Genomic DNA, 57,671 nt, shown 5'->3' on the forward strand with positions numbered 1-57,671 from the left:
ACAACTCTTTGCCGCAAATCCAAAGAATGAGTCGGCATTCCTTTCTCTCCTTCCTCTTGAATACCTGTACCCTATTTTAAATTAAAAGGCTGTAACTCTCTCTTCTGTCTGTAAAAAAGCCAATATCTTCTGCCATTTGTTTTCATCTAAAAAAACCAACTTCATCCTCTTTCCTCTATAAATTATTCTCTCTATCCTAACATAAGATCAACACGACCTAGGGTCTGTAACAGAGGGGAGCTTGCTCAAGATCGACAGGGATCCTCAGCCAGCCGAGCCAGAGCCTCCAAATCAGCACCCACCACGCGGTTGAGAATCCATTCGGGATGTTGCTGGGCACCCATGCGTCGATAGAACTCTATCGCCGGCTGATTCCAATCCAAAACCATCCACTCCAGCCGCCCATATCCTTTGGCCACCGCCTCCTGAGCCACCCGCGCCAAGAGCGCTTTGCCAATGCCTCTGCCGCGAAACTCCGGCAACACGAACAGATCCTCAAGGTAAATCCCTGGTCGGGTCAGGAACGTGGAAAAATTGCGGAAGTAGAGGGCAAATCCCACCGCTTGCCCCTCCACTTCTGCCAACAACGCCGAGGCCAAAGCCTCTGGGCCAAACAAATAGTGGCGCAACAGATCAGCGGATCCCGTTACCAGGTGGCTCAGCTTCTCGTACTCGGCCAAGGCGCAGATGAGGTCAAACAAAACGGGCACATCTAAGGCGGTGGCAGGACGGATTTCCATACTTTTGCCTGGCTTCACAACCAATTCCTTGAATTTCCTGAGATACCGGCACGAGAACAGACCACAGTTTATTCTTGTTGTGGACAGAACGCCCAGGCAGCATCTTTTGGACGCGCAGCGTGGTGGGGGCAGCGGCAGGGGCCCAGAGGACTCACCGCACAAGGCAGGTAGGGTGACCGAGAAAAGTAACGGCAGAAGGGATCCCAGGCCGAGTCAGAAAAGAGAGTTGGCATGGCCCGGCGCTCGTCCCCGATTGAGAGGCGACGGGATCCCCTCTTTTCCAGCAGAGGGATCAACTGAGCCCAGAACGTTAGCCCCAACCACAAGCCAACTCCCACTCAGCGCTTGCACAATTGCCCTCCCCCGTCGGCCAACAGCGTTGTCTTCCAACCAGAATCAGCCTCGGCCAGCCTGCTTGCCCAGGACTAGCGTGGCAGCCCGTTTTGGAGCTGTCCTTCCCTGCCGGCAAGAACCCGAGAAAAACCGATTAGAGTGAAATATGGACTGACCCGCTGAGCCTTCCGATTCCATGACCACCTCCACCCTTGATGCTGCTGCCATCCTTGAAGCGTTGCGCCCTGTTCAAGATCCGGAGCTGCGCCGCAGCCTGGTGGAACTGAACATGATCCGGGATATTCGCGTCGAGCCTGGGCGAGTGGCCTTTACCCTGGTGCTGACCACGCCGGCCTGCCCTTTGCGAGAATTCATTGTCGAGGAGTGCAAAGCTGCCATCCGCCAGCTGGCCCCCATCGAAGCCATTGATGTTACGGTAACGGCAGAAACCCCCCGTTCCCCTTCCCTGCCGAATCGCCAGTCCATCCCCGGTGTGCGCAACATCATCGCCATTTCCAGCGGCAAGGGGGGAGTGGGCAAAACTTCGGTGTCGGTAAATGTGGCCGTGGCGCTGGCCCAAAGTGGAGCGCGGGTGGGGCTGCTGGATGCCGATATTTACGGTCCCAATGTGCCGCTGATGCTGGGCCTGCAGGATCGGTCTCTGGTTGTGCAAAAACGGGAAGATGGCGGCGAAGACATCTTCCCCTTGGAAAATTACGGCGTCAAGATGGTGTCGATGGGCCTCTTGGTGGGACGGGATCAGCCGGTGATCTGGCGGGGGCCAATGTTAAACGGGGTGATCCGGCAATTTCTCTATCAGGTGCAGTGGGGAGAGTTGGACTACTTGATTGTAGATATGCCCCCCGGCACCGGCGATGCCCAATTGACCCTAGTGCAGGCAGTGCCGCTGGCAGGAGCTGTGATCGTCACCACGCCCCAATCGGTGGCCCTGCTGGACAGCCGCAAGGGCTTGAACATGTTTCGGCAGTTGGGGGTGCCCATCCTGGGCATTGTGGAAAACATGAGCTACTTCGTCCCGCCCGACCTGCCGGATCGCCAGTACGATATTTTCGGCTCAGAAGGGGGAGAGACCACGGCCCGCGAGCTTGGTGTCCCGCTGCTGGGGCGGATCCCGCTGGAAATCGCCCTGCGCCAAGGGGGGGATATGGGTACGCCTATTGTCATCGGCCAGCCTGAGTCAGCCTCGGCCCGGGCCTTGAAGCAGATTGCCAAAACCTTGGCAGGCCGCGTTTCCATGTTGGCTTTGGGGGCAGGCTAGAAGCGCTCGGCTTCCACCAACGAGACCCCGAAGCTGCGTCCCCCCACCACAATCCCCTCTTGGGCCTTGCCGCGCACGGTTACAGTGCTGTTCATGGCCGGCAGCCCCTTGTCGGTGATGACCCAAAGGGAACCGCTGTTGTCTTGGAGCTCATACACACCCTGGCCGAACACCCCTATCTGGTTCACCACGCGACCGCGGATATACACATCGGTGTAGCGAGAGGGATTTTGTTCGATCTGGGCGATGGGGGTTGTGCCGATGCCCAGCCGCGCCAGTTGCCCACACCCTGCCAGGGCTAAGCTGAGGCCCAGCAGGAGCGCCAGGGATCCGCCGCGGAACGATTGGCCGAGTCGCTGTTTCATGGGTTGCTTCCACTGACGAGCACCTGCTCCCACCATAGCAAGCCGGCAGCCGATCCACGGCCAAGTCAGAACTTCTCGCCAATGCCGAAGTGCAGTTGGCCTTGGCCAGCGCCACCTTGCCCGATGGCGTAGTCGATGCGCAACGGCCCCAAGGGAGATTGGATGCGAATGCCGACCCCCAGCCCCAAACCACTGCCCGGCTTGTTGCGCACCGCTGCGGGATTGCCGGCCACCGCAGCTCCACTGCCCAGATCAGTGCCGTAGTCGGCGAAAACCACGGCTCCCACCGGGTCAAAAAGGGGGAAACGCAATTCGGCGGTTGCGGTGGCAAAGCTGCGACCGGAACCGATACCCCCCTCAAAAAAGCCCCGCACCGAGCTGCCCCCACCGATGGGGAAAGCATCGTAGGGAGCCAAGTCGCCGATGGTCGTGCCTGCCCGCACATCAAAGGCCAATACCTGCGGTCGCTCGCTGCGGGTTTGAAACAGGTTGACGGGGATGAACTGGCTGTAGCTGGTCTCGAGGCGGTTGGCATTCAAGCCATTCTCAAACAGACGTACCGACTGTTCGGTGGAGATGCGAAAGACCGATCCCTGGCTGGGGCTGTTGGGGTTGTCGCGGGCGTCGTTGACGAGGCCAAACCGCAAGGTGGTGTAGCTGTCTTGGCCGCTCTCGCTGAAGGTAATCGGGTTGCCCAGCACATCGAAGCGCTGTTGCTCCCCGTTGCTGTTGCGAGCTTCTACAAATTGGATGCGGGTGCCCAAGCTGGCCCGCCAATTGCCCCCAATCGGGCGAGAGAAAGTCACCCCGCCACCAAGACGGTTGATGCGCACGGGATCCCCATTGGGCAGGGTGAGTCCCTCATTAAAGACAAAGCTGGAGCTCTGCTGGTTGGAGATGTTGACGTTGTAGGAGGTGGGGATCTCCAGCGTGGCAATCCGCGGGTCGGTGAAGTTTAAGTCGAAGAGGGTTTCGTTGGTGCCCACCTGCACGTTGAAGCTGGCACTCTGGTTGTTGCCGCCCAAGTTTTGTTCGGAGACGTTGAGGCCGGCGAAGACCCCTGTGGCGGAGCTGACGCCGATGGTGCCTCCCAAAGTGCCGGTGCGACGTTCTTCCACGTTCACCACCACCACCACCTTGTCGGGATCCTGGCCGGGGTTGAGCCCCACATTCACGTCCTGAAACAGGTTGAGATTAAAAACTGCCTGCAGGTCTTCCTGGATTTGGTTGCGGTTAAACACATCCCCCGGCTTGGACTTCAACTCGCGGGTGATGATGAAGTCACGGGTTTTGGTGTTGCCCTGAACGCGAATATCCTCGATCACCCCCTCGGCAATTTCCAGGACGATGGTGCCATCTTCGGAGGAGCGCACATCCGTCACTTTGGCCAGCACGTAGCCCTTGTCGGCGTACCACTGTTCAATCTCGGCCACCGCCGATTGCAGCTTGCCAAAGTTGAGCACCTGCCCTTCTTGATCGGCAAAGGCGGCCCGCAGCACTTCCGGATCCAGAACTTTCGCCCCTTCCGTGCGCACGGCTTTCAGGATTGGGTTGGGCTTGACCTCAAAGGTGACCCGCACCCCCAAAGGCGTATCGGAAGGCACTGCCCGCACATCGGCAAACAATCCGGTGGCAAACACGGCATTGATGTCTTCCCGCAACTGGGATCGGGTGGAAACCTCGCCGGCGCGGGTGCGGATGACGCTGTAAACCCGGTTGATCAGCTCCGGATCTTCAGTGCCCTCAACCACTACCTCCGCTACCAACACTTCTGGCTCGCCGGCAGTGGGGGGTGGGGTGGGGGAGGGCTGGGCGGGGGTGTCGCCACCGGTGCGCAGGTCGAGGGTGCCGGGCTGAGGAACCGATTGCGCCCAAGCCGGGGATCCCATCAGCAGAGCGCTACGGGACGCTTCAGCAAACGCAAAAGCGGTGCTGAGCACCATCCCGCGGGTGAGCGCTGAAGTTAGCCAAGGGCGAAGTTGCCTGGAACGATTCATGGGGATCCCTCGCACACCAAAAAGCAAGATTGCAGAGCCGGGCCAAGCTTGCGTTAAAACCCTCTGCCGCCCAGCAGCGGACAATTGCCCTGGATTATATCAATCCCCATCCACCCAGATCCGAGCGTGGCCGCGAACCGGATTGCGGACTTGGGCAGTCTGGAGTGCAAAAAGCAGCCTCCCCCGCTCAAGGCAGGCGCAGGGATCCCCTACAGCGCTGGCCGCAAGACCTCGGCTCGACTTCCTCGGCAGCTAGGTTGACTTGGGAGTTGAGGATGACGACGGTGATGGGAGCAGGAGTGGGAGGCAAAGAGCGGCTGCTCCTCCAGCCCCAACTGTCGGCGTACTGTTGTGGGGGAACGTTGGGCAGGATCAGGACGGTGTTTTGCAGGACGTTGCTTTGCAGGGTGGTGGCGTTGCCGTTCAGGATCGCCATCTGCTGGGTGTGGGAAGTCTGAGCCAGGACGGCTGGAGCAAACCCGAAGCCGAGCAGAGCTGCCACTCCGGGGAGGAGGAGTTGGGTGGACAACATCGAGGATTCTCCACAAGACGCCAGGATGCCGACACTTTAGCCTGCTTTGCCCTCCGCTGAGTTGCCGCAAAAAAGCAAAAAAAGCTACGTGATGGGGAGGGATCCCTGCTGGGGACGTACAGCCGCGCGGCCCAGGCCCACAAAAAAGCCTGCAGAGGGTACTCTGTGCAGGCCCGTCTTGCTCGTCTGGATTGTCTTGATGGAGCTGATACATTCACGCTGAACTCTCCTGAACATGGTTCAGGAAAGAAGCGATCGCATCCTGCCTATCTCTGAGCAGGAAGGCGGTATCCCGCAAAGCCCTGAGGAATACCCCCCGAGCGCTTTCCCCCTTCACTTCCCGGCAACCGTTGCGGTGGACTCAAGGATCAGGGGGAAACTTGGTCTACTATATCCCTCTCAATGACTTTTGCCAAACCGCCTAAAGCTCAGTAAATTCAGCAAAGTTCAGGGTTTTGGGGGTTAGAGGCATGCTCAGAAGGAGAAACCGGCCCCCGCTCAGGAGCCGCAGGGGAAAATCAGCTCTCCGGCTCAAACACCTTCAGATCCACCACCTTCCCCCCTTGGAAAGTCCAGTGGGCAAAGGTGCCGGCCACCTCCCCATTCTCATCGAAGTTGATGGATCCAGAGGCGCCGGTGTAGAAGATGTCTTCCCCTTTGCCGATCAGCTCCACCGCCTTGGCCCACTCTCCAGGCAGGATCTCGGTGCCAGGCGGATTGGCCACTTCCCGCAAGGCATCTCGAACAGCGGTGCCATCGGTGCTGCCGGCTTTCTGAATGGCCAGAGCCAGGACAAAAGCGGCATCGTAGGCGGTGTCGATGTAGGGGGTGGGGGGCAGCTCCCCGTAGGCGGCTTTGTAGGCTTCGGCAAAGATTTGGTAAGCCTTGCTATCGGTGAGGGCCTGAGGCGAAACGCCGATGGATCCCTCTAGCTTTTCGGCTCCCACCTGGGCTGCCACATCGGGAGAGCGCATGCCATCGGTGAAGACAAAGCGGTCAAACAGTCCTTCTTCCAAAGCTTGCCGCAAAATGACCACACCGTTTTCGGGGTAGCCGATCAGCACCAATGCCTGGGGATCCCCTTCCTTCAGTTGGGTCAGCTCACTGCGATAGGAAGCCTTGCCGGGCTCGTAGGGAACCGACTTGGTGATGGTGCCGCCCCGCTTTTCAAAAGCAGTCTTAAAGCTGTCGGCCAAGCCCTGGCCATAGTCGTTATTGATGTAGATGATGGCCAGGCGCTCCAGCTTCTCTTCACGGGTGATCTGGGCCAGGGCTACCCCTTGATAGGCATCGGAAGGAACTGTGCGAAACAGAAAATCGTTGTCCTCCAGGGTGGTGATGGTGGGGGCGGTGGAAGCGGGGGAAATTTGCGGGATCCGATTGGGAACAGAAACCGTCGTGGCCACCGGGATGGTGATGCCACTGCCCAAGGCGCCGATGATGCCGGCCACCTTCTCCACGGTGACCAACCGCTGAGCTGCGTCGATAGCCGGCTGAGCCGACGTCTGGTCATCCGCTTCGACCACTTGGGCAGGGGATCCCAAAATGCCGCCAGCCGCGTTGATTTGGTCAATCGCCAGCTTGATCCCCTTGAGGCAGTTTTCCCCGAAGGCCTGCAGATCCCCGGTGAGAGACATTAAAGCCCCAATTTTGACCGGCCCTTGAGTGGCCTGCTGAGCCGTGCTGGGCAGCAGAGTGGTGGCAAGAGCAGCAGCCGTCAGGGCAGCCGCCGCCGCAAAGGCCCGTCGGGTGAGTTTGTTCATGGGAGACATAACCAACAACCTCCTATGAGGGAAGAGAAAGTAGAACTCAGATCCCAAAGGTCAAGTAAAGTCAAGTGTTGAGTCGTAGCAGTCAGACGTTGACTCACCTCAAAGCGTTCCCCACTTCCTCAAGAAAAGATGGCTCCGGGAAAAACAGGCGGGCCAGACTCAGGATCTCGCCCGTTCCTTGGCTGCTGTAGGGCTGGCTGCGGCCTCCAAAGGCAGTTGCCCCTGTAGGAATCCAGGAAGGATAATGGGCAAACTCGGCCATTGGGCTCATTATATTTTGAGAAATACTGAACTCATCGGTCGGCGGGGTTTTCCCAAGGCAGCGGCGTGATTGTTATCGACGACATCTCCAAGCGGTTTGGCGGCATTAGCGCGGTGGATCACTGTTCCTTCCGCATCGAAACCGGTCGGATTACGGGCTTGATCGGCCCGAATGGGGCAGGGAAGACCACGCTCTTTAACATCATCGCCGGGTTTATTCGGCCCAGCAGCGGGCGCATCTGGCTAGATGGGGAAGACATCACCGGCCTGCCCCCTCACCATCTGTTCCGTCGAGGGCTGGTGCGCACCTTTCAGATCCCGCGGGAGTTTGGCCGCATGACCGTCTTGGAGAACTTGATGGTGGTTCCCCCCAACCAGATAGGGGAAAACCTGTTCGCCACTTGGTTCGGTTGGCGGCGGGTGCAACGACAAGAACGCAACCTGCAAGCTCGGGCGGAAGAGGTTCTGGAACGGCTGAACCTGATCCATCTGCGGGATCAACTGGCCGTCACCCTTTCCGGGGGGCAAAAAAAACTCTTGGAACTGGGACGTACCTTGATGACCGATGCACGGGTGATCCTGCTGGACGAGCCGGGGGCTGGCGTCAACCGCACCCTGCTGGCGGATTTGATGCGCTTTATCGAGTATCTCAACCGCGAGCGGGGCTGCACCTTTTGCATCATCGAGCATGACCTGGATCTGGTGACCCGTCTCTGCGACCATGTGGTGGTCATGGCTGCCGGCAAGGTTCTCACCCAGGGATCCATGGAGGAGATCAAACAAAACCCAGCCGTGCGGGAGGCCTATTTGGGATCTGTGGCACTGGCCGACTCCCTAAACCCACCCCAACCCTCCCCTCTGCCTTCGGAGGGATCCCTCTCATGACCCCTTTGCTGGACATCCAGGATCTCTACAGCGGCTACCGGGGGGTGGACATCCTCAAGGGGATCCACCTGAAGGTGAACCCTGGGCAAATGGTGGTGATCATCGGCCCCAATGGAGCCGGCAAATCGACAGTGCTGAAATCCTTATTTGGCTTGGCCACCATCCGCTCAGGCCGAGTGCTGTTTCAGGGATCCGACATCACCCACTTGCCTGCCGAGCAACTGGTGCAGCGGGGAATCGGCTTTGTGCCCCAGACCAACAATGTCTTTCCTTCCCTCACCGTGCAAGAGAACCTGGAGATGGGGGCCTTCATCCGACGCGACAACCCTGCCGCCCAACTGGAGCGGGTTTATGAGCTGTTTCCGCCCCTGAAAGAGAAACGACGCCAAGCGGCGGGATCCCTATCGGGTGGACAACGGCAGATGCTGGCCATAGGGCGAGCGTTGATGGTGGAGCCGCAGTTGTTGTTGCTGGATGAGCCGACCGCTGGCCTGTCGCCGCTGTACATAGAACAGACCTTCGCCCTCCTGCAAGAGATCAACCGTCTTGGCATCAGCATCCTCATGGTGGAGCAGAATGCCAAGCAGGCCCTGAAGATGGCGGACTGGGGCTATGTTTTGTCCACGGGAGAAAACCGCTTTGAGGATACTGGCCCCAACTTGTTGAACAATCCTGAGGTGCTGGAGCTGTTCTTGGGTGGTTGAGGCCCTCACCCCCCTCCCCTTTCCCAGAAGGAGAGTCAAGCGGGACTGGCCATTTGCTGCTTGCGCAGTTGAGCTGCTTGGTTGAGAAGAGCCTCCACAAACGTCATCGCTTCTTGGGCGGAGTGACCGGCAGTGAGTTGGGCCAGTTCTTCGCGGCGTTCCCGTTCTCCCAAAAGCTCCACCCGCACAGAAGTTCGTTTTTGGTGCACCACCTTGTGAACCCGCAGGTGGTGATCCGCCAGGGCAGCGATCAGGGGTTGGTGGGTGACGCAGAGGATCTGGTGATCTCGGGCAATGCTGTGCAGCTTGGTGGCGATGGCTTGCGCCACTTTGCCCGACACGCCGGTATCGATCTCGTCGAAAACCATGGTGGCCACCGGATCGATGCGGCTGAATACGGCTTTCAAGGCCAGCAGAAAACGGCTCATCTCGCCGCCCGAGGCAATGCTGGCCAAGGGCTGAAGAGGCTCACCCGGGTTGGGGCTAATCCAAAAACTCACCTGATCCACCCCCTCTGCTGTCGGGGGGCCGGGTTGGATCTGCACCCGGAATTGCACTGCGCTCATCCCCAGCGGGCTGAGCTCTTCTATGAGGGCCTTTTCCAGTTGACAGGCCGCTTGTTGCCGCAGTTGAGAGAGCACCTGGCAATGGCGCTCCAGGTCTTGGGCAGCTTTGTCCAGCCGCACCTGCAATTCCTCTAGGTCGGTGTTGTCTCCTCGCAGTTGGGCCAACTCCGTCTGCACCCGCTCCGCATGGGCCATCACCTCGGCCAAGGTCGGGCCGTATTTGCGGCAGGCTTGTCTGAGTTGCGCCAAGCGCCGTTCAATTTTGTTCAACCGACCGGGATCCGCCTCCAGCGTCTCGCCGTAGCGAATTAGCTCTCGCCCCACCTCCTCCACCTGAATGAGAGCGCTGCTGACCATTTCCGCCAGAGGGGCTAGGTCGGGATCCCGCTGGGTCATGGTCTGGAGCAACCGTTCTACCTGGCCCAACAGATCGGCGATGGCCGGTGAGCCGCTGTCGTTTTGGTAGAGCAATTGGTGAGCTTCGTAGCTTTGCTGTTGCAGTTCCACCCGGTGGGCCAGGCGCTCCCGTTCCCGCTCCAGCTTGGCCATTTCGTCGGGATCCTCCAGGCGCAGGGCGGCCAGCTCTTGCGCTTGAAACTCCAGCAGGTCTAGCCGTTGCAGGCGCAGTTGTTGGTTTTGCCGGCGGGATTCCACCTCTGTTTTCAGTTGGTTCCAGGTTTGGTAAAGGGCAGCCACCTCCGCCCGTGTTCGCAACAACTCTTCGCCGCCAAAGTCGTCCAGCCAACGGCGCTGGGTTTGGGGAGATTGGATTTGAACGGTTTGCCCCTGGGCGGTGATCTCCACCAATTTGGCCCGCAGGTTGAGCATCTGGGCTTTGTTCACCAGCACCCCATTCACCCGCAGGCGACTGGTGAGCTTGCCGTTGCGCAACACCAGCTCGCGACTACAAACCAGGCCCTCCTCTAGGGGGTCGATGTGCTCTTGTTCTAGCCAGGCTTGCAGTTCAGGATTAGGACTGAAGATCGCTTCCACCAGACCTCGTTCGCTGCCAGTTCGCAGAGCCCGAGCTGTACCTCCTAGAGCTGCATCCAGAGCATCGAGGATGATGGATTTGCCGGCCCCGGTTTCTCCGGTGAGCACGTTTAGCCCCGCTCGAAAGGGGATCTCCAATTGCTCGATCAGGGCAAAGTTCTCGATCCGCAGCAGGCGCAACATAGGGATCCCGTGGGCTCAGCGTGCCGTTGGCAGTTTTCAGGATAGGGCTTGCGGGGTCGCTCTGTCCCACGTTAGCGTACCCACCATCCCTCGGCGGACGGGTACAGCGGCCAGCGGGGAGTCTGTTATTGCAGGGGTGGGGAGCACCACCCGTTCTGGTTTGGGGATCCCCTCGGGGAAATTGGCAGCCCGGCTCAGCCCACCAGGGGGTAGCGCTCCATCAGGTAGCAGAGGCAGTCTTGGCGGATGATGCGGCTGTTGAGGGTGAGCATGCCCGGCATGATGGGCACGCTGGTGCGAATTTCTCCATTGCAGGCATAGAAAAAGCGATCCGCCACATTTTGGCCCTGCTCGTCTTGCACCTCCAGGTGGAAGCCGTTGTTCGTCCAGCCAATGGGGGTGTGGGGGGGAAGCTCCCGAAAATTGAGGAGATCCAAATCCGGCGGGAAGCGGATGTGGGAGGGGGATCCCTCTTGGTCGCCATTCTCTTCCCCAAAGCTGAAGCTCACCTGATCCGGGACTTTGACAATGGCGACGCTGTGGAAGAGGTCGATATCTTGGCTGAGGACAGGGCGCTGCGGGATCGCCGACAGGTGCAGGCAGGCTTCCAGAAATTCGTAGGCATGCTGGGTGCCGTGGGGCTGATCCGGCTTGCCGCATTCCAGGGTCACCGCCGGGCAGAAGCGCCCGAAGGCCATGCTCTGTACCCCTTCTGGCTTGGTGAAATAGAGAACGGTGCGCCCAAACAGGGTGGCCAGGTGCAGGGTAGGGGCATCCAGGTGATTGACACAAGCGTAGTGGGGGTTAGTGCCCGTGTTGTTGTGGATATCGACGCTGGCAAAAACGCCCCGCCGCTGCATTTGCTGCAGGACGGCCTGGGCCATGGCGTGCTCGGGGGTGGAGCCGGGGCCCCAAATGCGGTTGTAGTCCGGTTGGCCATCTAGCCGCCGTTGCCGGTGGCGGGCAGCCTGCACGTTGCCAATGAAAAGGGAAAGAGAACGGGGCAATTCCCGCTGGGCGTGGTGGCGGAGGAGCTGCCGCACCGCCTGCCAACCGGTGGTTTCGTTGCCGTGCAGCAGGACGGACACAAACAGGGCGGGATCCCGTCGTCCCGGCAGATGGATGAGGGTTGGCCCACCCAATCGGTCGTAAAGCTGATGGGCCTCTAGATCCAGCAGTTGATCCGGTAGATGATCGAGAACGGTGAGCATACTGTTTGGGCTAAGAGGCTCGACTCAAACTTCTGGCTTCTGGCCTCTCTCCCTGGGGTAGGAGGGAGCAGAAGTCCAACGAAGTCCTTGGTCGCGAATGAACCGTTTCGCTGCGGTAGCTCGGGTCGCAACAAGGCCATCTGAGAGAGAGTTTGCCCACTCGAGATGCGGGCCAGGGATCCGTCCTGCCGCCGCGGTGGCCCACCGCTGGTACAACCGGCTGTGGAGAGAGCCCTAGCTGAGATCCCAGGTGTGTACCGGTTGGCCTTGCCGCTGCCGTTCCCAGTAGGCACAGGTCAATTGTTGCATATCTTTACCATGCCGAGCCACGTAGCGGCGCTGCCAGGTGGCCCCATTCTGCCCCGACTCCACCCGGGCGCGGAGAATGCCCAGGTACTCCTGAATATCGGAGGGGGCCAGATCCAGTTGAACCAAACCCGCCTCTGCTTGGGGGATCAGCTCTTGCAAAAGCAATTGGCGCAGGGATCCCTGCCAACCCTTGAGCCAAGTGATGGGGGCCTCCAGACCCCAGCGGGCCGCCGTGTAGAAATTGGCGCGGCACTGGGCAAAGCTCAGCTCCTGCTCGGGGGGGACGGGCTGGGATCCCAAGGCTTGCACCAGACCAAAGTAGAAGGCCGCATTGGCGATCATATCGGGTAGGGTTGGGCCTGCCGCCGCCACCCGCTGTTCGATGCGCAGATGGGGAACCGGATCCAAGCCGATGAGGGGGCGGTTCCAGCGCCAGATGGTGCCGTTGTGGAGGCGCAGATGGGCCAGCTCTGATGGGGAAGTGGCTAACCTTTGTGGCAATACCACCGGGTAGCGATGCAGGTTTTCCCAGAACAGCTCCATTAGGGATCCCTGTACATAGCCTTGCCCGAAGGTGACGCGGGGGCAGTGGGTGGGGGAGGGCGGGGGTGGCCCATCCAAAGCTTGCTCAAACAAAGGGATGCGGGTTTCTGCCCACAGATCGTGCCCGAACAGGTAGGGGGAATTGGCCGCCAGCGCCACCAAAGGGGCCGAGGCGATGAGAGAAGCGTTGAAGTAACGGGCCGCCTGTTGGGGGGATACCTGCAGATGGATTTGAAAGGAGGTGGTCGCCGCCTCCAGCATGATGTCCGGGTGGGTAACCCGCAACCGCCCAGCCGGTCCTTCGATATCTAGCCCCAGGGAAGGGATCGCTTGGGATTGCTCACGCCGGTGCAAGTTCAGGATCTGCTCATTGAGGGCCAGGTAACGCTTGCGGGGGGAGATCATCTCCAAGGTCAGTTGCTTTTGCTGCACCGTAGGCAAAATGCCGATCATCATCAGCCCCACCTGCAAGTGTTCGGCCACCCGGCAACAGCGATCCCACGTTTGGCCCAGCTCTTGCTGAAACTGCCGCAGAGCCGAGCCGACCAAAACTTGGGGCCGGCTGTTGATCTCCACGTTAAACTGGGCCAGTTCCGGCACCACCAGCGGATCGTTCACCGCTTCCAGGTAGGCTGAGTTGATCGGGGCCGGATCCCCCTGAGGGGTGACCAGCCACGCCTCCAGCTCAAACCCGCCCACCGAGGATCCCTGGGCAAAGGGCTGACAAGCCGGATCCAGCCCCGGCGCACCGGCCAACCAGCGCTCCAGCAAATCCGTCTCTTGCCGGAGTTGAGCGGCGAACTTGGCAAAGTCTGCAGTACTAAAACGGAGGCAGGTGATCTCCTGGCCCATGGGAACAACTCCGCAGCTTTTGGGAATGAGGTTAATCGCTGTTGCCGGGATCTCGACACCCCTAGCTTTACTTAGCCCGCAGTGATGGATACATCTTCAATGCGCAGGGCGGGAAAGGCAGCCGTGCCGTTGAAAACCGTTACTTCCTGGGAAATGGCGGAGATATTGCGCAAACAATCGTAGAGATTGCCGGCAATGGTGGTCTCCAGGATGGGGCGTTTCTCGCCGCCTTTGACCAAGAAGCCCCCTTTCACCACCCCAGAAAAGTCACCGGTAATGGGGTTGCTGCTGCCGGAGAGGCGGGTGACGATAACTCCCCGATCCATCGCGTAGAGCTCGGACAGGGGGGTTGTCCCTGGGGCCACCCTCAGGCAAGCCGGCCCTACTCCCGGCAGGCTGCCTGCTCCCCCTGTGGCATGGCCGTTGGAGGAAACGCCAGCAGCGCGGGACTCGTAGCTGTTGTACATGAAGTTGCAGAGGATCCCTTCGTGAACCAAGGGGGTAATCTGGCGAGGGATCCCTTCGCGGTCGAAGGGCTCAATGGGGTAGCCGGGCAGGCCCAGGCCTTCAGAAACCACGGTGAGCAACGGGCTGGCGATCCGGGATCCCATTTTTTGCGCCAGAGGGCTTTTGCCTTTGCGCACCGCATCTGCCCCCAGCACAAAGAGGAGATCCCCTAGAAACTCCTCCACCACATCTGGCGGCAGGACAATGGGGCCGCGGAAGCTCTCCCCCTCGCCAGCCCCCAGCGCGCCCACGCATTTCTGGACAAAGCGATCAAAAGCCCGCTCCAGCGCCGGCACCAGATCGGCCCGCTTCTGCACACTGTCGCCGTCGTAGGCAAAGCTGCCCACCTCGTCCCCGTCGATGGCCATGCCAAACAGGGATCCCCCCGCTTCCACGCTGTGATGGTTGGCGCGGATGCCGGTGGAAGAGGCGATGGCCAGGGTCTCTTCCTCCACGCTGAGGGAGCCGCTGTCGATGGTGATGCGAGGGTCTTTGGAGCGCACCCACTCCAGCAATTGGGATCCCAACTGGGTCAGCTCGGCGGCATCCAGTTCCAGCAGGCCTGGGTCGAGGGCAAAGGGCACCTGGGGCAAAGGTTGGGGCTCCGGCAGCCCGTTGAGGGGATCCGCCGGCGAAGCCTTGGCCATGGCTACAGCCTCAGCCGCCGTCTCGGCCAGCTCTTCCGGGCGGTTGGAGGTGGCAAAGCCCAGCCTGCCGCCACAGAAAACCCGAATGCCGAACAGGGTCTCGCTGCTGCTGCGGGCCAGGTTCAGGTCGTTTTTTTCAAACGTGACTTCCGTTTCCCGGCCTGAGTTGGCAAACACTTCTGCCTGGTCGGCTCCAGCGGCCAACGCCTTGTACACACCCTGTTCACAGAGATCCAGCAGGTTTTCCGGGGAAATGATGGAGCTGGGCATAGAAAGCGGGATAGCAAGAGGACAGTCCTATTATCGGCTATGGCTCAGGGATGCCTTTCCCAGCCCCCTGCGGCCCATGGGATCCCAGCACCAACCCCTTCGTCCAACAACGTGACCCTGGTGCGCACCTTCCGGCCCGCTCCCCCTGGGCAACAATCAGCAGAGAGCTACCCACAGGGATTCCACCCTGCAGCAGCAAACAAAGGGGCTGAGATCAAAAGGGATCCCTCGTGGCGCTTTGACCCCACTTGCCGCTTGTCCTTAGCGGCCTGCCAGGTGCAGGAACCTTAGAATGGAGGTTGAGCCCACTTGCCGTGAGTGTCCATGAGCCTTTTGCCCACTTCCGCTGCTCCCCTAGCCATTGCTCCGACAGCAGCCAAGCCAAGGCGACTGGACTTCGAGGTGGTGATTGCCGGAGCTGGGATGGTGGGATCCACCTTAGCAGCCGCTTTGGGCCAGGCCGGGATCCGCGTCGGGCTGATCGAGGGGCGGGATCTCTCGCAGGGGGTGGGGGCGGATGGCCGAGCCAGCGCTTTGGCTCTGGGGACAGCCCGCATTCTGCAGCGAATTGGGGTGTGGCCCCTCATGGAAGCCTGGGGAGTTTCTCCCATTCACCGCATTCAGGTCTCTGATGGGGAAAGCCCCTGGATGGCTCAGTTGTGCCGCGAAACGCTCCAAGCGCCGGCGCTGGGCTACGTCGTGGAAAATCAAATTACCCAAAAAGCTCTGTTGCAGCGCATTCGCGAGTGCCCTTCGGTAACCCTTTTCAGCCCCGCCCAGGTGCAAAGTTTCTCCCCTGCAGCAGATCACCTGCGGGTAGAGCTGCTGGCTCAGGAGGGATCCCGGCAAACCCTGCGGGCTGCTCTGCTGGTGGTTGCAGATGGGGCCCGTTCGCGGCTGCGGGAACAGGCTGGGATCCCGTTATCCTGCTGGGGCTATGGGCAGGTGTGCATCGTTTCCACCCTCACCCATGAGCATCCTCACCAGCAGGTGGCCTACGAGCGCTTTCAGGCCAGCGGCCCCTTCGCCATTTTGCCCACCCCCGATCCCCATCGCAGTTGTGTCGTCTGGACAGTTCGCCAAGCGGATCGAGATTGGCTGATGGGCTTATCTGAGGCTGAGTTTCTGCAGGCCATCCGGCCTTGGTTTGGATCCCAGTTGGGAGCGTTGCTGGCCGCCTCTCCCAGAGCTTGTTATCAGCCGCAGCGGGCCCATGCCCAAACCTACATCGGATCCCGGCTGGCTTTGGTGGGGGATGCTGCCCATACCACCCATCCGCTGGGGGGGCAGGGAGCGAATCTGGGCATGCGGGATGTGGCGGCCTTGGCTGCCCTGTTGATCGAAGCCAAAATGGCGGGCCGGGATCCCGGCGATCCGGCTTTGTTAAAAGCCTACGAGCGCTGTCGCCGCCCAGAAAACGCGCTGGTTCTTTTTGCAACCGATGCTGCCAATCGCCTCTTTTCCAACCGAAGCTGGCCGTTGCTGGTCTTGCGTCGCCTGGGCCTGTGGGGACTGGAGGTTTTGCCGCTGCTCAAGCCTGCTTTGATGCGCCAAGCAATGGGGATCCGCCCCCACCAACCCCAACTGCAGCAGCTCCCTTTCCCTGCACCCCCGGAACCTCTGGCTACGCCTGTCTAGATCCGGCCAAACTGTTGAGAGCTGGGCCCAGATCCTCGCCCGCCGCCTTTGTCCCCAGCAGACCAAGCGCTCCACAGTGATCAAGGCTGCTCCAGGGGTAAGTCTGAAAACAGCAATGGGGCAATATTGGCCGCCTGGTTGATGGGGATCTCGTCGTTGACGGCATATTGATAAAACTGATCCAAGCGCCGACACAAACCTTCTGGGGTCAAAGCCTGCACATTGGAGCTGATGATATAGCTTTGGGAAGGAGAGGCGCGAAACGCTTGAAAGGCTTTGCGACAAAAGTCCTGCTTGGCCTCCGGGTCTGCTTGTCGCCACTCTGGCCCCGTAAGTTTGCCGGACAAAGTGGGGCCGGTTGCCGCTCCCAAGGGCAGGCCTGTTCCCAAGATTAGGCCAGCCAGGATCAGAAACAGAAGGCCTCCCTTCGAGACTGCCTGCCAGAAAGAGAACTGAAGCCGTTGCCGGTGCTGCTCCATGGTTGGATAGGCTGGAGTGGAAAGGGATCCCCTCGATCATACCGAGTCACAGGCGGATCTGAGGGAAACTCAGGATCTCGGCTGGCTTTGCCGCTCCCCTCGATCCCCGCTGCCGTCCTCAGGAATGGCCGGAAAGCTGGGTCCCTTTCATCCCTTACCCGCTCGCACCCTCCGTCCCGTGGCTCGCAACAAACCCCGTCGGAAACAGCCTTTCCCGCATCTCCTCGGCTCCAAATGGACTTCCGTTCAGCCTGTTCTGGGTTGGCGACATTTTCAGGTCACCGCTCGCCAACAAGGGGAAGGAGGGCTGGTGTTTGCCGAGCTCAGAGCCGTCTGCGATCCCCAGGTGCGCCTCTGGGTCAACGCGGCCACCCTGAAGAACCGGGATCTTTGGCAGCCGGGCTGGACGCCTCTCGAAGACGGGATCCCCTGTGGGCGGCAGGATCCCCTTCTGGACAGGGCTGGGGGATAGTTTCTCTCAAGCTGGGGCTCAGGGATCGATTAGGATCATCTCTCTAGTGTGGTGTTTTAATTCGGAAGCTTGAGGAGAAGAAAGCGGGATGGCCAGATGTGACGTTTGCGGAAAAGATCTTAGCTACAGCGATTATCAGTGGGCCAAGCGCTGCGCCAATCCCTACGGGAAGTCTCACCTCATCTGCTTCGACTGCTACAGTGGTTCGTCTTGTCCCATCTGCTATTCCCCTCTGGAGCCGGCAGAATAGAAAGAGGCGTTCTCAAAAGCTGCTTGTCGGTTACTCGACTCCCATCCCCCTAGCTCCTCGGAGGGGGCGATGGTCGACAAGGGTCTCGATGGTTTTCCCAAGGGAGCCGGAAAAGTGCGCATTGGCCAGGGCTACGACATCCACCGCCTCGTCGAGGGGCGCCCCCTGATCCTGGGCGGGATCCGGATCCCTTACGAAAAGGGGCTATTGGGCCATAGCGACGCCGATGTCCTCACCCACGCCATCATGGATGCTCTCCTGGGGGCTGCCGCTCTGCGGGATATTGGCTACTACTTCCCCCCTGAAGAAGAGCGTTGGAAAGGGGCAGATAGCATCCTTTTACTACAGCAAGTGGTGCAGCTGGTGGGCCAAGAGGGCTGGTGCGTTGCCAATGTAGACAGTGTGGTGGTGGCGGAGCAGCCCAAGCTCAAACCTCACATCCCCGCCATGCAGGCCCGCCTGGCAGAGGCGATGCAGATCTCCCCCAAGCAAGTGGGGGTCAAGGCTACTACTAACGAAAAACTGGGCCCCATAGGTCAGGGAGAGGCCATTGCTGCCTTCGCAGTAGCCCTGTTGCTGGAGTGCTAACCTTCCCAGCAGAGTCTGAAAAGAACCTGGTCATCGCCCTGCCCGAGCTGCCAAACTGGCAAGCAACCGCTCCCTCAAAAACGCAGAATCTGCCCAAGTCGCAGTCAAACCACCCATTACCTGGATCCCCAATTTTCCCTCTGGGAAAGGGGCCGGGAGGGGGGCTACTCCTCTAGGAGAAGGGCTGGGGGTGAGGGCCTCAGCAGCGCGGAGCGCTTGGGCCACAGGGCGCGGGATGCGGGCGAGCCGTCCCAAACTTGCTTGGAACAACGACTTGGCAAAAGAAATGGCGGGCCAAAACAACACCTCGGCAAACCGACTCAGGAGGAACCTTTTTGTCTCTCTACTAGGGATCCTCCTGCTCTGGCTTGGTGCCTGTGCTGCCCCTGCCCGCCCGCCCCATTTGATCGCCACAGTGACTTCAGATCCCAAAACCTTCAACACCTATTTGGCCGCCGAAAGCTCTAGCCGCGACGCTATCGCCTACCTAGAGGCGGGCTTGGTCACCTTGGATGAGGATACCCTCTTGCCCAAACCGGAGCTGGCGGAAGGCTGGGAAGTGTCTGAGGACGGCTTGCGGTATGTCTTTACCTTGCGGGAGGGGCTGCGCTGGTCGGATGGAGAGCCCCTGACGGCAGCAGATGTGGACTTTACCTTTAACCGCATCATCTTCAACGAGCGGATCCCGACTTCTGCGCGGGATGTGAAGCGAATTGGAGAAGCCGGAGCATTGCCTCAGGTGCGGGCGCTGGACGAGCGGCGGATTGAGTTCGTTTTGCCGGAGCCCTTCGCTCCCTTTCTGCTGCAGGCCGGATCCCCTATTTTGCCCAAGCACATCCTCGAGCCCACTGTCGAGCAGTTGGACAGCCGGGGCAACCCCCTTTTCTTGCAAACCTGGGGTATCGACACGCCGGTGCAGCAATTGGTGGGGGCTGGCCCCTATGTCATGCAGGAATACACCCCTGGCCAACGGCTGGTGTACCGGCCCAATCCCTACTACTGGAAGGGGGAAGGGATCCCGCGCATTGAACGGGTAATCCTGCGCATTGTGGACTCAGACGACACCGCGCTGCTGCAGTTTCGCTCCGGCGAGACCGACGTGTTTTCGGTGCGGGGGAGAGATTTTCAGCTCTTGAAGCGGGAAGAAGAACGGGATCAGTTCACCATCTACAATCTCGGCCAGACATTGAACAACAATTTCTTTGCCTTCAACCTCAGCCGCGCCCGCGATCCCCAGACCGGGCGGCCCTTTGTGGATCCCGTCAAAAGCCGCTGGTTCAACGATTTGAACTTCCGCAGGGCGGTGGCCCATGCCATGAACCGGCAGTTTTACGTAGATAGCGTTCTGCAAGGGTTGGGCGAGATCCAGCACTCGGTTTTCTCCCCCGCCAGCCCTTTCTACCTCAGCCCCGAAGAGGGCTTGCCCACCTACGACTACAACCCTGAAAAAGCGCGGCAACTGCTCCTCGATGCCGGATACACCTATGATGCTGAGGGCCACCTGCGGGATTCCGAGGGCAACCGTGTCCGTTTCACCTTGCTCACCAACGCCGGCAACAATCAGCGGGAGGCCACCGGCGCGTTGATCAAAGCTGATCTGGAGCGGATCGGCATCACCGTTGATTTTACCCCCATCGCCTTCAACACCCTGGTGCAGCGCACCGATAGCCGCGACTGGGAAACCCTGCTGCTGGGCTTTGGTGGCGGCGGCACCGAGCCCAACAACGGCTCCAACATCTGGCGCAGCGACGGCCGTTTGCACCTCTTTAATCTGGGAGATTTGCCCGGCAACCCGGCAAAAGGGGTTGAGGTCAGCGATTGGGAACGGGAGATCGACCGCATCTTTATCGAAGGGGTGCGGGAGCTAGACTTTGAAAAGCGCAAGGCCCTCTACGACCGGTTTCAAATCATCATTCAGGAACAGCTGCCCCAAATTGGCACTTTCAACCCCCTGGTTCTCTCAGCCCTGCGCAACCGCATTCAAGGGGTGGATCCCCGACCCATTCTGGGGCCATTGTGGAATTTGGATCAGCTCTACATTCAAGAGTAGAACTTCTGATGATGTGGGTGATGTGGGATAGGGAGAGGCTGTCTGAACTGTTGAGTTGTGTCCCTATCGCCACATTTGGCAGGTGAAACTTAGTTGTAGGTTGTGTTGCGGATGTCTTGAATTTTGCAACTATTTCACCGTCAATTCCACGTCCCCCACACTCCTGAGGACGGTGATCCCCACCCCTCCTGACTGCAGATAGAGACCGATGTCCAGGGATCCCTGGCCCACCTGCACATTCTCAAGAATGACATGGGGCAGCCACAGGGGCAGAGTGGGCTTGGTTAAATGTACCCGTTGAGCCAGCCCGTCGATCTCCAGCCCCAGACAAGCCTGCAGCAGCAAAAACACACTGGCCGCCGCCCAAGACTGGGGCAGACAGGCCACCGGATAAAGGGTGGGGCCCTCCCGCTGTCGCCGCCGAAAGCCACAAAACAGCTCAGGCAGCCGCTTCAGCTCCAGAAACTGGCTGGCATCGAACAGCGCTGTCAAGACCCGCACCGCTTCGCCCTTGAAGCCATAGCGAGATAAGCCTGCGGCAATCAAGGCATTGTCGTGGGGCCAGATGGAGCCATTGTGGTAGGACATGGGGTTGTAGCGCCCCTCTCCCTCCGGCACCGTGCGGATCCCCCAGCCGCTGAAGAAAGCTGGCTCCAGCAGTTGCCGGGCAATGCAGGCAGCATGCTCGGGATGGGCAATCCCCGAAAACAGACAGTGGCCCATGTTGGAGCTGCGCACCCGGCAGGGTTGCTTCTGGCCATCCAAAGCCAGGGCATAGCCCCCCAACTCTTCGCACCAGAAGTGATCCCAAAACTGCTGCTGCAGCTTTTCCGCTTGTTGTCGCAACTGGGCTGCTTGCTCTTGCCGCCCCAGCAGCTCGGCCATCTCTGCTGCCAACTGCTTAGCTTCGTAGGCATAGCCCTGCACCTCGCACAGGGCCAAGGGGGGTTCTGCCAGGGATCCGTCCGGGTAGAAGATGGCATCTTCAGAATCTTTCCAGCCCTGGTTGCGCAGGCCCCGCCGCGCCTTGCCGGCATACTCCAAAAAGCCGTCCCCGTCCGCATCCCCGTAAGTGTCCATCCAGTGCAGGGCTGCTTCGATGTTTGGCCAGAGCTGCCGCAACAGCTCTAGATCGCCGCTGCGCTGCACATAGCGTCCTGCCAACACCACAAACAGAGGGGTGGAGTCAATGCTGCCGAAATAATTGCCAAAGGGGATCTCGCGCGTCTTGGCCATCTCGCTGGAGCGCTGCTCATGCAGGATCTTGCCAGGCTCGGCATCGCGGCTGGGATCCACCTCCTGGGCCTGGTGGGCCGCCAGATACAGCAGCACCCCCCGCGCCAAGTCTGGAAACCACCAGAGAGTGGCCAGGGCGGTGATCAGGGCGTCGCGCCCGAAGACCGTGGTAAACCAAGGCACCCCCGCATAGGGATAAAGCCCGTAGGGAGTGCGGGTGAGCATCATCAGCAGATCATCCCGTGAGGCGTTGAGCCAATCGTTAAACTGAGCATTGCCGGTGTCGATCCGGTGGGCTTGCGCCCGCAAGGAAGCCCTTTGCTCCCGCTCCGCCTGCAGAGCCTCCTGGTAGGTCAAAGGGGCAATCTCCTCCCCGCCGTAGCTGCAGATCACCCTCAGCTCCAAATCCCGTTCCTCCTGCGGGGCCAAAGGCACCCACCACTGCGCCAGCTTCTCCGACACTAGCTCCGGCGCCGGCAAAAATTGCAACTGGGTTTGCCGCTCCACTCCATCCAAGCCGCGGTAGCGGAGAACCACTCCCTCAGGGTTCACCTGGGCCGGCAGCACTTGACCCCGCTGGGCCCGTCGGATGCCCCGGATCTCAAAAATATCGGCAAAGTCCGCCTCAAAGCGCAGGGTAATCGGCACGCGAAACGGCTCCGAGCCGTAGTTGTGAATGCGAATGCGCTCGTAGGCTACGTTGTTCCACAGAAAAGTAGTCCGTAGAACATGCAGGGTATCTTGACCGATAAACTGCCCCTCTGAGGTGGTGAACTCCGGGTTGGTCAGATCCACCGCCAAAATATCTTTGTCTTCCCGCACCTCTGAGCTGAGCAGCAGGAACTGCTTTCCCTGCAAGTCCAACACCCAGCGGGACAAAAAGCGGGTGTCGTCCCGGAAGAGGCCATGATCCCGGATGCCGAGGGGGCGCATGTTCCCTCGCCGGTCAAAGATGGCAAAGCAGTTGTCATGCTTGAGAACATGAGAGCGTGCCTCCACCCAAGAGGCGCTGGCCCGGATGTAGTACTGCTCTTGAATTTGGATGATGTCTTCTGCCATCTCGGTCTTCTCGATCCCTATCCAGCCGGTCTCCTACGCGAACAGCTTACTGCTATCGGTCCACTCAAAGAAGGCGAAGAAGCAGGGGCCCCCCGATGCAGCCCAGCAGCCCTAGCTGCTACTTGGCCCATCTAAGCCTTATTAAGCTGCCTTCTTCGCGACATCTCCTGCCGCTCGTTCACCAGTTGGCGGTAGAGAGCCTCGTAGTCCGACACCATTCTTTCCACGCTGAACCGCTCCTCAAACACCTGCCGCACCCCGGCTCGGCTCAGGGATCCCACCTTCTCCACAGCCTCCACTGCTTCCTCCACCGAGTCGACAATAAAACCGGAGCGGCTATCGGCCATGACCTCCGGCACGGAGCCAAAGCGTGTGGCGATCACCGGCGTGCCACAGGCCATCGCTTCAATCATCACCAGCCCAAAGGGCTCCGGCCAGCGGATGGGAAACAGCACCGCATAGGCCTTGCCCAAAAACTCGCTTTTCTCTTGGTCGGTGATTTCCCCTATGATCTCCACATTGGGGTGGCGACTGGCCAAAGGCTTAATTTCTAACTCGTAGTACTGGCGATCCACCGCATCGATCTTGATAGCAGCCTTCAGCGGCATCCCTGCCCGCGCCGCAATTTCAATAGCCGTGTCCAGCCCTTTTTCCGGGGAGACCCGGCCCAAAAAGGCCAGGTAGTCCCCCTTTTCTGGATAGAAACGGTGGAGATCCAGGGGCAAGCCGTGGTAGACCGTCCCCACCCAGCGGGCCTGGGGCAGCGGCAGCCGCTGGGCGTTGGAGATGGAGACCACCGGAATGTCCTGAAACTCGGTGTAGAGGGGCTGCAGCTCCGGAATGTCCAGTCGCCCGTGTAGGGTGGCCAAAAAAGAAACCTGCGGGTGGCGACGGGCCAGGGCATAGGGATAGTAGTCGATGTGGCCGTGGATAATGTCAAACTCGTCGGCCATCTGAAAGGCTTTCTCCACCATCAAAATATGAGGAGCCACCGTGTCGATGGCCGTGGGATCCAAACGCAAAGCCCGCTCCCGAAAGGGGATGAGGCGAGCCTGGGTTTGGGAGTCGCCGCTGGCAAACAACGTCACCTCATGCCCCCGCCGCACCAGCTCTTCGGTGAGCCAAGACACAACCCGCTCAGTGCCGCCGTAGAGCTTGGGGGGCACACTCTCATGCAAAGGGGCAATCTGAGCAATGCGCATAGCCATCCTGATACATTTACGCTGAACACTGCTGAACATCACTGTTCAACTATGCAGCGATAGCATTCTGTTTGTTTCCAACCAGAATGGCGGTATCCCGCAAAGCTTTGAGTAGAATACCCAAAGCGCAGTTTCCGTGTCGTCTTACTACCAATTTTCTGCTTTGCTTTGGCTACCATGTTGGCAGACTCGAAAGTAAACAGAAAGATCAACTGGTAGTAATCCGTACTGAACATATTATACATTATTTTCAGTATAGTTGAGCTTATTATTGACTAGAGTCATGCTCCACACCGAATCATCACTGCTTAACGAAAACTTCTGCTGGCGCTCCGCCGCCGACCCTTGGGATCCCCTGTTGAGGGCACGCCATTCCTGGCTAGACTGTTCCAGAGTGAGCAGGAAAGGAGTTCAGGCTGCCGCCACCTGCCGGAGAGTTGAAGAGGCTTGAATGAGAACCCCAGCCATCACTTGCTCTTGCCCGCCGCAGCTTAATTTTCCTCCTCAGCGCTGGCTGTGGAGTTGCTTGGGAGCCATGGCCATAACGGCTCTCACAGCTGTTGCCGCTTGGGCGCGGCCAGTGCTGGAAGTACGCATGACCCTGGGTTTGCCCATCAGCCCCAACTACTGGTACATGGTAGCTCTCAGCCGGGCCGGCAGCCCTGGCCCTACCGCCAACTTGGTGGATCCCAACGTCCGTGTGGGGCTCAACGAGTACACCTTTGTGCGGGACTGGGATTACCTCATTCGGGTTACCCCCCTCAACGAAGAGTCGGTCTTGCAGGCCACCATCCAGCGGTTTGGAGAGCCGGAACGAGAGTTTGCGGTCGGCTTTAACCAGGTACGGGTCAATCGCCTCACCCGCGACCGCGATACCCTCAACTTCCAGATCGATATCTCCGAGCTGCAGGGTCTCGATGGGCGGGATCAAGATATTCAGGTGGCTCTGCTCACCGCTCGCGCCCCCTTCCGTGTGGCCCCCGAAGAGACCAATCTGGCCATTGATGCCACCCGGGGAGATTTGCCCAACTTCTATCGCCTCAGCCTGTCCAATCAGCGGCAGGTGGTTGTGGACGACCCCCAGCGACAGGAGACGGTGCGCCGCAGCCGCGAATTGATCCAACAAAGTGGCTCCGGGGCTGCCCTCACTCGCGACCTCATTGAGGGCGGGGCTTTGGAGATTTTGGCCGCCAACATCCTCACCTTCGAGCTGCGCCTGGTGGATCGCTAGAGAGGGATCCCTCCCCATCTGACATCTGCCCAAGACCGTTCTTGCAGCCCGGCAGAGCCTCAATCCCTCAATAGTCGTTCCAAATTGCCGTGAACCGGCCCATTGGCTTCCCTCTACCCTTGGGAGAAAGGCTCGGGGATCTCAAGCGATTGGAAAAACTCCTTCTCCTGGAACGGGTGCAGGATCCAACATCACAAACAAAAACGACTCCAGCCCTGCCAGGTAGGTGAGCACTTCCTCCCGGGCCGCTTCCAGCTCTAACTTGTTGACCTGGGCCGCTTGCTCAATCAAGGCTTTCACTGCCGTTGGCCCCTGCAACAGGGATCCCAACCAAGCCATCTGAGGGGCTGAGATGGTCAGGCGCCCATAGCTGGATCCCGGCCAATTCATAGCAAACTCCAGCTTTTTCTCGTGAGCTTTGGCAAAGTTTTGGCGAAATTCGACGTTGTCGGCCAGGATGGGGTTGAGCTGCACTCTGCCCCCCAGCCAATCGGCGTCGCTCCAGGGCAAGACCAAGGAAGAGCCGGGGTGTTCCGCCCAAAAGTCAATGAGGCGATGGTTGGGGTAGATCAGCTCATAAAAGTGATTCTGGTCGGCAGGCGAGAGTTTGTCCAGCTCGGCTTGCAGCCAGGGGAGCATGGCCCTCTCCTTGAACAAAAGCGCCGGATCCCAGTCGGCATAGTCCACCAGACAAACCAGGCCCAGCTCAGCTTCCTCGAGCATGCGCATCAGGTCGGGGATCAGGAAGCCCTTGTCTCCTGGCAAGAGGTAGTTGGCCCGGATGTTGGTGTCGTCTTTGTAGATCTCAGGGTTCCAGCGCAGGGCTGCCCGCATTTCGTCCGAGGCCAAACTGGCCATGAATTCCCGCACCCGCTGACAGGCTTCGGGGGTGGGCAGATCAAATAGCCCCAGCAGCCGAAACGCCTCTTGCATGCGGAAGATGACCTCCCGCTGGTAGGCGTGGTGCAGGTTGGCCCGCAGGATCCCGTCAGGTTTGAGAACCCGCTTAAGCGCCTTTAGCCCCGCCACCGGATCGTCCAGCAGATAGAGCACATCGTTAAGGCTGATGAAGTCAAATTCCAACCCCAACTGTTCGATATCCAACAGGTCGAGAACATACAACTCCACCTCTCCGAAACCGTGGTAGCGCAAGCGTCGCTCCGTCACCCGTACCGACTCTGCCGACAGGTCGCACACCACCAGCCGCGCCCCTGGATTGGCCTCCGCCAGGATCAACGTTTCCCAGCCAGAGCCGCAGCCAGCATTCAAAATGAGAGCGCCTTCGCTGGGCACAATGGCGCGGGTGCGGGCGTATTGGGCGGTGGTCAAACTTAGGCGGTACAACCCGTCAATGGCGTTGCGGCCCGAGGCCTCAATCGCCACATTGGGGTAGGGCAATTCTTCGTACAGTTGCCGCAGAGATTCTGTCGAGCTGCTGGCCATGGGATCCGCTGCAGGAAGCTGCCCTTTATGCTACCCGGCATCCCTTCCCCGCAGGAATGCCTCTAAGGCAGCAGCCAGGGTTTCATTCCCCTGCAGATCCAATCCATCCGGCCTCTGGGGTGGGTGGGCGGGATCCCGCAAAAAGTCCCAGGATCCTTGAAAAAACTCCTCTGGCGAGAGAATGCGATGCCAGCCATAGCGCCGCAAACCCTCAACCAGCAACGGCGACTCGGCAAACCCAGAGCGGGTAACACAGGCCATAGGTGTGCGGCTGCGCAGGGCCTCCGCCAAAGTGCCATAGCCCGGCTTGGACACCACCCAGCGGCAGAGGGGCATCACATCCACCGGTCGCCACACCTGCCCATCCAAAACCCGCAAGTTGGGCAAGGGGGGAGCTTCCGGATCAAAGGTGAGAAACTGCCAGTCGGGAAAATCTTGGAGCCGCTCGTAAGGAAACCCCCGTACCCCTAGCCCGCCAAAGGTGAACAAAGCCCTGGGTTGATCCGGGTGTAACCCCAACTGGGCGGCGACCTCTTCTGGTGGGTAGCGGGGATCCGATCCCGTCAGCCCCACCTCCCGCTGACGCGGAAAAGCGCTAGTGCTCCGCACCGCTGACGCGACCATGCTCTCGCTAAAAGGCAGGCGAAATAGAAGGTCGCACTGCCCGTAGAGCTCCTGGATCCAGGCCACAAACGGTTGAAACTCCGGGCCGTATTCTTGGTAGATGAAATCCCAGCCAAAATTACTGGCCATCCAGCAAGGGATCCCAGCAGCCTGGGCAATCGCCGCAGCAATGGGCGGCACATCCGCCAACACCAAAGGCACCCCCTGGGCTCGAATGAAATCCGCTTCTTCTCGAACAAGCTCCGCAGCGCTGGCTTTAAACGCCTTGAGGGCAGCCAACGTAGCCGGCAGATCCGCTTGCAGCCCATCCGGCTGCACCACCCCCACATCCAACGCCCGCGGCCGATGGAGAAACTTCCCCTCCACGTAACGCTCCAGGAGCCAGCGGGGAGCCGGCGTAACAAAGATGGGCAGAACATGGGGATCCCGCCGCAGCAAAGCATTCACGACCGCCGCCAGACGGGTAACGTGCCCAAACCCGTGAGCTGTTGCCGCCACATACAGAGGAACGGGATTCATCGCGACCACCTCAAGACAGAACAGGATCTGCGGGGGACTTTTCCCTACGGGATCCCCACAGATTGCTGGCCAAAATCAGACCCAGGCCCAGCACGGATCCCAGCGCAATCCTCTCGCCCAACAGCACCGCAATCAACCCCAACGACAAAAAGGGCGTCACATACACCCAGTTGGCCAGGGATCCCCGATGGCCCGCCAACTCCAGAGCCCGCAGCCAAAATACAAAAGTCAGGCCCATCTCCGCCAGACCAATGTAAGCCGCCCAACCCAGCCCCGCAACTGTCCAAGAGACCTCCTGAAACGGCAGCAGTAGCAGGCCATAGAGGCTGCCGAAGAAAAACCCCATAAACAGCTTCAGCACCGCATCTCGCCCATCCCGCACATTGAGCAGCCAGTAGAGCGCCCAGATTCCAGAGCTGCCCACCGCCAGCAGGACCCCCCAGGGATCCCCCGCCTGCAAGGTGCCCCAGGATCCCCCCGTAGCCACCAGCACCACCCCCAGCAGGCTCACCCCCAAGGCCAACACCAGCCGCCAACGGAAGCGCTCTCCCAGCAGCGGCACCGCCAGAAGAGCCAGCACCAGCGGCCAAGTGTAATTCAGAGCCATCGCCGCCTGAGCCGACAGACGGTCATAAGCCTGGAACAACACCCCATAGTAGCCGAAGGGGTTGAGCAGCCCCTGAAGGGCCGATAGGCGGACTTGGGATCCCTTCTGCCTGCCGATCAACCTCGCCCGCCCTGTAACCACCAAAACGATCCCCAGGATCAGGCAAGAGCTCAATGCCGAAAAAATCAGCAAGACCGTCGGCGACAGGTACCGCAACCCAAACTTAAAAGCGCTGGCAGCCGTGGCCCAGCCCAAGATGGCCGCCGCCAAGTAAACATAGGCTCGCCAGGGATCCCTAGGCATCAAAAGCTGTCGAGATTGCTGTCCTCTTGCTTCGACTTAGCTCCGGTGGGAAGGCCCAGCCGCGGTGCCACCACCCAGGCATAGAGCAGATAGCCCAGCCCCGCCACCACTGCCCACCTGAGAACGGTGCCGAAAACCCGGAAGAACAGCCCGACCAGAAGAATACAGCCCAGAATGGCGAAGACCGTCACCAGTGGACGCCCCCAAGTCTCAATCCAAGCTCGGACGGCACTTTTCCCCTGAGACGCAACGGATGTTCCTGGATCCCCAGAGGCCGCCGCCGCTTGCTCCAGTTCACGCTCAAGCTGTTTCAGCCGTTCTTGTTCTGAGAAAGAGAGATCGGACATAGAGAGCAGTCTCCAGCGGTGTCACCTCCATCTTACGAGCTGCTCCCGAAGATGGGCAGACTAAGCCCGCGCCGAAGGGATCTCCTGAACCATAGCCCGGAACACATCCAAAGCCGGGCCAGGGCGACGGTTAGGACGCGGAGCCGAGATCTCATTGGGCACAAAAGGCTTCTCCACCACCACCTTGGGCTTGTTGGCAGGAACAGCTGTAGCCACCGGAGCAGAGCTGGGGGAAGCCGGTGCAGGACGAAAAGGCCCGGTAACAAAATCCACCAAGCCACCGAAGAGAATGCCGAAGAAGGAGAACAGGCCGCCGAAAAGCTTTTTGAGGATACCCATAGCCAATTGCAAAGAGATGAGGTGAGAACTTGTCGATGTTGAGAACTTGTCGATGTTATGTCGATGTTGTGAAGTTATACAACTCGACCTTCATTATTGTTAAAAGGTAGCCTCTTGGCCATGAGTAGATATACTCCTTTTCTTAGGCCTGGGGATCCCCCACCCGCCTGCCCTCGGCGTCAAATCGCTGTAGGGGTAGGGTCAACTCCAGCTCTTGCAGCTCCAAAGGTTGAGAGACCCCCCTGCCGCGCCCCAAAGCAAAGCCATCCGCCGCTGCCGGGTTCACGTCATAGCCGATATCTGCCATTGCTTCGACGGTGAGAATGCTTAAGGGGTTGGCTACCCCCCGGTCGATGCGGCTGGTCATCAGCTCGCGGCCCAAGACATTCTCCCGCCAATGGGAATCTCGGGATCCCTCCCCAAACTCGTTTTCTAAAGGAACAGAGGGCGCGTTTCCTCCCAGCGTGGCGAAGGCGCTGACCGCCCTGGGGCCGATGAAGCGGGGATCGTAGCCAGGGGGCGTAGGCTGATCCCGTCCCACCAAGCCCACCGTTAGCCCCTTGGGATCCCAGACGCTGGGCAAAAAGCCCAAGGCATGGCCCAACTCGTGCAGGGCGGTAATGGGCAGATCCCCTCGTTCTTCCAGGGCAGATAGATTTTGACTGTTGAACAGAACTACGGAGTAAAAAGGCAGACCATTAGAGGCCCGTACAAAACAGGGAGCAGCTCCCCCCAAAATTCGCTCGTCGCCGAGATTTCTGGCCCGCACCTCCACCAACAGATCGTCGATGGGGAAATTGAGTGGCGTGCTGGGAAACCCTCGATCACATTCGTCGGCCCGAATAGTGGTGGGGGGCAGATCCGGCTGGTCACCAACGATGATCTGTTGCCAGCGCAGAGCGGCATTGCGGACGATCGACTGCTGGGTGGGGGTGAGACTGTTGTCGGGAAAGCGAACGTCAATGGTGAACTGGGAAGCAGGCGCAGTCGTTGGCGAGGGCAAAGGGGCAGGAATGACAGTCGGAGTAGGGGTGAGAACGACAGTTGGAGTAGAAGTGGGAATGACGGTTGGAATGGGAGTGGGAATGACACTCACAGAAGAGGAGCCACCACTTCCCCCGCAGGCCTTGAGCGCCAGTACCAGAAGCACAGCCACCAGGGATCCAAGCAGACGCAGACCCCATACTTTCCCCAGAAGCTGTCGCTGCCCCGAAAAAACCTTCACACCACCCCCAAACGCAAAGAGCCTCACGGCCCAGTTGGATCATACCGGCTGCAACCATCCTCCCGAGCATGATTTGCGTCACACCGCACCGGTCAACTTCAAGGCCAGGAAGAGATGGGTTTGGAGGTCTATATTTTCAGGTCAGGATCTCTCAATCTGAGGAGTCGGAAGAGTTTTCCTCTTCTATGCCCCAGCCCGCAGCCAAAACATCCACCGCTGCCCGCAGCGCCTGGTTATCCCCCAAGAGCTCCTCGGGATCCGAACGCGGCTCCACCAGGGGAACCAAGCGCAGAATACGTCCGTCCTGAACCAAGTCGATAACCACGCCCGGCTGCTCCTTGCCCAGGTTGGCAATCTCTTCTTCGGAAGCGGGATCCCGCAGACAGGCATAGTCAAAGCTGTTCACATTTAAGTAGAGGCTACGGTTTACCACCAGTGTGGCAGCAGTGGGATCCTGAAAAACATCCACCACGCAGCCTTCCCCTTGCTTCCGCACTGAGCCATCGACAATATCGAAGTAGCGAACACGGGCCAAATCGGATAGGAGTCGGTAAATATCCCGCTTGTTCACCAAAGTTCCCGTATTCACAATACAGGGGGCACAGGGATGAGTGTCTGTCATAGAGCAGTCGGTCTCGAAAGGTCAATAGATTGAGAGCAAGCAAAGGAAAGCAAAATCAATAGTGTCTGCAAACCATCTCCAGAAACATCAATCCTCGGCAATTCTAGGCGCGGTTATAGCTGACAAGCAACAGAGACCCCAACTTAATCCCTAACTTCACAAAAACTTTAATCGGCTAAAGAGGGAAGAAGTAGCCTGCCCTGCCTTACCAAGTTAAGCCACTGCAACAACAGAACAACTCCCTCCATTTCGCCTACCCAGGGCTCAGACTGCTCTCAAGGCAAAATCAATCCATAGCTTTGCTTCTATCGACTTTATCACAGCCTTCCAAAAAGGGCACAGGTCACTACTAATCACTACTAAGGTGCAATCTCCAGGCAAAGGCAACAGAGGTTTGGCAGGGTTTTACCTACATCTTGTGGGAAGGTGAATAGCCGAGCGGCTTTAGACTCTAGATATTGTAGATGAACCCCGAACAGACCGTCTTCGATTCAGAACTCTCCCCTTGGCTTCTTAGGAAGGATAGCATAGGACACCAAGCCCGCTGCCTAGAAATAGCGTTGACTCTTCGCCGGAGACGACTTTTGCCGTGGTAACCACTCCCCAACGCCAGACCCTGCCAGTTGTCGATTTCGCCGCCTTTCAAAACGGAACGTCAGGTGAGCGGGAGCAGTTTGTCCGCCAGGTGGGGGAAGCGCTGCAACAGATTGGCTTTTTTGCCTTGGTTAACCATGGCCTATCGCCGGAATTGATCCGGGAAGCCTATGAAGCCGCAGAAGCCGTTTTTCTTTTGCCAGAGCCAACCAAGAGAGCCTATGAGGATCCGGCGCTGCTGGGGCAACGAGGGTACACCCCCTTTGGCAAAGAACACGCCAAAGATCATCCCTATCCTGACATGAAAGAGTTTTGGCACATCGGGCGCGAAGGGGATCCCCACCTTCCTGCCAACATCTGGCCTCGGGAGGTGCCCCAATTTCGCAGGGTGATGCTAGAGCTGTTCGCCCAATTGGAAACCTGTGCCCAGGGCCTGTTGCAGGCGGTCTCTCTGTATCTGGGGGAGCCTGCCGAATACTTGCCCAAAGCGGTGGAAGGAGGAGCCAATCTCTTGCGGGTGATTCACTATCCGCCCCTTCCCGCTGAAGCCTCTCCCCAGAGTTTACGAGCTGCAGCCCATGAAGACATCAACTTGATCACGCTCTTGTGTGAAGCCACCGCACCAGGTCTAGAGCTTCTGCAACGAGATGGATCTTGGCTGCCCATTTCGGCCCTCCCTGGTCAGATCATTGTCGATGCTGGGGATATGCTGCAAAACCTCACCAATGGCCTGTTGCGCAGCACCACCCATCGGGTGACCAACCCCGACAACCCTCAAGAATGCCGCTTTTCCATTCCCTTCTTTGTGCATCCGCGGCCAGAGGTGGATCTCACGCCCTTGCCGACTTGTGTGGCCCGCACCGGCGGGATCCCTCGGTTCCCTTCCCTGACTGCCGGAGAATACTTGGCCCAGCGGTTGAGGGAAATTGGCCTGGCCGAGGCAGGATCCCCGCCCCAGCATTGATCCCAACTGTAGGTCTCTATGCTTCGGATCCCGGCCCTGCCCTACGAGTATGACGTTCCCAGTCTGTCTCAGTTGGCCCTGGTGATCATCGATATGCAGCGAGATTTCCTGGAACCAGGCGGCTTTGGGGAGATGCTGGGCAATGATGTCACCCAACTGGGATCCATTGTGTCCACCCTGAAGGGGCTGCTGGACTTTTTTCGTCAAAAGGGCTTAACCGTCATTCATACCCTAGAGGGTCACCAGCCAGATCTCTCCGATTGCCTGCCCAGCAAGCGCAAACGCGGCAAGGGATCCCTGACCATTGGGGATGAAGGCCCTATGGGGCGGATTTTGATTCGCGGAGAGCCGGGCAACACCATCATCCCTGAGCTTGCTCCGCTTGCGGGAGAGATCGTCATCCCCAAACCCGGCAAAGGGGCTTTCTACGCCACCGAGCTGCAAGAAATCTTGCAAAAGCGCGGCATCACCCACCTGCTGTTCAGCGGAGTAAACACAGAAGTCTGCGTGCAAACCACAATGCGCGAGGCCAATGACCGCGGCTATGAGTGCCTGCTGGTGGAAGATTGCACCGCCAGCTACTTCCCAAAGTTCAAGCAAGCCACCCTGGAGATGATCCGGGCGCAAGGGGGCATCGTCGGCTGGACGAGTTCTGCTCAGAACATCCAAAAAGCGTTATCGGGTTTACAGTGAGTGTGAATAACCCAACAAGCGTGAGGCTGAACCGATGACACTGGCTCAGGAGGCAACTGCCCAAGTCCCCGCCTTTTGCGAAGGGATCCAGTACTTCGGGGATCCCTGGCCGGAATTTGACCGCCTGGGCCAGGCGCCCGCAGTGGATGCCGGCACCGGGAAACTGAGGGATCCCGGCAGTCGTATGGCCGCCTACCAAACCTTGCTCTATGCCGATGCCTTGCGCTACCTCACCCTGCAAATGACCGCCAGCAAAGCCTCAGGCCACCCAGGGGGATTTGCCAGCCAAGCAGAAGCCTATGCCGCTCTGGTGTACCTGGGCCAGAAGAACATCCCCACCGAAGTCGGGCACCACGCGCCGGGCTTTTACGCGGCCATGTTTTTGGATGGATCCCTGGCCGAGATGGGCATCCACACCGTCGCCGACCTGCGGGCCCGTTTTCGAGAGCGGGAAGGGCTGTTGGGTCACCTATCCGGCTACATTCCCGGGCTGCTGGCACCGGCTGGGCCGCTGGGGCAGGGGCAGCACTTTGCCATGGCGGGGGCATTACTCTACCCGGATCGCCTCTTCCCGGTCACGATTGGGGATGGCGGCCTGGGAGAGCCCTATGTGATGAGCTCCATGATTCACTTCCACACCGCCTTCCCCCAGCGCACCAACTTCCTGCCGGTGCTGGTCTGGAACGGCTACAGCCAAGAACACCACAGCATGATCTCCACCGCCAGCAACGCCCAGATGATCGAGTATTGGCGGGGCAACGGTTTTGAGGAAGTGGTGTTGGTGGATGCCAAGGACTTTGACGATGCCCAACAGCCTGGCCCTTACGTCGACAGCACTCAGTTTTCCCTAGAAGCCCGCCTTGCCTTTGCCCAAAGGGTGCTGATCGAAATGGAGCGAGCCATCCAATCAGCCCTGAGCGGACAATTAACGGTTTTCATCCTCAAGCAACTGAAGGGGGCTGGGGTACATGCCAAGGGATCCAAGTCCCACAACCTCTACGGCCACCACACTCTGGATCACCCGGACATTGTGGCGGCTCTGCGGGCGCGGGCCTTACATCCGGCAGCTTGGGCCCTGGTGCGACAAAACTGCCAACGGGCAGCCGGGGGGCCAGCCGCCAAGGTGGCGGTTACAGAGTTCGTTCGGCCTTTGCCGCCTTTGGGATCCCTGAACCTGACGGAGTTTCCCCTGGGGGACAAGCAGGTTTCCACCACGGCCATCGGATCCCTGGTGGTGCAGGTGGGGCAGAAAGATCCCGACTTTTTGGTGGCCAATGCCGACGGCAACGAAGCTTCCGGCATTGCCAATGTGAACCAAGGTCTCAAGGTGATTCACCCCACGGTGGATCCCTTATACAACCAACAGCCCCAAGGCCAGGTCTACGAACCCCTGAGCGAAGATGCCTGCGCGGGGCTAACGGCGGGCCTAGCCCTCTTCGGCGGACGCTCCCTGTGGTGCTCCTACGAGTCCTTTGCCGTCAACGGCCTACCCATCTGGCAGACGGTAACCCAAGCCATGGCGGAGCTGCGCCGGCCCACCCCCTCGGCCATTGCCCTCTTCACTGCCGGCGCTCTGGAACAGGGGCGTAACGGCTGGACCCACCAACGCCCGGAAATTGAGGCCTACCTGGCAGCCATGATGCGCAACGGCAACATCTTTCCCCTCTTCCCGCCGGATGCCAACTGTGCCCAAGCTGCCTACGAATGGGCCCTATCCACCTGCAACAAAGGGATCCCTATCATCGCCAGCAAAACCCCCCTGCCCATCCGCACCACCCTAGAACAAGCCCGCCAAGCAGTAGAGCAGGGCTGCATCGTCCTTCAGGAGTTTCCCGGATCCCGCACCGTGGTCTTTGCCGTGGTGGGGGATATGATTCTCCTGCCCGTGTTCGAGGCGGCTGAACAGCTCCAAGCCCAAGGGATCGGCTGCAAAATCGTCTCGGTGATTAACCCCCGCCGTCTGTATCGCCCCGGCGACGTGGCCTGGTCCACCTGTGCCCAGCCAGATGGGGAATTCATGTCCGACCAAGAATTTGCCGCTTGGTTTGCCGGCGAGGCCCTCATCGGCGTAACAGGCGGGGCCAGCCTGATGTTGGAGCCTCTGACATTGCGCTACACTGGCCCGCGCGACATTTTTGCCTGGAAACGCGGGGAAACCACCGCCACCCCCGCCGAATTGATGGACTACAACGGCCTGACAGCCCAAGCACTAGCAGAACGAGCCAAGCAACTGCTATGCTGAGGGCGAGCTTTTAGCTTGGTTAGCATTGTCCACCTTATTTTTTCCTATTTTTTCCTATGACTGCGGCTAGCTCTCTCCGAGAGAAGCTTGAGAGGATATCTCCCACCGAGAGGGTAGAGCAAGTTATTGTCCAACACTTTGCTTTTCCTCTCCTGCAGGCGCTTGGCTTTGACGAGTCGGAAATTAGATATGAACTCGAGACAGGTTGCGGCCAGGTCGATCTCGCAGCAAGAAAGAACGGAGATCCTGAAGATATTTTCTTTAGATCCCCGAAGAATCCCTACTTGCTTTTGGAGGCAAAATCTAGAGTGGTTAATCTCAGAGAAGGATCTTGCTATAGAGATGCAGTTTGTCAGATAGAAAGTTACTTGCTTGCCAAGAACTGCAAATCTGCAAAATGGGGAATTATCACCAATGCAAATAACATCCAGCTTTGGAGGAAGCACGGAAAAGTCGTTCACCCCGCTACAGCAAACCTTGATATTAGCTCAGATAACATTGAGAGCATAGTGCGTAACTTGCGAGACAAGATAGAAAACTATGAGCGCGCTCTGACTGTATGCGTGTATAACAATAAAGGGGGCGTAGGCAAAACAACGACGATCATTAACCTTGCGGCAACACTAGCAACCACAACACTAGCAACCAAGAGAAAAAAGGTCTTAGTTGTTGACTTTGATTCTCAGGGTGATCTGACAAGAAGTTTGGGAGCCACTCCTGGAAAAATTACACTGACGCAATGTTTAAAGGATCCCAAAATAGACATCCATGCCATTGTCCAAACATATAGACTCAAAGGCAAGCAGACTACCCTTCCCATCTTCGACATTATCCCAAGAGACCCTGAGCTGGAGACGTTGACCGACAGCCAGTCGCTAGCATATATCCAAAAGGGAACCCGACGCCTTCGAGATCTGATTGCCCCTCTTCGCAATGAGTATGATTACATCCTAATCGACTGCCCAACTCAATGGCTTTACTTCAGCCAAAGTGGTGTTTTTGCTGCCGATGTTATTTTGATACCTACCCGCCCCGACGATCTGTCTTCCCTGAATAATGCTGCTAGAGTAATCACCAGCTTTGTTCCAGAAACTGCTAAGTCACGACAGGATGGCGGCCCCAGGACTTTGCCTATCTTTTTCAACGGCGTCTCTTCGGGAAGTGAATACACTATTAAACTAGCTAACGAAGAGATAGATAAGCTTATCAACCAGGAGAAAAGTGTAGATCTACGTCCATATTTCTGGCCGCATTTTAAGAGAGGTAATGAAAACAAAAGCATTTTTAGGATACCTGACTATGCAGTGATATCCTCTGCAAGCTTTGCTCGAATTCCTGCCGTCTTTAGGGACAGGAGAGTTTTAGAATACTACCAGAGTCTTGCCCGTGAGTACTTTATCGATGAGTGAGTTTTCAGATCTAGGTAGGTTGGTTAACTTACCCCTTGAGAGCATTACGCCCGCCGATGGGTTTTCTGCTCCCTCCTTCCTTGTTGCCGCAGCCGCAGATCAGCTAAGGGCGACAGGAGGACACAACTGGGTTCCTCTGCTGGTGGTCGAGGCTGGCGACTATCAGTACAAAGCCATTGGTAACCATTTTGTCTATGCAGTTGCTCAAGAAGCGGGACTGGAAAGGCTATGGTGTATCGTTGTCGATCCTGATCCAGAGCAGGTTAAGCAGGCCCAGATTCTCGCCAAAGAAATTGTTCCGAAGGTAAATTTGACCAATACATCGAGAGAGACTATCTTGGCTGCGCTAAGATACCTAGCCGAGCAACCCAGCAGTCCCCTCAAGGGAGTCGATGTAACCATTGCAGCTGCCCGGATTGCAGAGGCGGATAGAAGTTGGTGGCAGGACTTAACCCCCATAACCAAGCTTGGGTGCAAAATTACGCGAGGCAAAAAACTGGATGCCCTATCGGAAGTATTTTTCGTAACTCCTACAGCGTTGCCCCCTACTCTGAAGAAATCATCCAAGAGATCTGCGGCATCCGCTGGCGCGAAGAAAGCGACCTCAACTCGCTCGCGGAAAAAAACAGAGGGAGAGAGCTGAAAGGGATCCCTTCAAAAACATATTCTCCTCTCCACATCACCGAGGCCCGACTCCGCTTGCTGTGGGATGCCTGCCTCAAGCCTCCCTTTGAATGGCTACTGCCACCCAAACAGCCTTGGCCGCTCTCAACAACAGCCTCCATGGCAGGTATGCTCTGCTTACCTAGGACGACCGGATCCATCTGGAGCTCATGCACAGGATGATCACCAGCATCTTGGAGATCGACCTGACCCAAACCGTCCGGTATTATCTTGACCACAGGGATCCCCCCCTTATTGCCTGGATCCTAGGCCGTGATTAGGCGCTCCAGACCTGTTGAAACCCTATGTCTTTCAAGGTTGGCACCACATCGGGATCCAGCACTGTAATCCGACACCGATCCTTGAGTTCCCTAACAGAATACCCAGAGGGTCGATGCTCTGAGCTGCCACACCAATCCGGTCGAGGGTTGGTCTTGGTACTACACACCCCATGTACAATCTCCATCCAAGCCTTGCGATCCTCTGATTCCCAAATGCTGAAGATACACCCCGTCCCCAGATAAGGCTGACTTAAAACCGGGATCCCATACTGATTGGCCAAACTCCTGATCTGCTCCTTGAGTCTGTCGATCAACTTAGCTAAAGGCAAAGGAGCCCCATTTTTGAGGGTAAATTGGCTGCCCCGAAAGCCTCTAAAGCTGGTGAGCTGGTGCGGGGGTCTTCTCCAGCCAGGGCCAAGTCCGCCCAGTTGTTGGGCCAGGTTCAGCAGATCGCCAATCAAGGGCTGAAATGGCTCATTGCATTCAACTTGGATCCCCCAGGTTTCATGGGCGTCACGGGCAGGTATATTGGCGTAGCCATTGGCCAACCCATCCTCAATACTGAGAGCAGGCAATGGATCCGAGGCTTTGTAGCTACACAGCACCAAATCGGCAGGACAACCCAAACCGCCAAAGATTTTGTTAGTTAGCCTTTCAGTGTTCTGTATTCCCAACAAAGGCAAGGCCAAACGAGTAAACCATCCCCGCAGATTGGCCCGTAAAACTTGCGGACTCCAACGATATTGCCCTTGTTGCGTCACCTGACCACTCTGAACTATGTGCTGCTGGATACAGGGCTTCATCCCTTGCAATTCTATCGTCCATTGCCCCACAGGGATCCGTTCTGCTATCCGTCCAAATCCTGCATGGATCCCGCGTCCTAGCCCCTGGTAGCGCAACATCTCTTTCATCCGCAGAATGACCCAGTTTTTCTGCTCTCCAGTCGGAGTTTCTTTGAGGGTGATATTAAGGGTATATTTGGGAGCATTTATGCCTTCTCCGGCAGGGATCTGCCATTGTACGCCCAACTTTGGATCCCTTTGATTAAAAACTTGCCAAGGTTGCTGAGGGTTAAGTGGATAAGGCTTGAGGTTAGATTTCTCCAAAAAGAGATTCTCAAACCGGATCTTTCTGGGTAGCCAAGCGGTTTGATTCTCATTCAGTAGCGTCCGCCAAAAGGCTTGCTCATTCGCCGGGATCCTGTCCCAATGTTTCCGCAAATAGTGCAACAAGGATCCTCTCACACTTGAGCCAGGGATCCAGGGTATTCCGGCTGCTTGGGCTGGAAGGATCCCACCTTCAGGAAAGCTACCCCCGCCGATTTGTAGGGGGCTGATCAGCTTGAGATCGCCGATGGATATTGTGCGTGGATCTTTAGTTTTGTTGAGGGCAAAGCAGGGCTTTCCATTCCAGGCTTCCGTAATATCTCTATTAGCCCGACTGTCGGTAATGTCGAAGGTTTGGGGGGTATAGCCGCATTCTTTACCGACATGTTTGGGATCTTCTTTTTTCAGTCCATACCAGCGGGGATGTTCAGCAGGTAAAAGTTTGCGCATTGTTTAGGATCCTCCATTGTTTTAATCTGAGACAACCTACGAGAGGACTTTTAGAATTCATAGGGCATTTTAGCCCCCTCACCTTCTGAGAAGGTCCGCGACCGGCAACTCCTACACGTTGCAAGTGGCGAACGGCTTCGTGTTTCAACACCTTTACCTTCTGGGAAGGTCTGCGACTTGAGTTCCGTATACCAGTCTACGATGACCTGTTTGAGTTTCAACACCTTTACCTTCTGGGAAGGTCTGCGATCAGTGTACGTGGTAGTTGGTGATAGTGGGATTGGGAGTTTCAACACCTTTACCTTCTGGGAAGGTCTGCGACCTGGGAGGAGATTGATGATCCCATCTGCTCAACGCAGTTTCAACACCTTTACCTTCTGGGAAGGTCTGCGACAAGGAGATTCATCCGGCATTCAACACGTTAGGTAGGCTGTTTCAACACCTTTACCTTCTGGGAAGGTCTGCGACCTCCTGATCCGAAACTCCAGGAGTACTTAGCTTCTGTCGGGTTTCAACACCTTTACCTTCTGGGAAGGTCTGCGACCCAATGACGACCAGATTACCCCTAGAGGGAACTTCATGTTTCAACACCTTTACCTTCTGGGAAGGTCTGCGACTTTGACCACGTTATCCATTTGTTAGACAGTGACGAGTTTCAACACCTTTACCTTCTGGGAAGGTCTGCGACCTGTTTCTGCTAGGCGTCATTGGCGAATGGCACATCGAGTTTCAACACCTTTACCTTCTGGGAAGGTCTGCGACATCCCCATTACTATGTGCTTGGCGCATTCTTGGCCAAGTTTCAACACCTTTACCTTCTGGGAAGGTCTGCGACCTATTACTTGGGCAGAAGCTCGTTTGCAATTTAGCAAGTTTCAACACCTTTACCTTCTGGGAAGGTCTGCGACAATGAACACACCTTTGTAGGATTCGGTTACTTCCTGTTTCAACACCTTTACCTTCTGGGAAGGTCTGCGACCCCAGGAGTTCCGAGGGGTTTATGGCCCAACCCCTGTTTCAACACCTTTACCTTCTGGGAAGGTCTGCGACCTTTGCCAGGACTGTCGCCACTGGCGGCGTTGGTACTGTTTCAACACCTTTACCTTCTGGGAAGGTCTGCGACTCCGATCAGTATTACCCATCGGACAACTATCACATTGTTTCAACACCTTTACCTTCTGGGAAGGTCTGCGACCGCAACCTCGAATCTGCAGTGAAGGAGCGGATCCAGTTTCAACACCTTTACCTTCTGGGAAGGTCTGCGACATTATAATGACTACGAATGCTGGAAGGAGATTGTAACGTTTCAACACCCTTACCTTCTGGGAAGGTCTGCGACCCCCCTATTCTACATCCCTTGCCCAGAGCGGGATCCAGAGGCCATTTTCGACCGCCTCCCAAAAACCACCCCATCCAGGCCGCAAAACAGGGATCCAAAATCGCTGAAACCCTTATCCAGAGCGGCATCGACCGGGTCAACGAAAGAATCAGCCTTTGAGGGCATTGGCCGAGGTGGTCGTTTAGGCATCCATTCCAGCTTCTTGTGCATCTTTAAGGCGCATTGTCCAGAACTGGATCGTTTCCGAGATCGCAATCAACAGATCACTCATCAATACCTGCTGATTAAAAGTCAACTGTCTTAGCCGCTCCTGAAACTCATTGGTTGTCATATCGCCCCGGATACCCAACTCTGCTCCCGCAATCTCTCCCAACACAATCCGCGCCACCCCCCAAGCAAAATATCGCCGCTGCTTATCCTTATCTCCTTCTCTTGGATCAGGCATGGCACCATCTTTGAGAACTGGAGAACGCGACATCGACCAAAACCGCTCCAACCCCCATGTGGCCACATAATCTGCAATTCCACTAGCTGCCCCTTGCCAAGCATTGAAATCTTCCTTCTGAATTGCCCCTACTTGCAGCAGTTCAAAAACCCGCCGATCCAAATCATAGTGTTCCACCGCCATCATGCACCCCCAATTTCCATAATCCGCACACTGCCATAACCCACACTCCACAAGCCCCCGAGGGAATGTTCTCCTCGCAAGAAAGTCTGCCATTGATCTTCATTTTCCACCTGCTGCCGAGTCGTCCAACTAAACATAAACACCGCCCCCGGCGGATACCCCTCCACCGCAAACAGATTCTTCACCAAGCTGCCCTGCTCATTTGGCTCATCCCGCAAACTCACCCTCGGCTGCCGCACCAACCCCATATCCACAATCAAATTGATGCAATGGTTTGGTACCACAATCCGACAATCAGGATCCACCCCCTCTGGAGCCGGTAGCGGTTCTGTCCACTTCTGGATATGGGTCAACTTCAGCCAGCGCAAATACAGGCTGGATCCCGCTGCCAATTCAGGATGGGTCATGTACACCTGATTCGAGGCAAAGTTAAACGGGGAGCGATGATTCAATTGTTGAAAACGATTCAGCCAAGCCGGACAACTCACCCACCAATTGCCGTAGCCCAGTACGTGCACCGGCCACCACACCGGCCATCCCCACCCCAACGAGATCCGCCCCGGCGAAATATCCTCTGTCGGCCCTCCAAACCAGTTCTTGACATGGCCCCTATAGGCATCTTTACCTTCGGCATCCTCCCGCAATGCCCCCCGTAACGAACTCCCCGGAATGGCAGGCGTCCGATCCGGCAAGCGAAACACCGGATTATTGTTGCCCCGGCTCTCGCTATCTGCCCCGCCAATATGCACCGGCGACAAACACACCAACCACGCATTGGGCATCGTTACCTTTCCTCATCCCGAAACAACCAGATATGGCCATACCCCAACGCATCCCGATGAAAGGGATCCGGCATGGGTCCCGACTTCTGGATTGGGGATCCCTCTTGCCACAAATACACCGCCCCCGCTGGAGTCAGCCATTCCCCCGGAGTCAACACCGCCACCCGCCGCCCTGGATCCTTTCGATCCTTCACCTTTTTCCAAGACTGCCAGGGTACCCCGGTTTCGGCAGCATAGGCCCGCACCCCCTCAGGACAGGGCACCGAATAGGTTTGTTTGCTCCACAATGCCCCGGTCAACAACACCCCTCCGGTTGCCCCCTTGCACTCTTCGCCCAGCCACTCCCAACCAATCAACTTCACCGGCTGAATCGCTACCGGCATCCCCCCTGCCCCCAAGGTGCCCCACCGCGGCGGCTCATACTCCCCCAGGATCCCCACCAAAATGGACCAACCGGGATCCATCAGCGTCGTCATCTCCGCAAAAAAGCCCCCCTCCTCCCGGACTTGGTAATCTTGGCGGCTGTTGTGGCTCAGAGTCAGCGTCCGCCAGGGCAGCTCCACCAACTCCCTCCCTTCCACTGTTCCATCCCGCCACAGACTGCGGAGCCCCACCCCCGAAATCAGCCGGGATCCGCCCACCACCTGGATCGGCTTCCTTTCATGTTCAGATCGGGGTTGCCAATATCCCCCCACCTCCTGCAGGCGAAACACTCGCTCTAACTTGTCTTTGCCCTCATCCAAGGCATACACCGGCAACGGCAACGGCACATAAAAGGATCTGGGTGAGGCGAGCGAATGCCAAAATGGCCCCCACAACCGCGCCGAACTGGGCAACCCCAAACACGCCGCCAACTGATGCCCATTGGGAGGCCACCGACACCCCACCTGACCGCTGTTCTGCCCCACCGGGGTCAAATTACCCAAACTCAACGGCCCCGCCGGCGTTAACGTCAACCAGTTCACCGCTGCCTCAGGCATCCCTTCGCCCCCCCACCAACTCAATCCACCGCTGCCGCTCCCGCTCTTGCCGAGCCAAAAAGCCCCGTAGGCTGATCCAACTTAGCCACCAATCCCAACTCTCCAGTTCCTTCTCCAGTTCCTTTTGAAACCTTCGCCGATACCCCAACACCTCATCCCACAATCCCGGATCGATCCCCACACTGGCCCACAACGTCCGCATCAGGGATCCCACCCCCAGCACCGTCTGCGCCTGCGAGGATAGCCGCGTGCTCTCCACATACCCCAACAACTTCTCCCAGCGATTCAGCTCCGTCTGCTTGGGATCCCGCTTCGGCTGCACCTCCTCCATCAGCAGGAGCCACAACGGCCACGGACACACCCACTCCAGGCTTTGGCCACTGTTAAACAGCACCCGCACACACACGCGGTTACGCCCTGTTTTCTTTGCCTGCTTGTACGCCTGATTGAGGTTGCGATGCCAAAGGGATTGGGGGATCCGTCGCTGGGCAATCACTACCCCCAAGCTAAAATTCATTTTTTCTCCGGGGACAGGATAGATTTTGCTCCCCCGCCTCACCCAGCCATCGCAGGCCGGCTCCAACGGCTCCGTCACCGGATTGGGTAACCCTCGCCAGAGCTTCAAGAGATCGCTGGTCAACGCTACCGCCTCGGTGATCGGCCCCAGCAGCAGAAAATCATCCCCCCCGGCAAACACCACCCGTCCCAGATGGTGATCTTCCACCAGCGGATACAACACCTCATTCCAATAGCTAAACAACACCGACAGGTCTAATACGTGAGGCAGTTCAATTTGTCTGGGCTGGGATGGCACAAGCGGTGGTTGGATCCCCAGTCGATAGACCTCGATCTTGCTCTCATCCACGTGCCAGCGTTCCCAGGCCAACTGTCGCTCTCGATACTGAGTCCCCGACAGCCATTGCCCCATTTGATCCCCATCGCCTCGCCAGCCCACCGTCCACTCGATCACACTCTCCCAGCCCGCCAGCTTCTCTTGCTCCCACTCATCCAGTAGATCCGGAGCCTGATCCCGCACCGTTCGCCGCTCCAAAATCCGCGGATGGGCAAACCTCTCCCCGGCCTCATCCACCCCAGGGATCCCCCATTCCGTCAACGGTTGCCGCTCAAAAATCAGCTCATTAAACGTCTCTACCTTCTCATTCCACACCCCAGGATCCACCACCTGCGTGATCCAAGCCGCTGCCGTCGCCGTCTGATCCGGAAACCGCTCCCAAGGACAGGCCGGAGGTTTCTTCCCCCACAACCGCTGCAAAACCAACTCCATCACATCAGGGGCCGATGCCAACCGCTTCACCATCTCCAGGCTATTCAGCCGCTCATCTTTAGAAAACAAGCCCGCCAAACCACTGCGGTCTGCCACCCGTTCCCACCAGGACTGGAGCTGCTCATCCGGCATTCCCCACGTCCCCCCCTGATCCAGCGGCTTCAGACCCGGATGCCAAGTCGAAAGACTCCCCGCTGTCGGACTGGTTCGCCCGCCCCACCAGGGATACTGCCACTGTCGCGCTAACTTCCGCGCCTCAATTTGCCCGTGCAACCTACCAATCTGCTCACTTAGCCCTTCAGCCTGCATCGGCTCCGACTCGGCATACACCGTCCACAAGCAGGCATGATCCCGATGAATCACCCGCCACCCGATCCCATTCAGCAGCTTCGGAAAACGCTCCACCACCACCTCTTCAAGGACTGCAATCAACCGCGACCACTCCTGCCGGATCACCTGACGCTGACTCTCAATCCATTCCGGCTGACTAGGATGTAATCCCGTTAACACATTCGGCAACTCTGCCCGCCAAAATCCTTCCCCACCGGGGTAGTCGGGATCCCGCAACCACTGCACCAAATCCACCCCCTGATGACGCGGCAACAGCACCACCCCACCTCGCTCCTGCCAGCGATACACCGTTACCGCCGCCAAGTAATGACACAACCAGGACGCCACCGCCCAGTCCCGTAGCCGCTGCCCTGCCCCCAAAAATGTCTGCACCGGCCCAAAAGTCAAGGCCGCCACCTGAGTCAGCTCTTGCCGCTCCCTCAAATCTTGCTCAATCTGCCCCCACGACTCTTGGCTAGCACCCCCACCCCACCAAAACTGATTTCGCAGATACCCTGATTCTTGCCACTCGCCACTCACCGGATGGGTTGCCAACCGCGTTTCACCCTCTGGGATCCCTCCCACATAAAGCCGCCGCTGCTGAACCAACCATTGCTCCAAATCCATTTACAGTTGCTCCTCGATCCGTTGCACCTGAGTTTGATAATCCCGCACCCGCTCTTGGATTTTGGACTGGATCCCTGCCAGTCCAATCAAAAACTCCAAGTGACCCACCGCCACCTGAGCCGGATGATCTGCACGGGTTACGGATCCCAACTCCAGCGTCTTTTGATCCAAGGCTTGATCGATCACATCCCCCTGCAAAGAGTGATAGAGGTCGTTCCGAATCTCTGCAAATTTGATCTGTTTATTTTTATTCAGGATCCAGCCTGGATCATCACAGTAAAAGGACTGAAAATAACTCAGTTCCTGGCTTCTAGCAATAGGATCGAACCGATATGTGAAATCTTGATTATCCTTTCTTCCTAGGAAATTCCCTTGAGAGATCCCCCTCGCAATCGCTGTGATGTTGGCAAAAACGGGATCCTGTTGATGGAACAAATCTACCGACCCATTGTTCCTACGCCGCCACGAGAATTGCCCTTGCCCCTGCTGCACAACCAAACACTTCAACACCAACTCAAACGCTCCAGCCACCCTTAAAATCCAGTGCATCCATTGCCCCCGCTCCCGAAACGCCCGCTCACTCCAGCAGGCAATCGCAATCCGCTCCAGAACTTCTTCTTCAGGATTCAGCCCCAAATTGAGCTCCCGCAAATTAAAAGACACCGCCCGATCCAGTCGCCGGATCTGTTTCTCCATATCCTTGCCCACATCTCCCTTCACCAACTGAAGGATCCCTGCAAAATCTTGCACTGCCAATAATTGTCGGATTTGAGGCACTTTTAACCGCCACTGCCAATGGGATCCAGGATGATGTCTGGGTTCTTCATCCTGACGAGACATATACAAAAACTCCACCGCTCGTCCCTCTAGCCGTTGCTCAATCCCCCACAAATACAGGGCACTACTCAACGCCGGAGTCCCGCTGCTGTGCTGGATAAGGAGTGTTTCAAAAGGGAGAACCTGGCTATTGGGTAACTGAATCTGGTTGTCTTGCACAAGCTGGCTCAGAAACTGGGTAGCGAGTTTTGCCATTCCTTCCCAATCTGCGACCCCTGATCTCACCTCTGGTGGCACCACAAACCGCACACAATGACAGCGGATCCCGTGTTCTTCAGCCCAGGCCAGCAACACCTCCTCCCACCAATGCCCATCGGATGTAATGATCTCCTTCCAACCCACCGCCGCCATCGGCTGAGTGCTAAACCAAGCCGTCTGATCTGTTAACAGCACTACGAATGTGGGGGATCCCTTTACATGCTGAACATACTGATGCGCCTGACGAATTAGGGGAAAATCTACACGGTTTAGGTTACCTAACAATTCGTTCTTGAGATCTTGAGCAAGCTCTTGCATTTCATGGAGATCAAAGCCCCTAATCTGCTCCCTTCCCGGCTGTCCATCCACCTGGACATCGCTGGTTCCCAAGATTTGTAGCACGATGGATCCCGACATATCAACCTCACAGGCTTAAGATTTCACAAATACCTTCAGCCGAACCAGATCCGCAACCAATTCACCGGATTGAGCCGCATCAATAGAACCTTGTGCAAAGGGTGATTTTGACATCCCTCCGGAATCACATTTGGCGGAGCCAATAGGTACCGCTGCTCCACCACCATTTAGATTGCTATGAAAACTCTGCGGAATCACCCGCTATTCACAAGACATGATCTCCGCTTGTCCTCCCAAGGGTAACAACGCCGAGATCCCCAAATAAACTCGCAGAGCCGCAGTGCTTGCAACGACCTTCATAGCTCACAGTCTCCCGTACAGCAAGGTGATTAAAACTTTAATCCACTTTAATTGACTTGCAGCCCTACTCATGTCTCTCTTAATAAAACTTTGTATAATTTTAGCACCCCACTACCAGATCCGACTGGAATGATTCAATGTGCTCACCCCAGACACATTGACATTGACTAGCTATTGCTCACCATAATCTTTTTTTTGAAGTCCCTAATACTACCCCCTTAGGCCGTCGGTTTCACAGCTGCCACCACCCTGCCTAGCACCGAAAACTCCTCCTGCAACTGATTGAGGCGATACACCTCCGGACGGTAGGCCGGATTATCACTCAACACCCGGATCCGCTCCTTCATCCGCTCCAACCGCTTCACCCGCAGATAGCCATCAATCCTGAGAACAAAAATTCCTTCCACAATCCGGTCCGCAAACTTCACCGACTCATCCACAATCACCATATCCCCCGAATCCAGTGTCGGCGCCATCGAATCTCCCATCACCCGAATCATACTCAACCGATAGGCCGCCAACTTATCCTCAATCGGCTGATTCCACTTGACGAGCTTGGCCCGTGTCTTGGCGTAGGTCGAAAGCACCGTGGTCACTGCCACCGACTTAGATTTGTAGGCCACATACTTGTCCCAGAGTAGGAGACTCATCTTTTGGACTGCCTCTGGTTTGAGGAAGCACCGCCAATCAAACGTCCCATCCTGCAGCGCAATCCCCACCCGGCGAGCCTCCCGCTCTGCCGCACTCACCCCCGCCGGATTGGCACGGATCCCCAGAAACCCCAAAGCAATCTCCTGCTGAAACGCCTTATCCTTGAGGGATCCAGGCTTAGGAGGTAACGTCCCCCGCAGATACAGCCGACTATTGCGGAGCAAGATGGACAAACCCACATTGGCAGACTTCAGCCGACCATTGGCTTGAGCGATCCGCTCCAGAGTGGCTTTGGTGATGCTGTCCACCAGCTCAAATCCTTCACTATCAGCTTCACTAAAACAATAGGCTGATCCGACTCGAAATGACCCTATTTGTCCCAGTCCTAGAAACAGCGCAAAGTGGCCCCAAAAAGCCAGAAGCCCTACTCCACAACGGAAAGGGGCCTCTAGTAAGGGTTTCATAGAGATGGCTCAGGCGTGATTTGAACACGCGACCAAGGGCTTATGAGTCCCCTGCTCTACCGCTGAGCTACTGAGCCAGGACAGCGCTTAACTAGAATAGCACTCTTGGGCCGGAACTGCGCCTCAGAAAATCCCCTCAGCCCCCTCTCGGGAAGAAGCCCCAGACAAGGCAATGCCTATCGGCAGGCCAGGGCAGCTTCGTAAACCCGTCGGTTGGCCGCGAGAGACTTCTCCAAATCCACCAGTGGGCGAGGGTAGTCCACCCCCAATCGGACTCCAAATTGCTTCTGCTCGGCAGCAGTGAGGCGATAGGGCTCGTGGATTTTATCCCCCGGGATCCCGGCCAATTCCGGCAACCAGTGGCGCAGATAGTCTCCTTTGGGATCGTACTCGCGAGATTGTTTGGGGATGTGGAAGTAGCGGAAGCCGCGGGCATCATTCCCTACGCCGGCGGTGTAGTTCCAATTGCCGTAGTTGCTGGCCACGTCGTAGTCGATGAGCAACGACTCAAACCACTCAGCGCCCATGCGCCAGTCGATGCCCAGGTTCTTGGTCAAAAAGCTGGCCACATTCTGCCGTCCCCGGTTGGACATAAATCCGGTAGCCGCCAGCTCCCGCATGTTGGCATCCACCAAGGGGTAGCCCGTCTCACCCCGACACCAAGCCTGGAAGCGCGGCCAATCCTGTTGCCAAGGGATGGGGATCCCTTGGATCCCAGAAGGACGGAACAGTTTAGCGCCGTGCTTGGCCAAGATAAACCGAAAATAATCCCGCCACAGCAGCTCAAACACCAGCCAGTAGGTGGACTCATTGCGCACCCGCTCCTGCTCGTAACGCTTGACCTCGGCATAGACGGTGCGAGGGGAGATGCAGCCCAGGGCCAACCAAGCAGAAAGCCGGGAGCTATCGTCGGGATCCAACATGCCGTTGCGGGTTTCTTTGTAGATGCGCAGCCGATCCAGATCCCAAAAGTAGGTTTGCAGGCGGGCATGGGCAGCAGTGCTGCCGCCAAGGTAGGTGAAGCGGGCCCGTGGATCCCCGGCAGGTGAAGATAGCCCCAGCGAGGCCAGGGTGGGCAGAGGGCCGGGATCCAAACCCGATGGCAGGGGGGGGATCGAGGGAATGGGCAAGGGATCCCGGATGGGGGTGCTCCCCTCGACTTGCTTTCGAAAGCGGGTGAACAGCTCCGGCAGTTGGGAGAGGCAAAAGGGGAGATCTTCAGGGTGGTAGAGGGTGTGGCCCCAATCAACCTGCAGCCGGATCCCCAGAGACCGCAAAGCCCGCTCAACAGCAGCCGCCACCTCCTTCTCCTCGGTGCCCACCTCTTCATGGGCATAGACCGCCTTGACTCCCCACTCCTGTGCCAAGGTGGGGATCACCTGTTCTGGCTGTCCCTGGCGGATCACCAAATCCGAGCCGCGCGACCGCAACTGCTGGCGCAGATCTGCCAAACTCTCCAGCAAAAACTGACCGCGGAAAGGGCCGGTTCTGGGGCGGAGCCCAAGGGAAGTCTCGCCGAACTGGCGCGGATCCAAGCAATACAAGGGGATCAAAGGGGATCCCTGTTGGCAGGCCCGCGTCAGCGGCTGGTGATCCAGCAGGCGCAAGTCGGTGCGAAACCACAGCAGGACGGTCATTCTGCAGCTACCCTACACGGATCCCGCGGACTCAGACTTGGACACCCGAACCCCAGCTGGACGCCCCAGCTCAGGGCTGGGAACAAAATGAGGCACATCGGCAGCCGGGATGTGAACAGGGGCCTTGGTGCGCGGATGATAGGTTTGCCGGGCGGGACGATGGCGCAGCGAGAACGTGCCAAAGCGAGCCAGCCGCACGGATCCCCCCTGGGCCAGGCATTGGCTAATGCTGTCCAGCATAGCCTCCAGAGCAGCAGCAGCCATTTCCACGGTCAGGCCATCCACCTGCGCGGCCATCTGGCGGGCCAGCAAACGGCGAGTCAAATGAGGAGGAGAAGCCACCAACCGACCCTCTAGACAACAGAACACAGACAGGGGCTTAGAGCACCTCCAGTTCACTCTCGAAAAACCAATGTCGAGAGCGATCGGGAAACTCCAGAATGTAGCCGACACCGCTGCCATCGACCACACGCCGTGCCAGCACCACAGCCTCTTTGCCCACCAGAGCGCTGAGGTTTTCTTGTCCGCGATCCTGGACAGAGCGAACTTTGACCTTATTTCCAACCTTGATCGCCATAAAACCGCGAAGAGACTTACCACTCAAGATGGTACGGCAAAAGTCCCCTTGCCGAGCTCCTGCCGCACCTCTGCTGGGGTTGACCCCGATGGGATTGCTAGAATGGGGTCAGAGTGCCGTGCCCCAGGGAAGACTGCCTCCGTGATTGCCCTTTCCCTCAAACCCGCCCACTGCTCCTGGAGCGTTATCAGCTTTCCCTCCACCCTCTACACTCAGCCTGTCCTCGATCTCTTGATCTCAAAAGTCCCTCCTGCCTGGAGAGCGGAAATACGTTTGGGCCTACAGGAAGCAATCATCAATGCCGTCCGCCACGGCAACGGCCTCGACCCCAACAAGAAGGTGATCATCGAGTACGCCAGCTCGGAGCCCTTTTACCAATGGCTGGTGCGAGATCAAGGGCCCGGCTTTTGTCCCCAAGAGAAGCTCCACCGATGCCAACATAACATCTTGGAAACCGAAGAGTCGGGCCGAGGAATGCTGCTGCTCACCCAAATCTTCGACTTTGTGGAGTGGAATGAAATGGGCAACCAGGTCTATCTGGCCAAGTACATCCACCCCAACTGCCGGGATCCCTGGATAGTCTGACCCTCAATACCACTCCCAAAACAGCTTGCCCATTTGGGTAATCTGGCAGCCCCGATCGGGGTAGGGAGCTTCAGAAACCGCTAGGGCTGTGGTGGCGAAGGCAAAGCGCGTGGATGCCCAGCGGGATCCCTTAGCGCTCCGCGCCGCTGACGCGACCGGGTCGAGCAGCTCGCTTTCCAAGAGCAACCCCAGGGATCCATAGCCATAGCCCAAATTGCGGTGGGGCAGGGAAGCCACCAACTTGCGCCAGGCGCGATTTGCACTCAAGGGGGGATCCGCGAGGGCCGTCTCCAGAGCCCCCAAAGAAGAGGCCAGGTAGGAATAGCCTTTGCGATCGGCATGATACACCTGTGCCGGCAGCGGGATCCCTGGCAGCGTTAGCGCTCCGCGCCGCTGACGCGACTGGGGGAGAGCCTCTGCCGCCTGCAATGACGCGGATCCTCCTTTCCCACTGACTTCCAGCGGCTCGCCTGCCAACACAGGGATCTCCGGTCGATGGATAGAGCGGTAAGGACTCCGTCCCGCTGTCGCCACCGGCGGGGGTTCTGACGGCAAGGACTCCGTCTCCCCCGCAGGAGTGGTCGGTTGGGCCCAGGCAGTGGCGGTGCCGCGCTTCGTTGCCAGAGAGATTACCTGCCAGCCTTGGGCGCGTGCCCGCTCATCCAAGTCGAAATAAGGACTCCGTCCCGCTGTCGCGACCGACTCATCCGGCAGCTTACCGACCCACAGCCAGGCTGGATCCCCGTCGCCGGGCAAAAGGGCAAAGGCAAACTCTCCCCGTTCCGGCAACAGACGCTGCCAGTCCAGCGCCACCTGAGATTGCAAGCGCTGCAGCCACTGGCCGGGATCCACCCGCAACCCCAGGGAATTTAGGGGCTGGATCTGCCCCAGGCTCTGCCAAACTGAGACCAGATTCTCTCCGGAAATCAGCGCCAAGGTTTTATCCGGCAGATGTTGAAGGATCTGCGGGCGAAAGGCTTCTGCCGCCGGCAAGGAGAAGCCAGCGGGCGCATGCCAGAGGGCAGCACTTTCGGCCACCAAGCCGCGGAAGTTTACCCCCAACCCCAGCCCTACCGCCTGCAACGTCAGCCCGTCTGAAGAAACCGCCTCTGGATTTTGCCAGAAGGCCCAACCCACATGCGCCTCCCGCAAGGGCTGGATGACCTGCTGAAACAGAGGCTGAGCCACCAGAGACAACTGCGGCAACTGCCAAGCATCGATTGCAGCCCGAATGGCAGCAGACTGCTCCGCCAGCAACACGTATTGCTCGCCGAAAACGGCTGCCGAGAACCCCTGCAGGCCCGGAATCGGGCTAGACACCACCTGAATGCCCTTGTAAGTGTCCACCTGCACCGGCCTCCCGGCCAAGCTCTGCCGTTCCCACAATAGGTTCAGCTCAAACTGAGAGAGCGCCGCATCCCGCGTTTCCAGGGCAACCAAGGTGCCCCACTCCGGCAAACTGGCCAAGAGGGTGCTCCTCCCCAGCCAGGGCCGCACCTCCCGCTCAAAATCAAGGGATCCCCCGGCCAGCATGGATCCCAGCCAGCCTGGGCCTTCAGGGGAGAAAAACTTTTGCCACTGCTGACGGGCAGCGCGTCGCTGGGGGGCAGGAGTTGCCGCTTGCCAAAACGCTTGCACCTCGTCCAGGGGAACGGCCAACACCAGCAGCGCTTGCGCAGAGCTGGGGGCAAAGCCCACAATGGGTGGCAGCTCCGGGTGGGCCAGCAACAAAGCCACCGGACTGCGGGTGAGCAGCCATACGACAACCCACACCACCATGGCGGCCAGAAGACCAAGCCCAATCAGGATCCCGCGCAAGAGTTGCCGTCGTCCCATATCTCAATCTCTGCACCGAGGGAGACATGGCGCGGACACCCAGGCCCTACTGATCTGCACTGCTGGCATGAACAGGCCTAGTGAAGAAGCGCTGCCCTCAGTCCTGCATGATAAAACCTTACCATGGAACAGAGGCTAACCCTGGTGTGCCAGCTGGAGCCCACCGCTGAGCAGGCGGCCAAGTTTAGAGGCACCCCACAAGCCTTTGTGATCCGCACCACCATTCCAAACCAACGTGCAGATCAGCCCTGCCTTGACCAGCCCGGCAGCTATCTAGGCCCATCCGAAAGTCAAACCCATGTCAGAGTTTCAACTGGTTTCTCCCTATCAACCCACCGGAGATCAACCTAAGGCAATTGCCGGTTTGGTGAAGTCAATTTCAGAAGGCCATCGTTTTCAAACCTTGCTGGGAGCAACCGGAACCGGCAAAACATTTACCATCGCCCACACCATCCAGCAAATCGGCAGGCCCACCTTGGTGATGGCCCACAATAAGACGCTGGCGGCACAACTGTGCAATGAGCTGCGGGAGCTTTTTCCTCACAATGCCGTCGAATACTTTATCAGCTATTACGACTATTACCAACCGGAAGCCTATGTTCCCAGCACCGATACTTACATCGCCAAATCTTCCTCTATCAACGATGAAATCGATATGCTGCGGCACTCGGCTACCCGCTCCTTGTTTGAACGGCGGGATGTGATTGTGGTGGCCTCGGTGAGCTGCATCTATGGTCTGGGCATGCCAGAAGAATACCTGAAGGCTTCCATCCCCTTCAAAGTCGGCCAGGAGATTAACCAACGGGATGTCCTGCGGGATCTGGCCAGCATCCAGTACGAGCGCAATGACCTGGAGCTGGTGCGGGGGCGATTTCGCCTCAAAGGGGATGTGCTGGAAATTGTGCCGGCCTATGAGGATCGGGTCATTCGCATCGAATTTTTTGGCGATGAGATCGAGGCCATTCGCTTAATCGACCCGGTTACAGGCGAGATTTTGAACAGCCTCAGCGCCCTCAGAGTTTATCCTGCTCGGCACTTTGTGACGCCAGAAGCACAACTGGAGCGGGCAATCCTCAATATCGAGCAAGAACTGGAAGAGCAACTGGCCCTCTTTCGCAAAGAAGGCAAGCTCCTGGAAGCCCAACGGCTGGAACAGCGCACCCGCTACGACCTAGAAATGCTGCGAGAGGTGGGCTATTGCAACGGGATCGAAAACTACTCCAGACATTTAACGGGACGCAAAGCAGGAGAGCCCCCCGCCTGCTTGGTGGATTATTTCAAGGCCGACGATTGGCTGCTGGTGGTGGATGAATCCCACGTGACCGTGCCCCAAATTCGCGGCATGTATAATGGCGACCGTGCCCGCAAGCAGGTGCTGGTGGATCACGGTTTTCGCCTGCCCAGCGCCCTCGACAATCGCCCCCTCAAAGCCGAAGAGTTTTGGGCCAAAGTTCATCAGTGCATCTTTGTTTCGGCTACTCCCGGCAACTGGGAACTGGAGCAGAGCGAGGCCCAATTTGAAACCCGGGTGGAAGATGGCAAGACCCTGAAGTTCTATGTGCCCGGCAGCGGTCGGGTTATCGAACAGGTAATTCGGCCCACCGGCGTGGTGGATCCCGAGGTGCATGTGCGCCCTACGGCTGGGCAAGTGGACGATTTGCTGGGAGAAATTTATTTGCGATTGGAGCGCTCTCAGCAGGGATCTGCCGAACGGGTGATCGTGACCACCCTCACCAAACGGATGGCAGAAGATCTCACAGAATATCTCCAGGAGCGAGGGATCCGAGTTCGCTATTTGCATTCCGAGATCACCTCGATTGAGCGAATTGAAATCCTACAAGACTTTCGAGAAGGGGCCTTTGACGTGTTGGTAGGAGTTAACTTGCTGCGGGAAGGGTTAGACCTGCCGGAAGTCTCCTTGGTGGCCATTTTGGATGCTGACAAAGAAGGGTTTTTGCGAGCAGAGCGCTCCCTGATTCAGATGATCGGGCGGGCAGCGCGGAATGTCCGCGGTATGGTGGTGATGTACGCCGACACCATGACCGGCAGCATGGCCCGGGCCATTGCCGAAACCCAGCGTCGCCGCGAAATTCAATTGCAATACAACCGCCAACACAACATCACGCCCAAGCCCATTGTCAAGAAAAACAGCAATGCCATCTTGTCTTTTTTGGCCATCTCCCGCAAACTTAACGACCCAGATCTGGAAAAAGCCTTTCAAGCTGCGCAAGAGATCCCTCTCTCCGAGATTCCGGAGCTGATCGGCCAACTGGAACTGAAGATGAAAGAGGCCGCCAAAAACCTAGAATTTGAGGAAGCCGCCGAGCTGCGAGATAGAATCAAAAAGCTGCGTCAACGCCTTCTGGGCCATTCTCAGGGCACCTAAAATCCTTGCTCAGATCGGCCAAAATTGAGGTCGGCTTGTGCCACCATGAGCTTGCGGGGCAGCACCAGGGATCCCCAATTATCGATGGGCGTTCGTATCAAACCGGCCATGCAGGACTCTGTCCCATTTCGGCGAGCAGCTCTTTGGGTTGGGCTGACGGTGGGGATAGGTCTCTGGCTTACCCCTGCCGTTGCCTCTGCCCCTTCATTGGCTCAAGCCCTTGAATTTCGGGATCCCAACTTTTTCCTGACGGATCCCCGACCCACACCGGCTGAAGCGCCAACTCCTGAGGGATCCCCTGCTCCGGCTCCCAGCCCAGTCGGGATCCCTTTGACCGGCCAAGAGGGCACAGAGGTGTTGGTGGGGAACATCCCGGTGTTTCGCCTGCAGACGGCAGACTACCCCAGCGATGTGCGGGCCGACAACGTTCGGGCAATCATCGAGCGCTTTCTGGAAGAAGGCCAGTTGCCGGAGCCAGAGGTACGGGTGGCCCAGGATGCCAATGGGCAATACATCTTACGCCTGGGGGAAAGAGGCCGCTTTGAGCGCACACAACGGTATTTGTTCACCGTCACCTATGCCGATGCAGCCGCAGAGCGCAGGGTGGCACCGGGTCAGGTGAGCCTGAATGACGTGCGTCTGGTGGCCAACAGTTGGGCGCGGCGGTTGGAGCAAGCGATTGCCAATTACCGCGAAGACCTGCTGGCTCTGCAACGGGCCCAGGATCCGCGCGTGCTGGTTCTGACCCTCCTGGCAGGGATCGCCACCCTGGTGGTGGGGTTCTTTCTCTGGCGGCTGTTCGACCGCAGCTTAACCCGTCTGCAACGCTGGTTGGAGCTTAAGGCCGGAGAGACCTGGGGCACCTGGATCGATGTGGGTGGGATGCTGCTGCGGGGCGTGGGGGTGATCCTCATCGCCGGCATCTCGCTGGATCGCGGTATCAGCTTCATCCCTGCCCTGCGACCGTTTCAGCGCTCCTTTTACCTGGGCCTGGGTCGTGTGGTCGCCACGGCTCTGGGCGTTCTCACCCAGCCTCTGCCCAACTCCAGCGTTTCGATTGCCAGCTTGCTGGTCTTCCTCGTCCTCTCCATCTTGGTTTTCACCGGCGCCCACTACGTCAGTGTTGGCTTCAAGCAGCGCTTTTTGGCACGCCTGGGGCTGGATCTGGGCACCCAAGAGTCTTCGGCGGCCATCTTCAAGTACATCCTGACCCTGTTCGGCATCCTTCTGGTCTTGCCCTTCAGCGGCCTTAATCTGGGCTCCTTGGCGGTTATTGCCGGGGCGGTGGGTTTGGGGATCGGCTTTGGTTTGCAAAACCTCTCCAACAACTACATCAGCTACATTGCCATTTTGCTGGAGCGCCCCATCCAAATCGGGGATCTGGTGGAAGTGGACAACTTGCTCGGCACGGTGGAGCGCATTGGGCCACGGGCTACCGTCTTGCGCACCCTGGATCGCATCTTTGTGATCGTGCCCAACTCCCGCTTTACCGAATCAAAGGTGGTGAACTGGAGCTACCGGGATCCCCGCTGTCGCATTCACATTCCGGTCGGCGTGGCCTACGGCTCCGATACGGCCCTGGTCACCGAAGCTCTGCTCAGCGCCGCCAGAGAAAATGCTCGGGTGTTGAGCAGCCCCGCCCCCCAAGTCTGGCTCAAGTCTTTTGGCCCTTCTGCGCTCAACTTTGAGTTGCTGGTGTGGATCAACCGTCCTCAAGATCAGTTTGTCTTGATCAGCGAGCTAAACTTCCTGATCGAGGCTGAGTTTCGGCGACGTGGGATCCGCATCCCCTTCCCGCAACAAGATATTCATATCCGCAGCCTAGAGGGATTTGCCCCCCTCAGTCAAAATGGCGGATCCCCTTCTTTGCCCGATACCGACTCCATTCACTCTGCCCTCAAAGAAGCAGCACAATCGCCGGAAGACCAAAATGGTGTTTCCTAAGCTATTGCCTGCCATTGACACCCTATCGACACCATGTTGCAGCGGTTAGATGAGGTACTGGGAAGCTTTGGCAGCCATCCCCGTTGGGCTGAACTGAAGCAAATGCAAACCCTGCGGCAGCTTTGGCCCGAGCTCGTCGGAGAGGCCGTAGCCGCCCAAACCTATCCCCTCAGCCTGCGCCGACAGGTGCTGCAAGTGGCCACCTCTACCCCGGCCTGGGCGCAAAATTTAACCTTGCAACGTCAGCTCATTCTCAAGAAACTCAACAGCCGCATCCAACCTC

Annotated in this window: 48 protein-coding genes, 1 tRNA gene, 1 pseudogene and 1 CRISPR repeat array (1 of these 51 running past the window's edge); of the genes and pseudogenes, 17 read left to right on the forward strand and 33 right to left on the reverse strand. The window is 58.0% G+C overall.

From position 1 onward, the window contains the following. Positions 1 to 245: 245 nt before the first annotated feature. Both ACVW0B_RS07645 and ACVW0B_RS07650 read right to left on the reverse strand, forming a co-directional pair. A complete protein-coding gene (locus ACVW0B_RS07645; protein ID WP_414330224.1) occupies positions 246 to 740 on the reverse strand; it encodes a GNAT family N-acetyltransferase in 495 nt (164 codons plus the stop codon). A 68-nt stretch (positions 741 to 808) separates the two neighbouring features. Next, entirely contained in the window at positions 809 to 973 is a 165-nt protein-coding gene (locus ACVW0B_RS07650) for a DUF6464 family protein (RefSeq protein ID WP_238376969.1), read from the reverse strand. A gap of 296 nt (positions 974 to 1,269) precedes the next feature. Between ACVW0B_RS07650 and ACVW0B_RS07655 the strand changes: the two genes are divergently transcribed. Then, a complete protein-coding gene (locus ACVW0B_RS07655) occupies positions 1,270 to 2,352 on the forward strand; it encodes an Mrp/NBP35 family ATP-binding protein (protein ID WP_457491360.1) in 1,083 nt (360 codons plus the stop codon). Here the strand turns inward: ACVW0B_RS07655 and ACVW0B_RS07660 are convergent. From ACVW0B_RS07660 to ACVW0B_RS07675, 4 genes are all read right to left on the reverse strand, one after another. Further along, a complete protein-coding gene (locus ACVW0B_RS07660) occupies positions 2,349 to 2,717 on the reverse strand; it encodes a hypothetical protein (RefSeq protein WP_457491361.1) in 369 nt (122 codons plus the stop codon). The two genes, ACVW0B_RS07655 and ACVW0B_RS07660, sit on opposite strands and share 4 nt — an antisense overlap. A 65-nt stretch (positions 2,718 to 2,782) precedes the next feature. Next, the gene (locus ACVW0B_RS07665; RefSeq protein ID WP_457491362.1) at positions 2,783 to 4,714 is read right to left on the reverse strand and encodes a BamA/TamA family outer membrane protein; all 1,932 of its coding nucleotides are present in this window, start codon (positions 4,712 to 4,714) and stop codon (positions 2,783 to 2,785) included. Between the two features lie 187 nt (positions 4,715 to 4,901). Further along, positions 4,902 to 5,246, reverse strand: coding sequence for a hypothetical protein (locus ACVW0B_RS07670; protein ID WP_011432412.1), 345 nt, complete (start codon positions 5,244 to 5,246; stop codon positions 4,902 to 4,904). Positions 5,247 to 5,764: 518 nt separating this feature from the next. Further along, positions 5,765 to 7,018 carry an ABC transporter substrate-binding protein gene (locus ACVW0B_RS07675; RefSeq protein WP_011432413.1) on the reverse strand — a complete coding sequence of 418 codons (1,254 nt, stop codon included), beginning with the start codon at positions 7,016 to 7,018 and terminating at the stop codon, positions 5,765 to 5,767. 327 nt (positions 7,019 to 7,345) lie between these two features. Here ACVW0B_RS07675 and ACVW0B_RS07680 point away from each other — a divergent pair, with 327 nt between their 5' ends. Next, complete coding sequence (locus ACVW0B_RS07680) at positions 7,346 to 8,164, forward strand: ABC transporter ATP-binding protein (RefSeq protein ID WP_414329274.1); 819 nt, start codon at positions 7,346 to 7,348, stop codon at positions 8,162 to 8,164. Next, positions 8,161 to 8,868 carry an ABC transporter ATP-binding protein gene (locus ACVW0B_RS07685; RefSeq protein ID WP_457491363.1) on the forward strand — a complete coding sequence of 236 codons (708 nt, stop codon included), beginning with the start codon at positions 8,161 to 8,163 and terminating at the stop codon, positions 8,866 to 8,868. Before ACVW0B_RS07680 ends, ACVW0B_RS07685 begins: the two co-directional genes overlap by 4 nt. Positions 8,869 to 8,903: 35 nt before the next feature. Here the strand turns inward: ACVW0B_RS07685 and recN are convergent, their stop codons facing one another. The 4 genes from recN to ACVW0B_RS07705 form a co-directional block, all read right to left on the reverse strand. Then, a complete protein-coding gene (recN, locus tag ACVW0B_RS07690) occupies positions 8,904 to 10,610 on the reverse strand; it encodes a DNA repair protein RecN (RefSeq protein ID WP_457491364.1) in 1,707 nt (568 codons plus the stop codon). A gap of 194 nt (positions 10,611 to 10,804) precedes the next feature. After that, a complete protein-coding gene (locus tag ACVW0B_RS07695; protein WP_457491365.1) occupies positions 10,805 to 11,821 on the reverse strand; it encodes a M14 family metallopeptidase in 1,017 nt (338 codons plus the stop codon). A 234-nt stretch (positions 11,822 to 12,055) separates the two neighbouring features. Beyond that, a complete protein-coding gene (locus ACVW0B_RS07700; RefSeq protein WP_457491366.1) occupies positions 12,056 to 13,525 on the reverse strand; it encodes a glutamate-cysteine ligase family protein in 1,470 nt (489 codons plus the stop codon). A gap of 71 nt (positions 13,526 to 13,596) precedes the next feature. Then, entirely contained in the window at positions 13,597 to 14,949 is a 1,353-nt protein-coding gene (locus tag ACVW0B_RS07705) for a TldD/PmbA family protein (protein ID WP_457491367.1), read from the reverse strand. Positions 14,950 to 15,273: 324 nt separating this feature from the next. On the opposite strand from ACVW0B_RS07705, the gene ACVW0B_RS07710 reads away from it, so the two are divergent. Then, positions 15,274 to 16,587, forward strand: coding sequence for a UbiH/UbiF/VisC/COQ6 family ubiquinone biosynthesis hydroxylase (locus tag ACVW0B_RS07710; RefSeq protein WP_457491368.1), 1,314 nt, complete (start codon positions 15,274 to 15,276; stop codon positions 16,585 to 16,587). 80 nt (positions 16,588 to 16,667) lie between these two features. On the opposite strand, the gene ACVW0B_RS07715 is transcribed toward ACVW0B_RS07710, so the two are convergent. Continuing rightward, positions 16,668 to 16,958: a hypothetical protein gene (locus ACVW0B_RS07715; protein WP_457491369.1), complete on the reverse strand. Its 291-nt coding sequence runs from the start codon at positions 16,956 to 16,958 to the stop codon at positions 16,668 to 16,670. Between the two features lie 286 nt (positions 16,959 to 17,244). On the opposite strand from ACVW0B_RS07715, the gene ACVW0B_RS07720 reads away from it, so the two are divergent. From ACVW0B_RS07720 to ACVW0B_RS07730, 3 genes are all read left to right on the forward strand, one after another. Beyond that, positions 17,245 to 17,538 carry a TIGR02450 family Trp-rich protein gene (locus ACVW0B_RS07720; RefSeq protein WP_414329949.1) on the forward strand — a complete coding sequence of 98 codons (294 nt, stop codon included), beginning with the start codon at positions 17,245 to 17,247 and terminating at the stop codon, positions 17,536 to 17,538. Positions 17,539 to 17,902: 364 nt separating this feature from the next. Then, entirely contained in the window at positions 17,903 to 18,376 is a 474-nt protein-coding gene (ispF, locus tag ACVW0B_RS07725; RefSeq protein ID WP_414417864.1) for a 2-C-methyl-D-erythritol 2,4-cyclodiphosphate synthase, read from the forward strand. Between the two features lie 286 nt (positions 18,377 to 18,662). Then, positions 18,663 to 20,426 (forward strand): ABC transporter substrate-binding protein, encoded by a 1,764-nt coding sequence (locus ACVW0B_RS07730; RefSeq protein WP_457491393.1) that lies wholly within the window; start codon positions 18,663 to 18,665, stop codon positions 20,424 to 20,426. A gap of 129 nt (positions 20,427 to 20,555) precedes the next feature. Here ACVW0B_RS07730 and ACVW0B_RS07735 read toward each other — a convergent pair whose 3' ends face one another. The 3 genes and pseudogenes from ACVW0B_RS07735 to ACVW0B_RS07745 all read right to left on the reverse strand — a co-directional run. Beyond that, positions 20,556 to 22,721, reverse strand: a complete 2,166-nt coding sequence (locus ACVW0B_RS07735; protein WP_457491370.1) for an amylo-alpha-1,6-glucosidase — start codon at positions 22,719 to 22,721, stop codon at positions 20,556 to 20,558. 131 nt (positions 22,722 to 22,852) lie between these two features. Continuing rightward, positions 22,853 to 23,923, reverse strand: coding sequence for a glycosyltransferase family 4 protein (locus ACVW0B_RS07740; RefSeq protein ID WP_457491371.1), 1,071 nt, complete (start codon positions 23,921 to 23,923; stop codon positions 22,853 to 22,855). Positions 23,924 to 23,972: 49 nt separating this feature from the next. Beyond that, a pseudogene (locus ACVW0B_RS07745) lies at positions 23,973 to 24,156 on the reverse strand (hypothetical protein); the annotation flags it as partial. A 302-nt stretch (positions 24,157 to 24,458) separates the two neighbouring features. Here ACVW0B_RS07745 and ACVW0B_RS07750 point away from each other — a divergent pair. Continuing rightward, positions 24,459 to 25,154 (forward strand): hypothetical protein, encoded by a 696-nt coding sequence (locus ACVW0B_RS07750; protein ID WP_041436270.1) that lies wholly within the window; start codon positions 24,459 to 24,461, stop codon positions 25,152 to 25,154. A gap of 141 nt (positions 25,155 to 25,295) precedes the next feature. On the opposite strand, the gene ACVW0B_RS07755 is transcribed toward ACVW0B_RS07750, so the two are convergent. The 7 genes from ACVW0B_RS07755 to ACVW0B_RS07785 all read right to left on the reverse strand — a co-directional run bounded on the left by ACVW0B_RS07755 (position 25,296) and on the right by ACVW0B_RS07785 (position 31,183). After that, the gene (locus tag ACVW0B_RS07755) at positions 25,296 to 26,597 is read right to left on the reverse strand and encodes a class I SAM-dependent methyltransferase (RefSeq protein WP_457491372.1); all 1,302 of its coding nucleotides are present in this window, start codon (positions 26,595 to 26,597) and stop codon (positions 25,296 to 25,298) included. Positions 26,598 to 26,627: 30 nt separating this feature from the next. Next, positions 26,628 to 27,740, reverse strand: coding sequence for a glycosyl transferase (locus ACVW0B_RS07760; RefSeq protein WP_457491373.1), 1,113 nt, complete (start codon positions 27,738 to 27,740; stop codon positions 26,628 to 26,630). 10 nt (positions 27,741 to 27,750) lie between these two features. After that, entirely contained in the window at positions 27,751 to 28,650 is a 900-nt protein-coding gene (locus ACVW0B_RS07765) for a DMT family transporter (RefSeq protein ID WP_457491374.1), read from the reverse strand. Then, complete coding sequence (locus tag ACVW0B_RS07770) at positions 28,650 to 28,997, reverse strand: hypothetical protein (RefSeq protein WP_457491375.1); 348 nt, start codon at positions 28,995 to 28,997, stop codon at positions 28,650 to 28,652. The genes ACVW0B_RS07765 and ACVW0B_RS07770 overlap by 1 nt, the downstream gene beginning before the upstream one ends. A 60-nt stretch (positions 28,998 to 29,057) precedes the next feature. Next, a complete protein-coding gene (locus ACVW0B_RS07775) occupies positions 29,058 to 29,336 on the reverse strand; it encodes a hypothetical protein (protein ID WP_414342915.1) in 279 nt (92 codons plus the stop codon). Between the two features lie 142 nt (positions 29,337 to 29,478). Continuing rightward, on the reverse strand, positions 29,479 to 30,561 hold the full coding sequence (locus ACVW0B_RS07780; RefSeq protein WP_457491376.1) for a leishmanolysin-related zinc metalloendopeptidase: 1,083 nt from the start codon (positions 30,559 to 30,561) through the stop codon (positions 29,479 to 29,481). A gap of 151 nt (positions 30,562 to 30,712) precedes the next feature. Further along, positions 30,713 to 31,183 (reverse strand): hypothetical protein, encoded by a 471-nt coding sequence (locus ACVW0B_RS07785; RefSeq protein WP_414331929.1) that lies wholly within the window; start codon positions 31,181 to 31,183, stop codon positions 30,713 to 30,715. Between the two features lie 589 nt (positions 31,184 to 31,772). Here ACVW0B_RS07785 and ACVW0B_RS07790 point away from each other — a divergent pair. Genes ACVW0B_RS07790 through ACVW0B_RS07810 form a run of 5 tightly spaced genes read left to right on the forward strand, consistent with a single transcriptional unit; the run spans position 31,773 to position 37,728 of the window. Further along, on the forward strand, positions 31,773 to 32,741 hold the full coding sequence (locus tag ACVW0B_RS07790) for an isopenicillin N synthase family dioxygenase (protein ID WP_457491377.1): 969 nt from the start codon (positions 31,773 to 31,775) through the stop codon (positions 32,739 to 32,741). Between the two features lie 18 nt (positions 32,742 to 32,759). Continuing rightward, the gene (locus ACVW0B_RS07795) at positions 32,760 to 33,434 is read left to right on the forward strand and encodes a cysteine hydrolase family protein (RefSeq protein ID WP_457491378.1); all 675 of its coding nucleotides are present in this window, start codon (positions 32,760 to 32,762) and stop codon (positions 33,432 to 33,434) included. A 34-nt stretch (positions 33,435 to 33,468) separates the two neighbouring features. Then, the gene (locus ACVW0B_RS07800; RefSeq protein WP_457491379.1) at positions 33,469 to 35,676 is read left to right on the forward strand and encodes a phosphoketolase family protein; all 2,208 of its coding nucleotides are present in this window, start codon (positions 33,469 to 33,471) and stop codon (positions 35,674 to 35,676) included. Between the two features lie 56 nt (positions 35,677 to 35,732). Continuing rightward, a complete protein-coding gene (locus ACVW0B_RS07805) occupies positions 35,733 to 37,085 on the forward strand; it encodes an AAA family ATPase (RefSeq protein ID WP_457491380.1) in 1,353 nt (450 codons plus the stop codon). Then, positions 37,078 to 37,728, forward strand: a complete 651-nt coding sequence (locus tag ACVW0B_RS07810; protein ID WP_414407019.1) for a Rho termination factor — start codon at positions 37,078 to 37,080, stop codon at positions 37,726 to 37,728. The genes ACVW0B_RS07805 and ACVW0B_RS07810 overlap by 8 nt, the downstream gene beginning before the upstream one ends. A 297-nt stretch (positions 37,729 to 38,025) precedes the next feature. Here the strand turns inward: ACVW0B_RS07810 and ACVW0B_RS07815 are convergent, their stop codons facing one another. From ACVW0B_RS07815 to petP, 11 genes are all read right to left on the reverse strand, one after another. Further along, positions 38,026 to 39,585 (reverse strand): RAMP superfamily CRISPR-associated protein, encoded by a 1,560-nt coding sequence (locus ACVW0B_RS07815; protein WP_457491381.1) that lies wholly within the window; start codon positions 39,583 to 39,585, stop codon positions 38,026 to 38,028. 141 nt (positions 39,586 to 39,726) lie between these two features. Further along, positions 39,727 to 40,924: a CRISPR direct-repeat array (repeat unit 36 nt; unit sequence GTTTCAACACCTTTACCTTCTGGGAAGGTCTGCGAC). A gap of 181 nt (positions 40,925 to 41,105) precedes the next feature. After that, positions 41,106 to 41,555, reverse strand: a complete 450-nt coding sequence (locus ACVW0B_RS07820) for a hypothetical protein (protein WP_457491382.1) — start codon at positions 41,553 to 41,555, stop codon at positions 41,106 to 41,108. Further along, positions 41,552 to 42,334: an RAMP superfamily CRISPR-associated protein gene (locus tag ACVW0B_RS07825; RefSeq protein ID WP_457491383.1), complete on the reverse strand. Its 783-nt coding sequence runs from the start codon at positions 42,332 to 42,334 to the stop codon at positions 41,552 to 41,554. The genes ACVW0B_RS07820 and ACVW0B_RS07825 overlap by 4 nt, the downstream gene beginning before the upstream one ends. Before the next feature lie 2 nt (positions 42,335 to 42,336). Beyond that, entirely contained in the window at positions 42,337 to 43,314 is a 978-nt protein-coding gene (locus ACVW0B_RS07830; protein WP_457491384.1) for a hypothetical protein, read from the reverse strand. Further along, positions 43,307 to 45,556: a Cas10/Cmr2 second palm domain-containing protein gene (locus ACVW0B_RS07835; RefSeq protein ID WP_457491385.1), complete on the reverse strand. Its 2,250-nt coding sequence runs from the start codon at positions 45,554 to 45,556 to the stop codon at positions 43,307 to 43,309. Before ACVW0B_RS07835 ends, ACVW0B_RS07830 begins: the two co-directional genes overlap by 8 nt. After that, positions 45,557 to 47,008 carry a hypothetical protein gene (locus ACVW0B_RS07840; RefSeq protein WP_457491386.1) on the reverse strand — a complete coding sequence of 484 codons (1,452 nt, stop codon included), beginning with the start codon at positions 47,006 to 47,008 and terminating at the stop codon, positions 45,557 to 45,559. A gap of 518 nt (positions 47,009 to 47,526) precedes the next feature. Next, positions 47,527 to 48,267, reverse strand: a complete 741-nt coding sequence (locus tag ACVW0B_RS07845) for a S24 family peptidase (protein WP_457402439.1) — start codon at positions 48,265 to 48,267, stop codon at positions 47,527 to 47,529. A gap of 161 nt (positions 48,268 to 48,428) precedes the next feature. Further along, positions 48,429 to 48,500 (reverse strand) — tRNA-Met (locus ACVW0B_RS07850). Between the two features lie 99 nt (positions 48,501 to 48,599). Further along, the gene (locus tag ACVW0B_RS07855) at positions 48,600 to 50,060 is read right to left on the reverse strand and encodes a DASH family cryptochrome (RefSeq protein WP_457491387.1); all 1,461 of its coding nucleotides are present in this window, start codon (positions 50,058 to 50,060) and stop codon (positions 48,600 to 48,602) included. 12 nt (positions 50,061 to 50,072) lie between these two features. Beyond that, positions 50,073 to 50,402, reverse strand: coding sequence for an HU family DNA-binding protein (locus tag ACVW0B_RS07860; protein WP_238376891.1), 330 nt, complete (start codon positions 50,400 to 50,402; stop codon positions 50,073 to 50,075). A 37-nt stretch (positions 50,403 to 50,439) separates the two neighbouring features. Next, entirely contained in the window at positions 50,440 to 50,637 is a 198-nt protein-coding gene (gene petP / locus ACVW0B_RS07865; protein WP_041436278.1) for a cytochrome b6f subunit PetP, read from the reverse strand. A 141-nt stretch (positions 50,638 to 50,778) separates the two neighbouring features. Between petP and ACVW0B_RS07870 the strand changes: the two genes are divergently transcribed. Then, positions 50,779 to 51,222, forward strand: a complete 444-nt coding sequence (locus ACVW0B_RS07870; RefSeq protein ID WP_414328951.1) for an ATP-binding protein — start codon at positions 50,779 to 50,781, stop codon at positions 51,220 to 51,222. Positions 51,223 to 51,225: 3 nt separating this feature from the next. Here ACVW0B_RS07870 and ACVW0B_RS07875 read toward each other — a convergent pair whose 3' ends face one another. Further along, complete coding sequence (locus tag ACVW0B_RS07875; RefSeq protein WP_457491388.1) at positions 51,226 to 53,058, reverse strand: DUF3352 domain-containing protein; 1,833 nt, start codon at positions 53,056 to 53,058, stop codon at positions 51,226 to 51,228. Positions 53,059 to 53,356: 298 nt separating this feature from the next. Here ACVW0B_RS07875 and uvrB point away from each other — a divergent pair, with 298 nt between their 5' ends. The 3 genes from uvrB to ACVW0B_RS07890 form a co-directional block, all read left to right on the forward strand. Beyond that, positions 53,357 to 55,444, forward strand: coding sequence for an excinuclease ABC subunit UvrB (gene uvrB, locus ACVW0B_RS07880; protein ID WP_457491389.1), 2,088 nt, complete (start codon positions 53,357 to 53,359; stop codon positions 55,442 to 55,444). 108 nt (positions 55,445 to 55,552) lie between these two features. Then, positions 55,553 to 57,388 carry a mechanosensitive ion channel family protein gene (locus ACVW0B_RS07885; RefSeq protein ID WP_457491390.1) on the forward strand — a complete coding sequence of 612 codons (1,836 nt, stop codon included), beginning with the start codon at positions 55,553 to 55,555 and terminating at the stop codon, positions 57,386 to 57,388. A gap of 33 nt (positions 57,389 to 57,421) precedes the next feature. Next, positions 57,422 to 57,671, forward strand: the start of a protein-coding gene (locus ACVW0B_RS07890) for a DUF721 domain-containing protein (RefSeq protein ID WP_457491391.1). It continues 341 nt past the right edge of the window; the window shows 250 of its 591 coding nt (coding positions 1-250); the start codon lies at positions 57,422 to 57,424; its stop codon lies beyond the right edge, outside the window.

This window comes from Thermostichus sp. MS-CIW-23, from assembly GCF_054059455.1.

What these genes read in the sequence shown, in the direction of transcription:
- ACVW0B_RS07700 (WP_457491366.1), bottom strand. Translation starts at nt 13,525, where the DNA reads ATGGGCCAGGAGATCACCTGCCTCCGTTTTAGTACTGCAGACTTTGCC.
- ACVW0B_RS07810 (WP_414407019.1), top strand. Translation starts at nt 37,078, where the DNA reads ATGAGTGAGTTTTCAGATCTAGGTAGGTTGGTTAACTTACCCCTTGAG.
- ACVW0B_RS07755 (WP_457491372.1), bottom strand. Translation starts at nt 26,597, where the DNA reads ATGGCCAGCAGCTCGACAGAATCTCTGCGGCAACTGTACGAAGAATTG.
- ACVW0B_RS07685 (WP_457491363.1), top strand. Translation starts at nt 8,161, where the DNA reads ATGACCCCTTTGCTGGACATCCAGGATCTCTACAGCGGCTACCGGGGG.
- ACVW0B_RS07730 (WP_457491393.1), top strand. Translation starts at nt 18,663, where the DNA reads ATGGCGGGCCAAAACAACACCTCGGCAAACCGACTCAGGAGGAACCTT.
- ACVW0B_RS07835 (WP_457491385.1), bottom strand. Translation starts at nt 45,556, where the DNA reads ATGGATTTGGAGCAATGGTTGGTTCAGCAGCGGCGGCTTTATGTGGGA.
- ACVW0B_RS07650 (WP_238376969.1), bottom strand. Translation starts at nt 973, where the DNA reads ATGCCAACTCTCTTTTCTGACTCGGCCTGGGATCCCTTCTGCCGTTAC.
- ACVW0B_RS07830 (WP_457491384.1), bottom strand. Translation starts at nt 43,314, where the DNA reads ATGCCTGAGGCAGCGGTGAACTGGTTGACGTTAACGCCGGCGGGGCCG.
- ACVW0B_RS07770 (WP_457491375.1), bottom strand. Translation starts at nt 28,997, where the DNA reads ATGTCCGATCTCTCTTTCTCAGAACAAGAACGGCTGAAACAGCTTGAG.
- ACVW0B_RS07805 (WP_457491380.1), top strand. Translation starts at nt 35,733, where the DNA reads ATGACTGCGGCTAGCTCTCTCCGAGAGAAGCTTGAGAGGATATCTCCC.
- ACVW0B_RS07785 (WP_414331929.1), bottom strand. Translation starts at nt 31,183, where the DNA reads ATGACAGACACTCATCCCTGTGCCCCCTGTATTGTGAATACGGGAACT.
- ACVW0B_RS07825 (WP_457491383.1), bottom strand. Translation starts at nt 42,334, where the DNA reads ATGCCCAATGCGTGGTTGGTGTGTTTGTCGCCGGTGCATATTGGCGGG.
- ACVW0B_RS07765 (WP_457491374.1), bottom strand. Translation starts at nt 28,650, where the DNA reads ATGCCTAGGGATCCCTGGCGAGCCTATGTTTACTTGGCGGCGGCCATC.
- petP (WP_041436278.1), bottom strand. Translation starts at nt 50,637, where the DNA reads ATGGCGATCAAGGTTGGAAATAAGGTCAAAGTTCGCTCTGTCCAGGAT.
- ACVW0B_RS07740 (WP_457491371.1), bottom strand. Translation starts at nt 23,923, where the DNA reads ATGCGCATTGCTCAGATTGCCCCTTTGCATGAGAGTGTGCCCCCCAAG.
- ACVW0B_RS07820 (WP_457491382.1), bottom strand. Translation starts at nt 41,555, where the DNA reads ATGATGGCGGTGGAACACTATGATTTGGATCGGCGGGTTTTTGAACTG.
- ACVW0B_RS07750 (WP_041436270.1), top strand. Translation starts at nt 24,459, where the DNA reads ATGGCCATAACGGCTCTCACAGCTGTTGCCGCTTGGGCGCGGCCAGTG.
- ACVW0B_RS07855 (WP_457491387.1), bottom strand. Translation starts at nt 50,060, where the DNA reads ATGACCGTCCTGCTGTGGTTTCGCACCGACTTGCGCCTGCTGGATCAC.
- ACVW0B_RS07800 (WP_457491379.1), top strand. Translation starts at nt 33,469, where the DNA reads ATGACACTGGCTCAGGAGGCAACTGCCCAAGTCCCCGCCTTTTGCGAA.
- ACVW0B_RS07760 (WP_457491373.1), bottom strand. Translation starts at nt 27,740, where the DNA reads ATGAATCCCGTTCCTCTGTATGTGGCGGCAACAGCTCACGGGTTTGGG.
- ACVW0B_RS07705 (WP_457491367.1), bottom strand. Translation starts at nt 14,949, where the DNA reads ATGCCCAGCTCCATCATTTCCCCGGAAAACCTGCTGGATCTCTGTGAA.
- uvrB (WP_457491389.1), top strand. Translation starts at nt 53,357, where the DNA reads ATGTCAGAGTTTCAACTGGTTTCTCCCTATCAACCCACCGGAGATCAA.
- ACVW0B_RS07645 (WP_414330224.1), bottom strand. Translation starts at nt 740, where the DNA reads ATGGAAATCCGTCCTGCCACCGCCTTAGATGTGCCCGTTTTGTTTGAC.
- ACVW0B_RS07655 (WP_457491360.1), top strand. Translation starts at nt 1,270, where the DNA reads ATGACCACCTCCACCCTTGATGCTGCTGCCATCCTTGAAGCGTTGCGC.
- ACVW0B_RS07665 (WP_457491362.1), bottom strand. Translation starts at nt 4,714, where the DNA reads ATGAATCGTTCCAGGCAACTTCGCCCTTGGCTAACTTCAGCGCTCACC.
- recN (WP_457491364.1), bottom strand. Translation starts at nt 10,610, where the DNA reads ATGTTGCGCCTGCTGCGGATCGAGAACTTTGCCCTGATCGAGCAATTG.
- ACVW0B_RS07675 (WP_011432413.1), bottom strand. Translation starts at nt 7,018, where the DNA reads ATGTCTCCCATGAACAAACTCACCCGACGGGCCTTTGCGGCGGCGGCT.
- ACVW0B_RS07695 (WP_457491365.1), bottom strand. Translation starts at nt 11,821, where the DNA reads ATGCTCACCGTTCTCGATCATCTACCGGATCAACTGCTGGATCTAGAG.
- ACVW0B_RS07660 (WP_457491361.1), bottom strand. Translation starts at nt 2,717, where the DNA reads ATGAAACAGCGACTCGGCCAATCGTTCCGCGGCGGATCCCTGGCGCTC.
- ACVW0B_RS07735 (WP_457491370.1), bottom strand. Translation starts at nt 22,721, where the DNA reads ATGGCAGAAGACATCATCCAAATTCAAGAGCAGTACTACATCCGGGCC.
- ACVW0B_RS07710 (WP_457491368.1), top strand. Translation starts at nt 15,274, where the DNA reads ATGAGCCTTTTGCCCACTTCCGCTGCTCCCCTAGCCATTGCTCCGACA.
- ACVW0B_RS07670 (WP_011432412.1), bottom strand. Translation starts at nt 5,246, where the DNA reads ATGTTGTCCACCCAACTCCTCCTCCCCGGAGTGGCAGCTCTGCTCGGC.
- ACVW0B_RS07815 (WP_457491381.1), bottom strand. Translation starts at nt 39,585, where the DNA reads ATGCGCAAACTTTTACCTGCTGAACATCCCCGCTGGTATGGACTGAAA.
- ACVW0B_RS07795 (WP_457491378.1), top strand. Translation starts at nt 32,760, where the DNA reads ATGCTTCGGATCCCGGCCCTGCCCTACGAGTATGACGTTCCCAGTCTG.
- ACVW0B_RS07840 (WP_457491386.1), bottom strand. Translation starts at nt 47,008, where the DNA reads ATGTCGGGATCCATCGTGCTACAAATCTTGGGAACCAGCGATGTCCAG.
- ACVW0B_RS07875 (WP_457491388.1), bottom strand. Translation starts at nt 53,058, where the DNA reads ATGGGACGACGGCAACTCTTGCGCGGGATCCTGATTGGGCTTGGTCTT.
- ACVW0B_RS07885 (WP_457491390.1), top strand. Translation starts at nt 55,553, where the DNA reads ATGCAGGACTCTGTCCCATTTCGGCGAGCAGCTCTTTGGGTTGGGCTG.
- ACVW0B_RS07775 (WP_414342915.1), bottom strand. Translation starts at nt 29,336, where the DNA reads ATGGGTATCCTCAAAAAGCTTTTCGGCGGCCTGTTCTCCTTCTTCGGC.